The following is a 57,155-nucleotide window of genomic DNA, read 5'->3' on the forward strand; positions in this document are numbered from 1 at the left end:
GGCCACGTTGGGGGCGGAGTAGTCCACCACCACGGTTTGTGGCGCGGGCAACCGTACGTTGGCGTTGGCAGAGGTCACCATGGCCTCAACCTGACCGGCCAGCCAGCGCTGGTCGAAGAAGAAGTTGATGAAGCCGGGACCGGCGATCTCGACCTTGGCGATCAGGTCGGAGGCAGGCAGGTGCTCGATGATGGCCGCTGCCAGCTCACGGGGATTCTTGCGTGCCGGTTTGGCCAGCAGCATGGCCAGGTTGGTAGCCAGGTCGCCGTGAGCTTTCTCCTTGCATCGGTCTACTTGCACGCGGGCTTCCAGGTCCGCCGGCAGGACGCCTGCTGACTTGAGATTGGCTACCGTTTGTTCAAGTAGATGATGAATATGCTCTTTCATAACTGACCACCAAGGTTGCGCGTCGAAAAATGACTGATATATAAGGGCGTGAATTTTACCCGCATCGGCCCGAGAAAACTATAGGGATGACCCGCCGCTCGCTGTCGGGCGAATATTTCACTGCGTTTGGCGCCATATTCCAGAATATTGGGCGGAAATTACGGTGCTTATCCATTTCTACTGCATATCGAAGCGGCTTGTCCAGGCTATTTTCCCCTGATTGTTAAGGGTTTTTCCTTTCCGCGGTCGGGAATGATCTCCTCCCTCTGGCCCGGCGTATCAACATACGTTCCCAACCGAGGAGTTTGCGATGCGACTGGCGCTGTTTCCACTATCTGCCCACCTGCTGCCCGGCGGCGTCATGCCGCTGCGGATCTTCGAACCGAGATACCAGCGGATGATTGCCGAGGCGGGGGAGTCCGGCTTTGCCCTCTGCATGGTGGATCCTCGCCAGCCCGACGCCCTGCGCAACATGCTGCCCATCGCCACCCGGGTCACCATCATCGATTTCGACCGGCTGCCGGACGGCATGCTGGGGATCACGGTGCAGGGGGTGGAGCGGGTGCAGATAGAGGATCTGTGGCAGGAGCCCGATGGCCTGCGTATCGGCGAGGTGACGCCGCTGACGGCCTGGCCGCCCCGCCGGCTCCATCCTGATCAGCAGCCGCTGGTCGAGGCGCTGCGGGAGGTGTTTGCCGATTATCCCGACTATGCCGCCCTCTATCCTGCCCCCTGCTGGGACGATGGCAACTGGGTGGCCCAGCGCTGGCTGGAGGTGTTGCCGATCCCCCCCGAGCAGAAGCAACTGCTGCTGGCTGCCGCCGACAATCAGCCCGCCATCGCCCTGCTCAAGGGGGTGCTGGTGGCCAGCCACTGATTTTTTCTGACCCGCTGATCCGCCAGCGCCGCAGCGCCGTACCAGTCATCACCACAGCATGTTCGACAGCACACCAAAGGGATGGCGCAATGGCATATACTGGCCAACCACACTCGACCATACGCAGGACCTCGCCCGTGATGGATAACCCGGATGGCGACCTCAAATCTCTGCTGATCAGGGTGGCAGAGCAGGCCGACAAGGCTGCTTTTGCTCGCCTGTTCCAACACTTTGCGCCGCGCATTCGCAGCTACGGCCTGCGCCACCTCGGCAGCGAAGCCAACGCCATGGAGCTGGTGCAGGAGACCATGCTGCTGGTATGGCAAAAGGCGCGCCTCTACCACCCCGACAAGGGAGCGCCGACTACCTGGATCTACACCGTGATGCGCAACCAGTGCTTCGACATGCTGCGTCGTCGTCGCGCCAGCAAGGAGGATCTCTGTGCCGAGGAGCTGTGGCCGGTGCTGGAGTTTCAGGCCGAAGAGGAGCATCTGAGCGGTGGTGAGGATGCGGTGCTGACCCGTCAGATGGCCCACTATCTGGGCACCCTGCCGGAGCCGCAACAGCAGGTGGTGCGCGGCATCTATCTGCAGGAGTTCTCCCAGCAGGAGCTGGCGGAGCGACTCGGCGTGCCGCTCGGTACCATCAAGTCCCGCCTCAGACTGGCGTTACAGAAACTGAAAGAGCAAGTGGAGCAAGGCCATGATTAAAGCCCATCCGACCGACCCTATGCTGCGCGCCTTCGCCGCCGACGAGCTCCCTCTGCCGCTGGCGGTGGGGCTCTCCGCTCACTGTGAACTCTGCCCTGATTGTGCTGCCCGACTGAAGACATTCGAAGAGGAGCTGGCGCAGCAATATCTTGCCTCGCCAGCAGAGCCCGAGGCGGACTCTCGGGATGAAGTGGGACTGGACGCCGGATTCGACGCCATGCTGGCGGATATTCTGGCCCAGCCGCTGGCAGAGCCCCCCTCCGAGCCAACACATGACCAGCCCCGAACGCAGCACGGCGAGCTGGAGGTGGCCGGGCACGCCTACCGTTTGCCACGGGTGCTGGCCCGCTACCGTTCGCCCAAGTGGCGCCATATCGGGGCCATTCGTCAGCAGAGTTTGCCGCTGGACGAGATGGGGGCGCGCGCCAGTTTGCTCCATATCGAAGCGGGCGGTCGCATCCCCGAGCACACCCATCAGGGCTATGAGCTGACCCTGCTGCTGGCTGGCAATATTCAGGATGGCGATACCCTTTACAAGGTGGGAGATTTCATCTGGCGCGATGCCAGCCACTCCCATAGCCCGCATACGCCAGATGGCTGCCTCTGCTACACGGTGCAGGATGCGCCGGTGCAGTTCACCAAGGGGCTGTCGCGGCTGCTGAATGGCATCAGCCAGCACCTCTACTGAGCACCATGACGCCATAGAAAAAGGGACCAGATTGGTCCCTTTTTTCATTTGATTGCTGGTTGCCGGTCAGGCGACAAACACCAGATAGACGGCGAATGCCACGATAAAGCGGTAGATAGCGAACGGGATAAAGTCGATGCGGCGGATCAATGTCAGGAAGGTCTTGATCGCAAACATCGCTACCACGAAAGCGGTGATAAAGCCCACGGCAAACATCGGGAAGTCGGCCATCGAGAGAAAATCGCGGCTCTTGTAGAGATCAAGCCCGCTGGCCGCCACCATCATGGGCACCGCCATGATGAAGGAGAACTCGGCGGCGGCGTGACGGCTGATCCCCATCAGCATGCCACCACTGATGGTGGCGCCGGAGCGGGAGAAGCCGGGCCACAGGGCCAGACACTGGAACAGACCGATGCCGAACGCCTGCTTGTAGCTGATGTCATCAAGGGTTTCAGCTGTGACGGCCGGGCGGAACTTCTCGGCGATGATGAGCAGGATGCCCCCCGCGACCAGCGCGTACATCACGGTCTGTGGACCAAACAGGTTGGCCTTGATCCAGCTGTGGATGGCCAGACCGACCACGATGGCGGGCAGCATGCCGAGGATGACGTGGATCAGCGACAGGGTGGCGTGATCCCGGGACGGCTTCTGGCCGAAGTGGATGCCAATCAGGCCAAACAGGCGGCGCCAGAAGACGGCGACCACGGCGAGGATGGAGCCAAGCTGGATCACCACTTCGAAAGTGGCAGCCTTGGGCCCTTCAAAGCCCAGCAGATGGCCGACGATAATCATGTGGCCGGTGGAGGAGACGGGGAGGAACTCGGTCAGCCCCTCGACGACGCCCAGAATAAAGGCGACCAGCAGGCTATAGGTGTCAGTCATCGAACAAACAATCCTTAACTTCGTTGATGTAAAAACGCCCCGGGAGGGTCTCGGGGCGGCTTATCTTGCTCGATAGTGACTGCTGAGGCTATGTAAAAATCATGAAACCTTTAAGTCAGTCGCGGATAAAACGGTAGCGGGTCTGGTGGTGATAACGCCCGCCCGGCAGCAGCCAGGGGTTGCCCAGCTCGGGCCGATTGGGGCTGTCCGGCAGCTGTTGCGTCTCAAGACAGAAGCCGTCGTGATCCCCGAGTGCCAGCCCCAGGTTGTATGAATGCTCATCAGTTCCTTTCGTTACGCAGCTTGAGCATCAGGACGGCGCAGGCCAGAGCGAGAGTGATGCTGTTTGCTATGGTGATGGGCATGTCGTTAGTGCGCAGGCCGTAGATCAACCATAGAAGTACGCCACAGCTGAAGACCAGATACATATTGGTTGAGATGGCCCTGGTTTCTTGGGTCTTTATTATGTGTATAACTTGCAAGGCAAAAGATCCTGTGGTCAGAAAGGCTGCACAGAGACCGAGGTTGGCGGTGTCGAGCCAGAAAACCAGAGCGCAGAGAGCGATTGGCACAATAACGATATTGTGCCAGAAATAAACCGACAAATTTGAACTCCTCAAAGACCAATGGAGGCAATGGATATTTATTATCGTGTAATATACTTCAGCAAAAGTTTACCCAGTGGCTTTCGATGATTCATGTAACTTATGTTGATTGCTTTTCCTATGCGCAATGCAACGAAAAAATAATTTATCAATCATTGTAGTTTTCATGTTCTTGAATGGAATTTGCCAGTCAAGTTGAATGGATAGAGGCGCTCAATTCGACTGGCGTATATTTTATGGTAAAGCATTCATTTTTTTATGTTAAAGAGACGAAATGGATCGCCATTTATTTAGAGCATGACGTACTTTGGCGTGCTTATCTTCGGTGAAATTGTAGCGGGTCATGATCATCACCCGTAATATGCTACCCAATATCGGCACAAGTGATATACAGATAAATAGTCCGTCCATCGTAGCCTGAGTCTGTGCCGCATTCGGTTGATAGCCAAGCCAGATCAGCAGGGTACCGGAAATACCACCTGCGATGGCCCAAGCCAGTTTGCCGGTAAAGGTCTGCCCCGAGAACGCGATGGCAGCGCAACGGCGGCCAGACTTTAGTTCTGCATATTCGATGGTCTCACTCAACATGGCCGAGATAAGTGGATTGGTGATGACGTTGGCCGCATGGATCAAGGCGAGGAAGCCGAACACCATTATCAGATTGTCGTAGCCTGTCGTATAGAAACCGATGCGTAATGCAATCTCCAGCAGAGTGAGTAGCAGGAAGAGATCACGTTTCCTGAGCTTGCTGGTCAATATCGGCATCAGCATACAGGCCATAGAGGTTGCCACACCGATAGAGCCCATCACCGAGAGCAGCCCGACATCACCCATGTTGTAGGTGAAGAAGAAAATGTAGAGCCCGGTGGCCAGATTAAAGAACACGTTACAGAAGAAGGCGCCAAGTACATACGCCAACGGTTTGTTGGAACGCAGGACGCGGAAAGAGTCCCTAATGGTGATCTTGTCATTCGGATTGGGCTTGATGCGCTCTTTCATCTGGCTTGCTCCGAGCACCATCAGCGGCAGGGCGATCAGCATCAGGCAGATGGCACCTTCCATGTAGCCCTTGGTGCTGCTGGTTGCAGCAAACAGTTCGGTGAGCTTCGGGAATATGATGGAAGCACTGCCAATGCCGATATTGACGCCCAACATGGCGACGGTTACGGCCTTGGCTCGCTCCTGTGGCTCTTGGCTCATGACCGATGACATGGTCCAGAAAGGTACATCAGACAAGGTGTATATCATCCCCCACGCGATATAGGTGACTGCTGCATAAGCTACCTTGGTGGTCATGGGTAAATCCATGCCAATGAAGCTGAGAGAGGTGATCCCGGCAATCAAGAAGGGAACGAAAAGCATATATGGCGTGAATTTGCCACGTTTGAAATTAAGAGTGTCCATATAACCAGCGATAATAGGATCGTTGATGGCATCCCATACTCTGGCAATGAGGAAAATAGCCCCAGCTGCAGCGGGCGATATTCCAAGGATATCGGTGTAAAAATAGAGGATAAATGATCCCACCAGGCCGAAACTGAGGCATTGCCCGACGGCATAGCTGAAATATCCCACCAGCTCTCTATTGTGTATCTTTTGATCTGTCATCTGCCAACCTTTCCCAACATGAATGTGTTGTGAGGGGCGCCACTAGGGTGGCGTCCTCTTTTGCGTTATGAACGGGTCAATGTGCGGAGCAGTTCTATTTCACTGGCAGAGTAGGGGGTACCATCCTCCTCCAGCAGGTCGTGAAACCAGACCCTGCGGAAATCGGGGTCGATATTGCGAACGAAAGGCCATGGCAGGTGAGTTTGCGTCTTCCCTTTTACCAGACCCCATTGATAGGCACCTATTTTTAACTCTTTGAAGAGTGGCAGTTGTTGTTCCATCACGCTGCCGACATGCCTGGCCAGCCACTCTGTGCAGAGGAGCGGGCGGCGATATTTGCTGACCACATCCAGAGAGATTTTCAGCCCCTCCATACGCTGATAGGAGTGGAAAGTGATGACATCCGATAGCTCCATAGCGCGCAGGTCGGTCGGATGAGTAAAGGTGTTTTCCGGAGTAAATTCCGAATCCCCCTGACCGATGCTGTAGGGTGCATGCCACGCGCCGACGGTGAGTGGCTGGGAGGGGTTCTCTTCTCGGGCCCAGACAAAAGCCAACTCCATCAGATAGTGGGCATATGTCTCCAGCGACTCATCGAAACGCACCTCGACATCGCCTTCCGAAAAGATGCCCCGGTTGGTCGGCTCATTGTACAGATCCCAGATAAAGATCCGCTCATCCTGTGCAAATGTACGTATCAGGTCGCGAATATAGTGTTCCACTTCGCGCCATTGGGTCGGGTCAATGACGACATTCCGACCGGGACTGGCCGCCGCCTGGCTATTGTGTACATCTTCCCGAGGTGGTTGCTGGCGGCCCAGATAGGGGTGATCGCCGGAGAAGCCACAGTCATCCATCAAGGTCATCATCACGCGGATATTGTGCTTGCTACACAGGCCAAGGAACTGCTCAATGCGCGCGAGCAGGCCATCCCGATCATGCTGCCAGACGATAAAGGGCAGATTGGTTCGCAGGGTGTTGTAGCCCAGTTTGTTGGCCCAACCCAGTTCCTGGTCAATGGTGACTGGGTCGAAGGTTTCTCCCTGCCACATTTCGGTCCAGTTGACCGCTGTGCGGGGGAGATAGTTGAAGCCCAATAGCCAAGGTTGTTTGTTCCACCATTGCCAAGCTCGTTCTGTTGACCACTGTTGTATCGCCATCGGATATCCTTGCAACTAATTATTTAAACTTATAGCAATTAATATTAGCTAATATCTTTAGTTGCAAATCATGAAGGATAGAATTCAGGGATTAGTCACAAAATGAACAAATTTAGGGGGTTAACAGGCATGACTGGCGAGCCATCTGTACTCGGGACGATAACCGAAACCCCTCTATCGTCCTTGCGGGCTGTTGTGCTGCTTGCTCATGTCCGTAATCATGAGTCATGATAAAAGATAAATAATTAATATTATTATCTGGGCGGTACTGCTCAAACTATGGCCATATCAATGAATAGTAAACGCATCACCATGAGCGCCATCGCTGCAGCTGCAGGTGTTTCCCAATCAACGGTTTCACTGGTGCTCAATGGTTCAACCACCATCAAACTGGCGGAGGAAACGCGGCGTAGAGTGCTTGAAAAAGCGGCCGAACTGGGTTACCAGCATAAGCGAGCTGAACATCTACCCAAGGGACCATCTGCTAGAAAAATAGCTTTTGTTTTCAATGGCCTGACTCCATATGACCCTTTTCTGGATGCGATCAATGCTTGCAATGAACGCGCTTGGGAGGCAGATCGCATGCTGGTTACATTCGATTATCGCAACAGCGCGGAGCTCACCAAGTTGATCGAGCAGGAGATCAATCAGGGGGATTATCTGGGGATGATTTTTGCCTCTTCCATGACACGACAACTTGCCGAGATGGAGCTCTCCCCACAGGTGCCTACCGTTTTGCTCAACTGCTACCTGGAGGGCAGTGGCTCGTCCGAAAGTTATTCCATCCTGCCTGCCGATAAGCTGGCGGGTTACAAGGTGACGGCGCACCTGTTGGAGCAAGGCTGCAAACGAGTGGCTCTTATTCAGGGGGAGCCATGGATGGAGGCAAATAGTCTGCGGCTGGAAGGGTATCGTCAGGCGTTGATCAACCACGATTTGATACCGGATCCACAATGGGTGCGCGTGGGCAACTGGTCGCTACATGAGGCTTATGAACAGACTCGGCAACTGCTGGCGCTGCCTCAGCCGCCTGATGGTATCTTCTGTTGCAGTGATTACATGGCTCAGGGTTGTTACCAGGCGATAGCCGAGGCGGGATTGCGCATCCCGGAAGACATTCTGGTGGCGGGCCATGATAACCAGATGCTGGCCTGCGAAATGGAGCCCCCTTTGAGTTCTATCGAACTACCTTACGACGAGATGGGTAAACTGGCGGTGGACACCTTGTTGCAACTGGCCCAAGGAGAGAAGCCCATCGCTTTACTGATGAAGCTGGAAGGGGAGTTGCTGATCCGTGCCTCGACCAGAGGTCAGCCAGTTAACAAAATGTGATCCTCTCTCGATGACCTGCTGAGTAGTGGTTCCTTAGGCCACAGGGCGTGCCTATATGTTCCTGTCATGCCCGCCAAGTTGTGTGGTTGGCGGTAAGAATGTAAAGCACATAATGGGCACTCAATGACTTTACCCGACACGAGCAGGTCAACGTCACTCTGAAAGCCATACACCCATCAGCACTGCACGCGGTGGCTGATATCGTAATGATGCCAAGCCGTAGCATGCTTCTTTCATGGTTGTGTTGAATAAGCCGGGCGGGAGAGATGCGACAAAGGGGCGCCTTGACGCGCCCCTTCAATGGGTCAAGCCATAACCGGAATGAGCCGATAACGGGTTATGTGCTGATAGCGTTCTCCTGGCTCCAACCAAGGGTTACCTAATTCTGGACGGCTCGGACTATCTGGCACTTGCTGTGCTTCCAGGCAGAGCCCCTGATAGTTTTCCCAATGTCCCCCCCCGCGTTTTGGGGTGCCAGCCAACCAGTTGCCGGTGTAGAGCTGGACGCCTGGTTGATTGGTGTACATCTCCATACACAGGCTGCCATCCCCTGCCATCAGGGTGGCTTGTGGTGAGGGCGAGGCATCACCAAACAAGAAACAGTGGTCGAATCCCAGACATTTTTTTTGCTGCGAATGGGTCATCCACTGCTCTCCGACCCGCTTGCCATGGCGTAGATCGAATACTCCTTCGACCGGCGCAATACCAAGCGGCAGCGAGTGCTCATCGGTTGGCAGATAGCGGTCTGCATTAATGGTGATGCGGTGATCACGCACATCACCACCATCCAGGTTGAAATAGGCATGGCTGGTGAGATTGACCGGGGTCGGAGCATCTGTGGTGGCGCTCAGCTCGATCACCAGATCGGTCTGCTCCAGCCGGTATTCTACGGTGACGTCCAGATTACCAGGGAAACCCTGTTCGCCATCGGCCAGCCGAGTTTGCAGACGGATGCGATCTTCCGCCAGCCCGTCCAGTTGCCACTCCCGGTTGTGCAGAGAGTCACTGCCCCCGTGCAGGCAGGTGGTGCCCTCGTTGGCGTCTAGTTGCCACTCTTGCCCTGCTCGCTCTAGGCGGGCGTTGCCGATGCGATTGGCAAAGCGTCCTACTATCGCCCCTAAATAAGAGCGTTGATTGGGGTAATCCAGCGGATCACAAGACAGCAGCACATTGCGATAGGTGCCATTGATCGGGATCTCGAGGGCGGTGAGCGTAGCCCCGAAATCGAGCACGCTCAACCGCAGGCCGGCTGCATTCTGCAGATGGAACTCTTTCATGCGATGCCCCCTGCACCGGCGCTGGCGCGGCAGACGTAGCAGTTAGCCTTGAGGCCGAAGCGGGTCGGATACTCCGCCTCGACGGCGGCAATCACCTCGGCCACCTTCTCCGGGCGCAGCAGGGCGACCACGCAGCCGCCGAAGCCGCCGCCGGTCATCCGCACGCCGCCATCTGTGCCGATTTTAGCCTTGATGATCTCCACCAGACCATCGATGGCGGGCACTGTGATCTCGAAGTCATCGCGCATGGCGGCGTGCGACTCGGCCATCAGCTCGCCGAGGCGGGTCAGGTCGTGGCTCGCCAGCGCATCGGCGGCCGCCAGGGTGCGGGCGTTTTCACCGACGATGTGGCGGGCACGGCGATAGCAGGCCTCATCCAGCCCGGCTTTGCCCGCTTCCAGTCCGGCCAGATCGAGGTCGCGCAGCGCCTTGACCCCGTAGTGGCGGGCGGCCGCTTCGCACTGCTGGCGGCGGGTGTTGTATTCGCTATCCACCAGACCGCGGCGCACATTGGAGTTGACGATCAGCACCGCCAGATCGGTGGGCATGGGGATGAGGCGAGTCTCCAGCGAGCGGCAGTCGAGCAGCAGGGCGTGGTCGGTTTTGCCGCTGGCGGAGATCATCTGATCCATGATGCCGCAGTTGCAGCCGACGAACTTGTTCTCCGCCTGCTGGCCATTGAGGGCGATCTCGGCTTGAGTGATGCCGAGCCCCAGCGCCTCTTTGAAGGCCTGACCAATGGCCACTTCCAGCGAGGCGGAGGAGGAGAGCCCCGCCCCCTGCGGCACGTTGCCGGAGACCACCAGATCGAGGCCGCGCAGGGCATAACCGCGCTCCTGCAGATATTTCACCACGCCGCGGATGTAGTCGCTCCAGCGCTGGCTGGGGTGGTGCTCGATGGGCTGGTCGAGGTCGAACAGGTCGCGCTGGTTGTCGTAGTCGGCGGCGATCACCTGCACTTGTCGATCATCGCGCAGGCTGATGGCGACGCAGGTCTCGTAGTCGATGGCGCAGGGCAGCACGAAGCCGTCGTTGTAGTCGGTATGTTCACCGATGAGGTTGACGCGGCCGGGGGCGCGCACCAGCAGATCGGGCGCTTTGGCAAATTGCTCGGCAAAAACGGTGCTGACGCGTTGGCTGGGGGTCATTGGGCCTCCTCATTGGTTTGGCTGGTCTGGTTGTAGTGAATGGGGCTCAGGGCGCGCAGCCGCTGGGCGGCCTGCTCGGGGGTAAGGTCGCGCTGGGTTTCGGCCAGCATCTCGAAGCCCACCATGAATTTGCGCACGGTGGCGGAGCGCAGCAGGGGCGGGTAGAAGTGAGCGTGCAGTTGCCACGCCTCGGGGCACTCCGACTTGGGCGGCGCAAAGTGCCAGCCCATGGAGTAGGGGAAGCTGCACTCGAACAGGTTGTCGTAGCGGCTGGTGAGCTCCTTGAGCGCCACCGCCAGATCCTGCTGCTGGGCCTTGGTCAGGTTCAGCATGGAGGGGACGTGCGCCTTGGGCAGCAACAGGGTTTCGAACGGCCAGGCGGCCCAAAAGGGGACTACGGCAAGCCAGTGTTCGGTCTCCACCACGATGCGCGAGCGATCCGCCAGCTCCCGCTCCACATATTCGAGCAGCATGGGGCGGCCATGCTCGGCCAGCCAGTCTCGCTGGTGCTGTTCTTCGCGGGCGATCTCGTTGGGCAGGAAGTCGCTGCCCCAGATCTGGCCGTGGGGGTGCGGGTTGGAGCAGCCCATGACGGCGCCTTTGTTTTCAAAGACCTGCACCCACTCCCACTGAGCCGACAGCTCGGTGACCTGATCCATCCAGGTGGTGATCACTCCTTCGATGGCGGGCAGCGGCAGCTCGGGCAGGGTCTTGCCGTGATCCGGCGAGAAGCAGATGACCCGGCTGGTGCCGCGGGCGGCTTCCAGCTTCAGCAGGGGGTCGCCTGCGTTGTCGGCGGCCGGGGTATCCTGCATCAGGGCAGCGAAGTCGTTGGTAAAAACGAAGGTGCCCTTGTAGTCGGGGTTGATGTCACCGGTGACCCGGGTGTTGCCCGCGCAGAGGAAGCAGTCGGGATCGTGGGCCTGTTTGGGGGCCTGACTCACCTTCTCCACCTGTCCCTGCCAGGGGCGTTTGGCCCGGTGGGGGGAGACCAGCACATACTGGCCGGTCAGCGGGTTGAAGCGGCGATGGGGATGATCGACGGGGTTGAACATCATCTCTCCTGAATAAGGTATGGAAAACTAAAGTCGTTTATTAACAGGGAGCAGGCAGGCCTACTCCTCGTAACCGTTCGGGTTGGCGGATTGCCAGCGCCAGCTGTCGGCGCACATGGCGTCTATGCCCCGGGTCGCCTGCCAGCCGAGTTCCCGCTCTGCCTTGGCCGGATCGGCCCAGCAGGCGGCGATGTCACCAGGGCGACGCGGTTCGATGCGAAACGGCAGCGGCTTGCCACAGGCGGCGGAGAAAGCGGCGACCAGCTGCAACACACTCTGGCCCTGACCTGTGCCCAGGTTGTAGGTGTGCACGCCACCCTTGTTGGCGCAGTGTTGCAGTGCCTTGACGTGACCTTCGGCGAGATCCATCACATGGATGTAGTCGCGCACGCCAGTGCCGTCCGGGGTAGGGTAATCGTTTCCAAAGACCGAGAGGCAGTCGCGACGGCCAATGGCCACCTGAGTGATATAGGGCATCAGGTTGTTGGGGATGCCCTGCGGGTCTTCCCCCATGGTGCCCGATTCGTGGGCGCCGACCGGATTGAAGTAGCGCAGCAGGGTCATGCTCCAGTGGGGCTCGGCCAGCTGCAGATCCTCGAGGATCTCCTCGATGATCAGCTTGGAGCGACCGTAGGGGTTGGTGGCGCTGCGGGGGAAATCCTCGCGGATCGGCAGATTGGCGGGATCGCCGTAGACGGTGGCCGAGGAGCTGAACACCAGATTGTGCACATTGGCCCGCTTCATCGCCTGCAGCAGGGTGAGGGTGCCGCCGAGGTTGTTCTCGTAGTAATCCAGTGGAATGCGGGTCGACTCACCGACCGCTTTCAGGGCGGCAAAGTGGATCACCGCATCGATCTGCTGTTCGGCGAAGATCCTGTCCAGCAGGGCCGCATCGCGAATATCCCCTTGATAAAACACGGGTTGCTGGCCGCTGATCGCCGCGACTCGGGCCAGCACGCTGCGCTTGCTGTTGCCGAGGTTGTCGACCACCACGGGATTCATGCCTGCCGCTTGCAGGGCCAGACAGGTGTGGCTGCCGATATATCCGCAACCGCCGGTGACCAGAACGTTCATCTTGCTCTCCACTGAAAAAGTGTCTGGAAGCAGTCTAGCCGAGGGTGTGGCGACCAAACTGTGAGCTTGCTTGCAAAACAGTGTAAACGATTACACTGTTTTTGTGATCATCCTGACGGCAGATATGCGTTTCACCCCTGTTTTCAATGGGTTTGCTGGGTATAATGGCGCTCTATTGCACAGTGAAATAAGTGAAAACAGTATGAGCACCATCAAGGATGTCGCCCGTTTGGCCAATGTGTCAGTGGCAACGGTTTCACGGGTGATGAACAACTCCCCCAAGGCCAGCGCCGCGTCTCGCGAAGTGGTGCAGAAGGCCATGGCCGAACTGGGCTATACCCCCAACGCCAACGCGCGGGCACTGGTGAGCCAGACTTGCGACACCATGGGGGTGGTGGTCGGTGACGTGGCCGATCCCTTCTTCGGTGCACTGGTGAAGGGGGTCTCCGGCATCGCCGTCGAGCAGAACCTTCACCTGCTGATGGGTAACGGTTTTCACAAGGCACGTCAGGAGCGTGAGGCGATCGAGCTGCTGATCGGCAAGCGCTGCGAGGCGCTGGTGGTGCACAGCAAGGCGCTGAGCGACGAGGAACTGTACGATTACGCCATGCGGGTGCCCGGTATGGTGCTGATCAACCGCGATATTCCGGCCCTCAAGGGGCGCTGCATCGCCCTCAACAACCGGTTGGGTGCGGCTACGGCGACTCGCCACCTGATCGAACTGGGTCACCGCCATATCGCCTTTATCAGCTCGGATCACGCTATCGAGGATGCCACCTTGCGTTTGCAGGGTTATCAGGATGGGCTGATGGAGGCGGGTCTGGCAGCCGATCCCGAGCTTATCGAGAGCGGCACGCCGAACGAGGAGGGGGGGGAGCGCGCCATGCTCAACCTGCTGGCCAAGGGGCTCAAGGTGACCGCCGTGGTGGCCTATAACGATGCCATGGCGGCGGGCGCCATCTCCGTGTTGGCGGACAACGGTCTGCGAGTGCCGGAGGAGGTCTCGGTAGTGGGCTTCGATGACATCATCTATGCCAGATATTTGCGCCCCAAGCTCTCCACCATGCGCTATCCCATCGAGTTGATGGCGGCCCAGGCGGCCAAGCTGGCCATTCAGCTGGCGGCGGGGGAGAGTGACGCGACCCAGAGCCGGATCTATACCCCCACCCTGATCAATCGCCACTCGGTGGCACCGGTTCGGGCCGGATAGCCCTCTTTTTCGGCCCTGTTCGGGACCGTTTCTTGCACGGTTATTGTTTTACTGGTTTTTAATCATTTTTACTCCGCTTTACTTAACAAAATCAGTGTAATCGTTTACATCTGTGTGAGCGAGATCGCCGTTCCCTGCGTCATACTTCTCTAGACTGAATACGTTTTCCAATCAGCAGGGAGAGAGTGAATGCTCAGGGAGATAGTGGCGCGTCAGGATTGGCAGACTCAGGCTATTACTTCGGTAAACCGGCTGGCAGCCCATGCCCCCATGTTCAGCTGGCGCAGCGAAGCGGATGCCAGGGGGGATCTGGCCTCTTCCTCCCGTCTCTTGCTCGATGGCGAGTGGCGCTTCTCCTTCTTTGCCGCTCCCGAATTGGTGCCCGAGAGCTGGCTGTCGCAGGATCTGGTGGATGCTTGCCCCATTACAGTGCCGGGCAACTGGCAGCTGGATGCCGCCTATCCAGCTGCGCGGCCGCTCACCGATGGCCCCATCTACACCAATATCAAGTACCCCTTTCCCTGCGATCCGCCCCGAGTGCCAGCAGAGAATCCTACTGGCTGCTACTCCCGCGAGTTCGAACTGCCCGCCAACTGGCTGGCAAGCGGACAGAGCCGGATCATCTTCGACGGGGTGAGCAGTGCCTTCCACCTCTTCTGCAACGGTCGCTGGGTCGGTTATTCCCAGGACAGCCGCCTGCCCGCCGAATTCGGTCTGACCCCATATCTGCAGAGCGGTCGCAACCGGCTGGCGGTGCTGGTGCTGCGCTGGTCCGACGGATCCTATCTGGAAGATCAGGATATGTGGTGGCTGTCGGGGATCTTCCGCTCCGTCGGCCTGTTGCACAAACCGTCCCGCCATCTGATGGATATGCGGGTGACGCCTGAACTGGATGCCTGCTATCGGGATGGCCGTCTCAAGATTGCCCTGCAAGTGGCTAATGGGGCCGGTCTGTCGGTGGAGGCCAATCTTTATGACGGCAGCGAGCGGGTCGCGGCCCTGCACCAGCCGATCGGCACTCAAACCATTGATGAAAAAGGGGCGTATGACGATCGCGCCGAGTGCTGGCTCGACGTGGTTGCGCCGCGCAAGTGGAGCGCCGAGACGCCCCATCTCTATCGCCTGACCCTGACCCTGCTGGACGAACAGGGCCAGGTTATCGAGAGCGAGGCATGTGATGTGGGCTTTCGGGTGGTGGAGATCCGTGGCGGCCTGCTGCGGGTCAACGGTCAGCCGCTGCTTGTTCGCGGTGCCAACCGTCATGAACACCATCCCGCCAGGGGCTATGCCATCGATCGCGCCACCATGGAGCGGGATCTGCTGCTGATGAAGCGCCACAACTTCAATGCGGTGCGCTGCTCCCACTATCCCAACCACCCCGACTTCTATCGCCTCTGCGATCGGCTCGGTCTCTATGTGGTGGACGAGGCGAATCTGGAGACCCACGGCATGACCCCCATGGGGCGGCTGGCGCGGGATCCCGCCTGGAGCAATGCCTTTCTGGAGCGGGCGACCCGCATGGTGGCGCGGGATTTCAACCACCCCTCCATCATCATCTGGTCGCTGGGCAACGAGTCGGGTTACGGCCCGGCCCACGATGCCATGTATGGCTGGATCAAGCGCAGCGATCCGAGCCGTCCGGTGCAGTACGAGGGGGGCGGGGCCGATACCCCGGCCACCGACATCATCTGCCCCATGTATGCCAGAACCCATCAGGATCAGCCCTTCCCGGCGGTGCCCAAGTGGGCGCTGGCCAAGTGGATCGGCCTGCCCGGCGAGCACCGACCGTTGATCCTCTGCGAATATGCCCATGCCATGGGCAACAGTCTGGGGGGCTACGCCCACTACTGGCAGGCGTTTCGCGATCATCCACGTCTGCAAGGCGGTTTTGTCTGGGATTGGGTCGATCAGGGGCTCGACAAATACACCGCCGATGGCCGCCACTACTGGGGCTATGGTGGCGACTTCGGTGATGTGCAAAACGATCGCCAGTTCTGCTGCAACGGCCTGCTGTTCCCGGATCGCACCCCCCATCCCGCCCTGTGCGAGGCAAAGCGTGCCCAGCAGCCGTTCCGCTTCACTCTGCTTGAGCACACCCCGTTGCGGGTGCGGATCGAGAGCGAATACCTGTTTCGGGAAACCGACAACGAGCAGCTTTGCTGGCAGCTGTGCGAGAACGGCCATGTGCAGCAGCAAGGGGAGGTTTCCCTCATGCTGGTGCCGCAAGGGGTGGTCGAGTTGACCCTGAGCGAGGCGTTGCCCACCTTTGCGGCAGGCTCACTGGCCTGGCTCGATCTGGCGATCGTTCAGCCACAGGCCACCCTCTGGTCGCAGGCGGATCACAAGGTCGCCCGTCAGCAGTTCACCCTGCCGACCCCCCTTGCCCTGCCTGCTCCTACCGCTGCCGCCACCCTGAGCGAGCAGCCGGATGGCTGGCGGATCACTGCCGCCAACAGCCAGTGGTGGCTCGACAAGCAGAGCGGCCGTATCACCAGTTGGCAAAAATCGGGGCAGGAGCAGCTGTTGGCGCCGATCATGGATCACTTCTACCGCGCGCCGCTCGACAACGACATCGGCACCAGCGAAGCGGATCACGCTGACCCCAACTCCTGGATTGCCCGCTGGCAGGGCTGTGGTCTGGGTCAGTGGCAACATCGCTGTCTGGGGATCGCGGTCGCTGGAGGGGATATCCGGGTCAGCCATGGCTACTTCCATCACAATGAGCTGCTGCTGGTGAGTCACTGGCATCACCGCTTTACCGACGATGGCGCCATGAGCCTGGAGATAGAGACCGAGCTGGCGCAGGTGCTGCCGTCGCTGCCGCGGATCGGTCTGCTGCTCCATCTGGCCGAGGTGCCAGCGCGAGCAGAATGGCTGGGGCGTGGCCCTCACGAGAACTATCCGGATCGCCTGCTGGGCGCTGATCTTGGTCGCTGGAGTTTGCCGCTGGAGGCGATGCATACCCCTTACATCTTCCCGAGCGACAACGGCTTGCGCTGCGATACCCGCCAGTTGCAATTGGGCAGCACGACGGTGAGCGGCAGCTTCCATTTCAGTGCCAGCCGCTTCAGTCAGCAACAGCTGGCCGCTGCTCGTCACCAGAGCGATCTGGTGGCCGAAGAGGGGCTGTGGGTCTGCCTCGATGGCGCCCATATGGGGGTGGGCGGGGATGACTCCTGGAGCCAGAGCGTGCGTCCCGAGTATCAACTGCTTGAGCGTCGTTACCGTTGGGGCTGCACTCTCCGTTAAGCCAGCTATTGAGGGGACTGCCTGGCCAGTGCGCCATTTTGACAACAGACCAGTAACGACTAGCCTCAATGCTGTGGGAAAGATTGAGTCTCAAATCTGATTTAAATTTATATGTATTTGAAAAATAAAAACAAAGTTTCAATGTAACAGAGTGTAATCGTTTTCATTTTGTCGTCATGATCACAGAAGAAATGACAACAAACTGATTACATTGATTGGCGCTTGCTCAATTGCTCGCCACCCTACAACACAGATAGACACATCGGAGCACACATAATGAAAAAACTGACCACAGTTGCCGCCCTGCTGATGGGCATGATGGCTGGAGCCAATGCCCAGGCTGACACCCGTATCGGGGTAACCGTCTACAAATACGACGACAACTTCATGGCGGTCGTGCGCAAGGCCATCGAGAAGGAGGCGGCAGCCACTCCGGGGGTGGAGCTGCTGATGAACGACTCCCAGAACGACCAGTCCAAGCAGAACGACCAGATCGACGTGCTGCTGGCCAAAGGGGTGAAGGCGCTGGCCATCAACCTGGTTGACCCCGCTGCGGCGCCGGTAGTGATTGAGAAAGCCCGTGGCGAAGATATCCCGGTGGTCTTCTACAACAAGGAGCCGAGCGCTACCGATCTGGCCAGCTACGACAAGGCCTACTACGTGGGTACCGACTCCAAGGAGTCAGGGATCATCCAGGGTCAGCTGATTGCCAAACACTGGAAAGCCCATCCGGAGTGGGATCTGAACAAGGATGGCGTGATCCAGTTCGTGCTGCTGAAAGGGGAGCCGGGCCACCCGGATGCCGAAGCGCGCACCTCCTACGTGGTCAAGACCCTGAACGATGGCGGCGTCAAGACTGAACAACTGCATATGGATACCGGTATGTGGGATACCGCCATGGCGAAAGACAAGATGGACGCCTGGATCTCCGGCCCCAACGCCAACAAGATCGAAGTGGTCATCGCCAACAACGACGGCATGGCAATGGGCGCAGTCGAATCACTGAAAGCACAGGGCAAGACTGCCATTCCGGTGTTCGGCGTCGATGCGCTGCCGGAAGCGCTGGCCATGGTCAAGAGCGGTGCTATGGCGGGTACCGTGCTGAACGATGCGGCCAACCAGGCCAAAGCCACCTTCGAGCTGACCAAGAACCTGGCTGAAGGCAAACCGGCCGGTGAAGGCACCAAGTGGAATATCGTCGACAAGGTAGTACGTGTTGCCTACGTCGGTGTGGATAAAGACAACCTGTCCCAATTCGAGTAATTCCCTCCTCCAGGGCAAGGGAGATCCCCTTGCCCTTTTTTCAACCAGATGTGATGGCTGATATGACAACACAGCAACAATCAGAATGGCTGTTGGAGATGATTGACGTCAGTAAGAGCTTTCCCGGCGTCAAGGCACTCGATAATGTCAATTTACGGGTCCGTCCTCATTCTGTGCATGCGTTGATGGGCGAGAACGGAGCGGGAAAATCCACACTGCTCAAGTGCCTGTTCGGCATTTACGAGAAGGATCAGGGCAAGATCTTCTTCAAGGGGCAGGAGATCAACTTCACCTCCTCGAAAGAGGCGCTGGAAAATGGCGTCTCCATGGTGCATCAGGAGCTCAACCTGGTGCTGCAGCGTACCGTGATGGACAACATGTGGCTCGGCCGCTACCCCACCAAGGGGTGGTTTATCGACCACGGCAAGATGTATGACGACACCAAGCGCATCTTCGATGAGCTGGATATCGACATCGACCCCAAGGTGAAGGTCGCGACCCTGTCGGTCTCCCAGATGCAGATGATCGAGATCGCCAAGGCGTTCTCCTACGACGCCAAGATCGTCATCATGGATGAACCCACCTCCTCCCTGACCGAGAAAGAGGTGAACCACCTCTTCAAGATCATCAACAAGTTGAAGGAGAAGGGGTGCGGCATCGTCTACATCTCTCACAAGATGGAGGAGATCTTCCAGCTCTGTGACGAGATCACCATATTGCGGGATGGCCAGTGGGTGGCAACCCAGCCGCTCAAGGGCATGACCATGGATCAGATCATCGGCATGATGGTCGGCCGTGAACTGACCCAGCGTTTCCCGGAAAAGACCAACCAGCCGAAAGAGGTGATCCTCGAGATCGAACACCTGACGGCGAAAAACCAGCCCTCCATTCAGGATGTGACCTTCAACCTGCACAAGGGGGAGATCCTCGGCATCGCCGGACTGGTGGGGGCCAAGCGCACCGATATCGTCGAGACCCTGTTCGGTATTCGCGATCGCAGTCAGGGCAGCATCAAGCTGCACGGCAAAGAGGTGGCCAACCACAACGCCCACGAAGCGATCCGCAACGGCTTTGCGCTGGTGACGGAAGAGCGCCGCTCCACCGGTATCTACTCCCGGCTCGATATCGCCTTCAACTCCCTGATCGCCAACATGGACAGCTACAAGGGCTCCATGGGGCTGCTCAGCGACAACAAGATGAAGAGCGATACCCAGTGGGTGATCGACTCCATGCGGGTCAAGACGCCGACCCAGCAGACCCAGATAGGTTCCCTCTCCGGGGGCAACCAGCAGAAGGTGATCATCGGTCGCTGGCTGCTGACCCAGCCGGAGATCCTGATGCTCGACGAGCCCACCCGCGGCATAGACGTCGGGGCCAAGTTCGAGATCTACCAGCTCATCCTGGAGCTGGCGAAGAAGGACAAGGGGATCATCATCATCTCGTCAGAGATGCCGGAATTGCTGGGGATCACCGACCGCATCATGGTGATGAGCAATGGCCGGGTCGCCGGGATCGTCAATACCAAAGAAACTGACCAGAGCGAGATACTGCGCCTGGCATCTCTGTACCTCTAGAGACAGGAAGACATTTATGGAGTCGGCTAAAAATTTCAATCTGATGCAGGCGCTCAAGGAAAACGCCATCTATCTGGTGCTGCTGGTGCTGCTCATGGTCATCGTGATCCAGGAGCCCTCCTTCCTGAGCCTCACCAACTTCAGCAACATTCTGACCCAGTCCTCGGTGCGGGTCATCATAGCGCTGGGGGTGGCGGGCATCATCATCACTCAGGGGACGGATCTCTCGGCCGGTCGTCAGGTCGGTCTGGCGGCACTCATCGCGGCAACCATGTTGCAGGCGCTGACCAACGTCAACAAGGTGTTCCCGACGTTGGGGGAGGTGCCCATTCCTGCGGTGATCCTGCTGGTCTGTGTGGTGGGGGCGCTGATTGGTCTGGTCAACGGTCTGATCGTGGCCTACCTGAACGTTACCCCGTTCATTACCACCCTGGGCACCATGATCATCGTCTACGGTATCAACTCCCTCTACTTTGACTCGGTAGGGGCTTCGCCGGTGGCCGGGTTTGACCCCCGCTTCTCCAGCTTCGCCCAAGGGTTTATCCGGATAGGAGGATTCAAACTCTCCTATCTCACCTTCTATGCGGCCATCGCCAGCGTCTTTGTCTGGGTGCTGTGGAACAAGACCCGCTTTGGCAAGAACATCTTCGCCATCGGCGGCAACCCCGAGGCAGCCAAGGTCTCCGGCGTCAATGTGGCGGTCAATCTGGTAATGATCTATGCGCTGGCGGGGGTCTTCTACGCCTTCGGCGGCATGCTGGAAGCAGGCCGTATCGGTAGCGCCACCAACAACCTCGGCTTCATGTACGAGCTGGATGCCATCGCGGCGTGCGTGGTGGGCGGCGTGTCGTTTGCCGGCGGGGTGGGAACGGTCGCGGGTGTGATCACCGGCGTACTTATCTTCACCCTGATCAACTATGGTTTGACCTATATCGGGGTCAGCCCTTACTGGCAGTTCATCATCAAGGGCGGCATCATCATTCTGGCGGTGGCATTGGATTCCATGAAGTACGCCAAGAAGAAATAACGATTGGCAGGGAGGGTTGGTGCTGCCAGCCCTCTCTTCTGGAGGGAACCCATGCCATTCAAGGTCAAGATTTACCTCTTGCTGCTACTGGCCATTCTGGTCACCATCGGCACCGCTGGGCTCAGCGTGAATCACTTCATCAGTGGTTACATTCGCACTCAGGCCACCCACAACATCACCGAGCAGATCACCCTGGTCAAAGAGAAGCTGGCCAGCGACATCAATCAGAAAATCCTGTTGGCCGCCAACCTCAACTTCGGGGTGACCAACGTCAAGAAGACCCTGCAAGAGACCGGCTTTCACAACATCGTCAAAGTGATCGGCGACATGGCCTTCGACGTGAGCGGGGTCATCAACGACAGTGCCAAAGTCGATGCCCTGCGCAAGCTGATCCCTGCCGCCAACAACCAGATCACCGTCAGCCCGCTGCAACAGGTGGATGGCAAGCCGGTCATCACCATTCTGGTGCCGCGCGGTGCCGATTCCGCCTATCTCTACTACCTCGACATGAGCGAGTTCAAAAGCCTGCTGGAGAAGATGAGTGGCGATGGCCGCTACTTCTCGTTGGCCGACAGTCAGGGCAACAACCTCTATGACAGCAAACCGCAGGGGGAGAGTGAAGCGCGCCCCAACCAGCTGGATATTCGTGGCAGTAGCTGGACGCTGACCAGCTACATCGACCTCGATTACATCCGGGCCATGACCCGGGCCCTCAACGGCCAGATCATCATGGCGCTGTGCGGCGTGGCGATCGTGGTGATGGTGCTGGCGATGCTGGCGCTCAATGTGGCCTATCGCCCCATCCTCTCGCTGCGGGATCTGGTGCTGGAGCTCTCTCGCGGCAGCGGCGATCTCACCCGCCGACTGGCGGTGACCAGCAAGGATGACCTTGGCCAGATCTCGGCCGGTATCAACCGCTTTATCGAGCGGCTGCAGGAGATGATGGGGGAGGTGCGGCAGGCGAGCGGCCAGCTCAACAGCGGCATCGAGGGGCTGGCCAACCAGACCGGCGCCGCCCAGTCTCTGCTGGCGGACCATGTACGCGAGACCGAGCAGGTGGTGACCGCCATCAACGAGATGAGCCGCACCGCGGTCTCCGTCTCCGAGAGTGCGGCCAGCACCGCCCAGCTTACCGGCCAGAGCCAGCAGCTGGCGAGCCAGTCCCGCCAGGTGGTGGATCAGGCGATGGCCAGCGTGATGGCGCTGGTGGACGAGGTGGAGGAGACCGCCCGTTCCATCGAGGCGATGCAGCAGGATGTGCAGCAGATTGGCTCTGTATTGGGGGTGATCGGCAGCATTGCCGAACAGACCAACCTGCTGGCCCTCAACGCCGCCATCGAGGCGGCTCGCGCCGGGGAACAGGGTCGTGGCTTTGCGGTGGTGGCGGATGAGGTACGCTCGCTTGCGGCCCGTACCCAGAAGAGCACTGCAGAGATCCAGACCATGCTGGCCAGCCTGCAGCGGGGCACCCGGACTGTGGTGGAGGCCATGGGCAACACCAAGCAGAGCTGTCAGGGGGCTGCCGAGAACACCACTAAAGTCAACGAGTCGCTGGATCTGATGGCGGGGGAAGTGGTGGAGATCAACGATCTCATCAGCCATATCGCCACGGCAGCGGAGCAGCAGAGTGCGGTGGCTGAAGAGATCAATCGCAACATGAGTGCCATTGCCGAAGTGATCCGCCAGCTGACCCACAATGGCGAAGCGACGGTTGCCAGTTCCGCCGCGATGCAGCAAACCTACGACCGGCTGCGGGAGATCGTGGGCCACTTCCGACTGGAGTGAGGCCGATGTTGAGCCAATAACAAAACAGGGCCATCCGGCCCTGTTGTTGTTTTCCTGTCTGCCTTAATCAATCGGCCTTGCGACGCAGATAGACCCCGGCTTCCATGTGATGGGTCCAGGGGAACTGGTCGAACAGGGCGAAACGGGCGATCTCGTGGGTTTCGCCCAGCACGGTCATGTTGGCCTGCAGGGTTTCGGGGTTGCAGGAGATGTAGAGGATGTTGTCGTACTCCTGTACCAGCTTGACGGTCGCATCGTCGAGACCGGCGCGGGGCGGGTCGACGAAGATGGTGTTGCACTGGTAGCTCTTGAGATCGACCCCCTTGAGGCGGTTGAACTCCCGCTCGCCACGCATCGCCATGGTGAACTCCTCGGCCGACATGCGCAGGATAATCAGGTTGTCGACGCCGTTGGCGGCGATGTTGAACTGGGCGGAGTCGACGCTTGGCTTGGCGATCTCGGTGGCCAGCACCTTGCGGAAGTTCTGCGCCAGCGCGATGGAGAAGTTGCCGTTACCGCAATAGAGCTCCAGCAGATCCCCTTCGCTCCCCTTGGTCACATCCAGCGCCCAGGCCAGCATCTGCTCGTTGATGGCAGCGTTGGGCTGGGTGAAGCTGTTCTCCACCTGCTTGTAGATGAGCTGGCGACCTGCCACGTTGAGCTGTTCGATGACGAAGTCATCCCCCAGACAGATCTTCTGCTTGTGGGCGCGGCCAATCAGCTGCAGCTCGAACCCCTTGGCGCGCAGGTCGGCCTGCAGCGCTTCGGCGGCTTGTTGCCATTCGGCCTCCAGCTTGCGGTGATAGAGCAGGCTGACAATGATCTGGCCGGACTGGGTGGAGAGGTAGTCAATCTGGAACAGCTTGCGGCGCAGCACCGGGTGTGGGCGCAGCCCCTCCAGCAGCAGCGGCATCAACTGGTTGATGAGGCGACTGGCGGTGGGGAAGTGGTCTATCTTGATGATCTCTTTAGTCGCCGGGGCATACATGCAGTGGAAGAGGTCATCCCCTTCGTGCCAGATGCGAAATTCGGCGCGCATCCGGTAGTACTCCGCCGGTGAGCTGTGCACTTCCAGCGCCGGGAGGGTGAAGCCGGCAAACAGCTCGGTGAGGCGAGCGCGCTTTTCGTCGAGTTGGGCCTGATAGTCGGCCGCGGTTCTAGGCGCCGGAGCGTTCGCGGAAGGCTGTTGGGATTGGGTCATAAATACCTCACATGCACACCGGCCGGGCCGGGTCGAAATCGGGGGAAGGCAACAGGCCACCCAAAGGGGCCCGATTTTAAAAGCCAGCCGCAGATTGTCCAGCATTTTGTGGTTAAGAAGTGTTCAGTCAGGCCGATAGCTGATCTACAGGCATGGTGGGAGGACACATTATGCAGATCGAAGGCGTGGGCGCAGCCCAACCCAAGGGAGTGGGTGTTTCTCCCAAATCGCCCCAACAGGCGGAGCCGAAACAGGTCAAGAGCGAGGAAGAGGTCTCCTTGCACAAGCCGCCCAAGTGGGCGCAGGTGCTGATCCAGCAGGCGCTGCAGTTTTCGCTGGAGATTAACGGCCAGGGCTATCAGGCTCCCAAAATGAAGGAGCCCGAAGAGATCACTCCGGAGACCCTGTTCGACTTCCAGTCGGTGGCGGACAACGTGTTGCAGTTCGTGACCGGGCGGCTTGGTGCCGCGCGGGCCGATGGTAAATCCGATGACGACCTGACCGGGATGATGGAACAGGCCCGCAAGGGGATCGAAAATGGTTTTGGCGAGGCAAAAAAACAGCTCGGCAAGTGGGCGACCGACAACGAGGATATCAAGACCGGTATCGATCAGAGCTACAAGCTGATCCAGAAGGGGCTCGAGGAGTTCGAGAAGGAGTTCTTCGGCAAGGTCTCCCCGACCGACATGGGGCAGGCCGAGATGGCCAGCCGCCAGCAGGGCTATCTGGAAATCCAGACCAAGGATGGCGACAAGGTGGTGCTGCGCTTCAACGACAGCTGGCAGAGCAAGTCCCAGAAGGATGAGAGCGGCAGTCAGTTCAGCCTCAAATCGAGTCAGAGCTTCAGCTTCTCACTGGAGGGGGATCTCAACAGCGACGAGATGGAGTCCATCGGCAAGCTGGTCAAGGGGATCGACGAGCTGGCGGGGAACTTCTTCTCCGGCAACTTCGAGGATCTGCTGGATAAGGCGAATGAACTGAAGCTGGACGACAGTCAGCTGGCCTCCTATTCCCTCAAACTCAAGCAGAGCGTCAAGTTGAGCCAGACCTATCAGGGGGCCAGCTCCCTGCAGGATCTGCTCAAGCCGTTTGCCGACTATCTGCCCAAGCTGGATCAGGTACAGAAGCAGGCAGATACCCTGCTGCCGGAGTCCCAGCAACAGGCGCTGACCCCGGCAGTGCTGGCCGCTCGCGGTCAGAGCGATCCGGCACAGATCAGCAGCTTCACCAACTTCAACCAGCGCATGCTGGAGGCGCTGCGGATGATCGGCCAGTTCCAGCCGTCCACCGAGCCCGCCAGTAAGAACGCCTGAGCCACAGCGCGTAACGCAAGTAATGAGCTGCCGTTTGCCAGCCCTTCCCGGGGCTGGCAAACTGGCCTTTTCTCCAATCCGGTTGCCCCATGAACCCCAAGAAGCCAAGAGACAAGCGCGAGCTCTGCTACCCCTTTATCTTCGAAACCTCGTTCAAATGTGATTTTGAAATCGCCACCGACGAGCTCTGTTGTCAGGTTGGGGCCGTGCTGTCACACCTTGCGCCGGATGCGGATACCCGGCCCGTGATGGCGGATCTCGCGGCGTTGCAGCGGCTTATCTACAACCTCAACGGCTCGGTACGCGGCAAGCTGGGGATCTTCGACGCAGATCTTGAGTGGCTCAAGGCCCGTTACGACCACTACAACGAGGCAAGTCGCGGTAGCGTCACCGGTTTTGTGCTGCCACAGGGGCCGCAGCCCATTCCAACCCTCCATCTTTGCCGCTGTGGCAGCAAGAAGGTGGTGCGGCTGCTGGTGCGGCTGGAAGAGAGCGAGGTGGCCTTCGATCCCATTCTCTATCGCTTCGCTAACCTGCTGGCCAACTTCTTCTTCGTGCTCACCGTCTACCTCAAGCAGCGCTGGCAGGTGCCGGAAGTACCCTACGTCAGCATCAATTACTGATGTCGGCAGGCAAAGAGCCGAACGCCATGGTGGATTGAACGGAATAAAAAACCGGAGCCTTGGACTCCGGTTTTGTTTTTCAGCGCGTAAGTTGTTCGCTCAGCTGGAGATCAGTACCCGGGCCGAGTTGGCCGGGATGGTGAGCTGCAATTCGCCTTGTACTACTTCGAACTTTTCGCCGTTGAAGGCGTCTGTGAAGCGGCTGGCGGGGCTGGCGGTCTGCCACAGGGGCAGGCTGATGGTGCGCGGCTCGCTCGGGTGACGGTTGCAGGCCACCACCACCTGATCGCTTTGCAGGGTACGGGCGAACACATAGCTGTGGGGCCCGGCGTAGAGGGTCTGGATATCGCCACGGCGCAGGGAGGGGCGCTGGCGGCGGATCTGGATCAGCCGACGATAGTGGTCGTGCAGCACGTGATCCCAATCAGTGGTATCCCACGGGAAGCAGCGGCGGCAGTCCGGATCGTTGCCGCCGGAGAGCCCTACTTCATCGCCGTAGTAGATGGAGGGCACACCGATATAGGTGAGCAGCAGGGTGGCGGCCAGCTGCATCCGCTGCTTGTCTTCACCCAGCAGGTGGAGGAAGCGGGCGGTATCGTGGCTGTCCAGCAGGTTGAACTGGGCCAGCTGGTTCTTGAACGGGATATGGGCCCGCGCCAGCTTGAGCCAGCGATCCAGCTCTTCGGCGCTGATCTTGATGGGATGGTAGGCGATATCCTGCCCCGCAAGGAAGGCGCGGATCGGGTGAGCGAAGCCGTAGTAGTTCATGGCGCCGTCCTCCTGATCCCCTTGCAGCCACTGGCTCGCCTCGAAGAAGTGTTCGCCGAGCACATAGGCATCCGGGTTCTCCTGCTTCACTGCCCCGCGAATGGCGCGCACGTGACTGCGGTTACCCTCGGCGGTGCCGCGCTCGCCCAGCATGTGGATGACGTCAAAGCGCCAGCCGTCGATCTGGTAGGGGGCGCGCATCCAGTAACGGAGGATGGCGTCGTCGGCCCGATAGACGGCGTCCTGTACCTTCTCGCAGGAGAAGTCGAGCTTGGGCAGGCTGCGAATGCCCTTCCAGCTGACGTAATCCCCTTCTTTGTCAAAGGTGTAGAAGCTGCGCCACGGGGAGTCCGGGTTGCTCTGGGCTCCCAGTGGCGGGCAGAACCAGGGGTGTTCGGTAGAGGTGTGGTTGACCACCGCATCGAGGATGATCTTCATGCCGCGCTGGTGCAGGTTGCGGGTCAGCTCGGCGAACTGCTCGTTGCTGCCGAGATGGGCATCCACCTTGAAGTAGTTCTGGGTGTCGTACTTGTGGTTGCTCGGTGAATCGAAGATTGGGTTGAGGTAGAGCGCCGTCACCCCGAGGGATTGCAGGTAGTGCAGCTTGGCATCGATCCCCGCCAGATCCCCACCATAGAATTCGCAGGCGCCGTGGCCCTCTTCGTGACGGCTGACCGGCTCGCCCCACGCCTTGCTGATCACAGCCTTGCCACGGTACTCGTACTCGTGATGCTTGACGCTCAGCGACGGATCGCCGTTGCAGAAGCGGTCGGGGAAGATCTGGTAGAACACCTGATCCTGCACCCAGGCCGGTGGCTGGTGCAGGCTGTTGAAGCGAAAATGTTGCTCCCGTGGCGGCATGGACGCGCTGACGCCCGCCCCGTGCAGCCACCACTGCTCCTCGTCGGTGAGGCACTTGAAGCTGTAGAGGTGGATATCTTGTCCCTTGATGAGCGGCAGAGTCGCCTGCCATACCTGCAGCCGATCGCGGGTGGAGACCGCCGTCATCGGGATCAGGTACTCCTCGTTATCCGGCTCGTGGCGCAGCCATACCTCGCGGATCGGCGCATCCAGCTCGCTAAAGAGGGTCAATTGCAGTGCGTCGGCGCTCTCTTTGAACCAGGGCGCCACCTGGGGATGAAACAGAAACGGATGGGTCATGATGCTTATTGAGTCAGAAGATCGGCGAGGGCATTACCCTGTTCATGCAGTGTTTCGAGCTGGCCTGCCAGCGACTTGGGATCCAGTCCCAACTGGTCGGCGAGCGGTTTGGGGAAGCGGGCGATGATGGCCTGGGCAGGCACGCCCGCGTTCCAGGCGAAGGAGATAAACACGGCGAGGCGGATCAGCACCGCCTCCTTGCTGACCGGATCGTGGGAGAGCGGGTCAAGCTGTTGGGAGATGGCATCGACGAAGGCCTCGGAGAGGTTCCAGCGCCGCGCCAGCTCGGCACCGAGCTGGGCATAGTCGTAGCCCAGCATCTCCCGCTGGGCCTCGACCCGGCTGCTGCCGTTCTGGATCGCCATGTTGATGAGCTCGGCCTCCTCCGGCAAGGTGCTCTGGATAAGCAGTTCGCCGATGTTGTGGATCAGGGCACAGGTGAAGGCGGTCTCGGGATCCATCACCTTGGCCTCCTGGGCCAGGGTTCGGGCTATGGTGGCGACCTGGAAGGTCTCGGTCCAGAACTTGTTCTTGTCGAAGCTGGGCGGGGCCTTGAAGGTGCCGATGATGCCGGAGGCGACCACCACGGAGCGCAGCCGGTTGAAGCCGAGCCGGATCACCGCCTGCTCAATGGAGGTCACTTCGTTGCCCCGGCGCAGGGCGGCCGAGTTGGCCATCTTTAGCACCTTGACGCTGATCACCTGGTCCATGGCGATCTTGGCCGCAATCTGGTCGATGCGGGCATTCTCGTCGTTGAAGCTCTGCATCAACTCGTGCAGCAGCTTGGGAATAGTGGGGAGTTGTTTGATCTTGTCAAACAGGCGATCCATCGACATGGCTGAGGCAGCCTCCATTGCGAACTCTGCCTCATATTGTGCCACAGCCGGACAACATGTTCCTGTTTGTGATGCGGCTTTGTGAGCGCTAGAACACCCAGTCGCGCAAGGTGTATTCCAAACGGTGCCGTTTGCCCTGCAGGATCAGGCTCTGGCTGGTGCCGCTCAAAGTCGCCCCCTCGGTCAGGGTGGTCAGCACGGCCTGTTCTATGGCGTCCAGCGGCGGCATGCAGGCCATTTCGGTACTGCCCAGACTGGTGACCCACAGTTTGTCATCTTCCAGATGGCCCTGACCGAAGTAGCGGTTGCAACCGGCGATGCCATTGACGGTGAAGTGCTCGCCGATCTCGAAATCGGGGGGATTGTCGCGGGGGGCCTCGATCGGTTCGCCATCCAGTTTGCTCAGTACCCAGTGGTGGTGTTGCAGATCTTGCTGAACAAAGGCGGTCGAGCTGCAGCCAGCGAGCAGTAACAGGGGGATCAGCAACAAAAAGGGCAATCTGGGCATGAGGGGGCTCCGGTTGGGGGAGCGTCAAGAATACCCTTTTTGGGCAGTCGGGAGCAGGGCGGGAGAGGGGACGACCGACCGCTTCTGTCGTCCCTTGTCCCGCGTGACTGTCGCTTAATGGCAACACCCGGGTGATGTTGCAATCGATTTACGCTATCTCAGGGCTCAGTTGACGAACAGCCGCTCGGCATAACGGGCAAGACCGGCAGCCACCGAGCCGAAGTCATCGCCACCCTCAAGCGGGATGGAGGGGAGCTTCTGGCGGATAAAGCTGGCGATCAGCGGCGAGCGGGCGCTACCACCGGTGACGAAGATGCGATCAGGCTGCACTCCGGCAGCGGCAATCGCTTCGTCCATCAGCTCGCCAATTTTTTCCAGCAGCAGGGCCGAGGCGTTGGCCAGCTGTTCGCGGGTCAGCTCCGCTTCCAGCCCTTTTTCCAGCTCGGCCAGCGACTGGCGATTGAGTTCCTGCTCCGAGAGGGCGATCTTGCCCTGCTCGGCACGCCACACCAGCTGGTGGCTCAGCTTGTGGGCCCGCAGGCTGGCCAGACGCCCCAACTTGCTGCCGGGCTGGCTGTCGAGCTGCAGATCCTGCAGCTGGCGGGCGGTGTCGAGGCTGTAGAAGCGGCTCTGGGCGCTGACGTCGTTGATGGCGGCCGCATCCCAGAACAGCGGGTGGGGCAGCGGCTTGCCGGTCTTGAGGGTCTCGTGCATGCCGAGCAGCGGCATCATCCCCTCCACCGTCAGGCGGATATCGAAGTCGTTGCCGCCGATCCGCTGGCCGCTGTGGCCGAGCAGATCGCCGCTGCGATCCAGCTGATCGCGGTAGCTGGGACCCATCCGCAGCATGGAGCAGTCGGTGGTACCGCCGCCGATATCCACTACCAGCACCACGGCGTCTTCGGTGAGGCGCGCCTCGAATTCAAACCCGGCGGCCACCGGTTCATAGAGGAACTCCACCTGCTCGAAACCGGCCAGACGGGCTGCCTCGGTCAGGATGGCGATAGCTTGCTGGTTGCTCTCTTCCCCCGCCAGCCCCTGGAAGTTGACCGGACGGCCGATCACCGCCTGGCGGATCGGGGCACCGAGCTGCTGCTCCGCCTGCTGGCGGACGTGGAGCATCATGGCGCAGACGATGTCTTCAAACAGGGCGATCTGGGGGGCCTTGAGGCCATAGGCGCCGAGAAAGGATTTCGGCGATTTGATGTAGTAGCCGTCGTCCGGCTCTTCCAGATAGCGCTCCAGTGCAGCGCCGCCAAAGCTCAGCTCGTCGATCAGTCCCTCTTCGCGCATCTGGCGGCGAACCATCTGGGCACGGGTGACCACGGGGCCACGCAGCTTGAGGTACTCCGCCTGCTGGGCGGGGGCCAGCCCTTCGGCCAACAGACCGGCGATAGCATCCCGGTGGGGGGCATGCAGGGTGGAGGGGAGATAGCGGGATGCACCAAGATTCAGCAGCCTGGGGCTACCTTGTTCCATCACGGCCACGGCACAGTTGGAGGTGCCGTAATCAAATCCGATAAACATGGGCGCCAGACTCCTGAATAAAAAAGGGGGGCTAGCCTACCCGAAGGCGCCGGGTCTCACAACCCGGCGCGTGACGAAGAGAGGGCGAGCCCTTATTCCACTTCGTTGTCGCAGCGGCCCTGGCTCTCGATAGCGCGGATATTGCCGAGGGTGGTATCGGCGATGGCGTGCAGCGCCTCGCGGGTCAGGAACGCCTGATGGCCGGTGAACAGCACGTTGTGGCAGGCGGACAGACGGCGGAAAACGTCATCGGTGATCACCTCGTTGGACTTGTCGGAGAAGAAGAGATCCTCTTCCTCTTCGTAGACGTCCAGCCCCAGAGCACCGATACGGGAAGTCTTGAGCGCCTCGATGGCGGCATTGGAGTCGAGCAGGCCGCCACGGCTGGTGTTGATGATCATTACCCCGTCCTTCATCTTGGCAAATGCCTCCTTGTTCAACAGGTGGTAGTTCTCTTTGAACAGCGGGCAGTGCAGGCTGATGATGTCGGATTGGCGGAACAGGGTATCGAGATCCACGTACTCGGCACCCAGCTCGATGGCTGCCGGATTCTGGTAAGGATCGTTGACCAGCAGGCGAACCCCGAAGCCCTTGAGGATGCGCAGGGCGGCCAGACCGATCTTGCCGGTGCCGATGACGCCAACGGTCTTGCCATGCATGTTGAAGCCGACCAGCCCCTCCAGCGAGAAGTTGGCGTCGCGGGTGCGCTGATAGGCTTTGTGGATGCGGCGGTTGAGGCACATCATCATGCCGACCGCGTGTTCTGCGGTCGCCTCGGGGGAGTAGGCGGGCACCCGCACCACTTTCAGCCCCAGCTCTTTGGCCGCGGCCAGGTCCACGTTGTTGTAACCGGCGCAGCGCAGGGCGATCACCTGGGTGCCGTTGGCAGCCAGTTCGGTCAATACCTCGCGGTCGGCATCGTCATTGACGAACAGACACACCACTGGGAAGCCGTGAGCCAGTCGGGCCGTTTTGGCCTCCAGCCGCACATCGAAAAACTCTAGGTCGAAGCCGTACTGGCTGTTGGCCTGGTTGAAATGCTCTTTGTCATAGCTCTTGGTACTGAATACGGCGACTTTCATGGTATGTGCTCCGCAGCGTGTGTGTCGTCAAATTACAACAAAATGGGTCAGCTATCACCGGACAAACCGGCTGGTTATTGTCCCCACGGCATGATGGGAACGGCGCTGACTGCACTTTTGTACGAACCATCCACCAGTTTGGTGCTGTAGGTCAGGTAAACCAGTGCATTGCGTTTCTTGTCGTAAAAACGCACCACTTTCTGCTCCTTGAACACCAGCGAAGTGCTGACATCGAACACCTCTTCCCCCGCTTTCAGCTTTTCGGGCAGGGTGATGGGGCCGATCTGGTGGCACGACAGGGAGGCGTGGGAGGGATCTTCCGCCAGTCCCAGCCCACCTTTGACGCCACCTGTCTTGGGGCGCGCCAGATAGCAGGCGACACCGTCGATGCGCGGGTCGTCGAATGCCTCCACCAGGATCTTGTGGTTGGGGCCAAACAGCTTGAAGGCTGTGCTCACTTCACCGACCGGGTCGGCCTTGTCGGCCAGCGCCGGGCCGGCAAACAGGGCCCCCAGCAGCAGGGGCAGGGCGCGGCGCAGGGCGTTATGTCGCGTGTGGTTATGTGTCATGGTCTCTCCTGTTGGCCCGGCACTCCTCAATAGGGAATGCCCAGGCGACGATAGAGGCTGGCAAGCACCCAGGCGGGGCCTATCAGCAGAAATTGCAGGTCGGCGAGGAAGGAGGGGCGCTTGCCCTCGATCTTGTGGCCGACAAACTGGGCTATCCAGAGCAGCACGAACGCTGTCACGGCGGGCCACAACAGCGGCCCCTGCCATTGGTGGCAGAAGGCCAGCCCGAGCGCGGTTAGCCCGGCCATCCCCGCGAACAGCGAAAACGACAGCTGCAAATAGAACAGCAGCACCGGAATGGCTGCCACTGCCGCCCAGTTGAGGGGCTCTGGCAAGGGCCCGTGTGGCAGACACCAGAGCAGCGCCAGCGAGCAGAGATAGATGCCCGGCACCGCCAGTTTGTGGATGGCGACGTTGACCGGATGGCGATGGCTCTGGCCGTACTGCGCAAACCACTCCTGGATTCCCTTCATAGCACCTCCCTGGCGCACTGTGTTCTCGCTGCCTGACCTTCGTGGTCAGGCGCTCGCGATGCTTATCCCTGCGGTGGATACTCCCAATATTGGGCCGGAATGGATTTTAGCAACGGGGTCATATCCGGATTGGGCAGGGCGATGGTGACCCGCTGATCGAGGTTGGCGCTGGCGAGCGCTTCGCGGATCTTGGGGTTGTCATTGAAGAACTTCATAAAGCTGCCATCGGCATAGGCCCGCTCCAGCCCGGTCTGAATCGCCTTGGCCAGCTTGGGGTATTCGGGGCTGACGAAGAAGAACTGGGCGAAGGGGTAGCGGATCAGCAGATGCTGCTCGATAGCGAGGTTGGGATACTGCGCCACCAGCTCGCTGCGCTCGGCGAAGATCTCCACCAGGGCGCGCGGGAAGAAGTCGATCTTGTCGCCGTCGTTGATAAGGCGAAACAGGCTGCTGTATCGGCCGGAGAAGGTCGGGATGCCCGCATTTTCCAGAATTTTGTTATCGGCCCAACCGACCCCTTGCGCCGCCTTAAGCTGTTTGAGGTCGGCCAGGGTATTGATCTGGTTGAACTTCTCCTGAGCGTCCGCGTGGATGAACGACAACCGCAATCCTTCCAGCCCGCGAAACAGCGGAATGGGGACGGCAATCAGGGAGGATTCGAGTGCGCTGGAGGTGCCCATCCAGAAGACGTTGATGGTCTTGCCCTTGCTCAGCTGCTGCTGGAGGGTGAACTGGTTGAGGTCGAGTTCGACAGGCTGGATGCGAAAGGGTTGCCCGGAGCGGGTCAGGGCCAGTTCCAGCAGCTTGTACTGGTACTCTTGGTCAAGATTGTTGACGGGACGGCTGGGGACCTTGACCGTCAGAACCTGTGCTTGTGCCAGCAGTGGCAGGCACAAACACAGCTTGATGAGCCATTTCACTCTCTGTTCTCCTGTAGATTCCGGAAGGTGTCCGGAGTCTAACAGAACTTGTCACCATCTTGCTGCGAGGCGTTGTGCAAGGTTGAGCGCGGGCCCAGCCTTGCTGGCGTCTGTTGCACCTGAATGGTGACGGTTCTTCGAAGAATCAGGCGACGCGGCGGAACACGTGGGTATCGTTAAATTCCTTGGTGCTCTGGCATTCGACGCAGAAACGGGACTCTGGACGAGCTTGCAGCCGCTTGAGAGAGATCTCGTCACCACAAGATTCACAGTAACCGAAATCTCCATCGTTCATTCGCTTCAATGCGCCCCTCAGCTTGCGCAGGTGCAGCTTGTCGTGCTCGATGCGGTTCAGCTCCAGACGGCGGGCTTCCTCGATACTGGCACGGTCAATTTCATCGGCCATCTCGTTGGTGTCGGTGGCGATGGCCTGGCTGGCCTGGGAGTTCAGGCGCTCTTCGAGCTCGGCGATCTGCCGCTCGATCTGCCCCTTGTAAAAGGCCAGTTGGTCTTCAGTCATGAAATCACACATACGATTTACTACCAGTCAGTTTACTAACCCAATTATCCCTGTTTATGGGGGCTGTCTGCCTGCAGACCAAGCCCTTCTCGTCTGATTTGCACCGTTTTCATGCAAGAGAGTGCAAATCAGGGCGGGCCTTGTACCAAAAAAAAGCAGCCAAGCAAAGCAAATAGGACAGGGATTGTGCGCCTTTGCAAAAAAATGGCCCCTTTAGCGGCTGATCTGACGGGATCTGACATCTGGTTTTGGCCGGTTGGCACCGGCTTTGCACTGGGGAGAGGCGAGGCCACGAGTGTTTAGTATTTGGTGCCGACTTGGTCATTATATGCGCCGTTATTTATAGTTTTTTAAACACCACTGCTTGACATTACCCCTGATAGCGGGCTTTTATGGTGGTGTTGATTACAATTTGATAACAAGGGTGTTCCATATATTAGACACCCTTGCCAATGGCAACCGTAGAGTCGGGGTTTAACATGGACAGTATCAAGGGCTGGATGGAGAGCAATCGCATCACGGAAGTGGAGTGTCTCTTCCCTGATTTCACCGGCAACGCCCGGGGCAAGATCATCCCAGCCAACAAGTTTTTGCGAGAAGGGGGCATGCGTCTGCCCGAGGTGATCTTCACCCAGACAGTGACCGGCGAATATCCGGATGACGACAGCATGATCGATCCGCTGGAGCGGGACATGCAGCTCTATCCTGACCCCAACACCATCCGTTTCGTCCCTTGGGCGCTGGAACCTACCGCTCAGGTTATCCATGACTGTTACGACGTCAACGGCAAGCTGATCGACATTGCACCTCGCTCCGTACTGCGTCGGGTTCTGTCATTTTACGAGGCTCAGGGCTGGAAGCCGGTGGTGGCGCCCGAGCTGGAGTTCTATCTGGTCACCCGCAACGAAGACCCCGACTATCCACTGATGCCGCCGGTAGGGCGCAACGGCCGTCCGGAGACCGCTCGCCAGTCCTTCAGTATCGATGCGGTCAACGAGTTCGATCCCATCTTCGAAGACATGTATGACTACTGCGAAGCGCAGGAGCTGGAGGTGGATACCCTGATCCACGAGTCCGGTGCTGCCCAGATGGAGATCAACTTCCTGCACGGGGATGCCATCGATCTGGCGGATCAGGTGTTCCTTTTCAAGCGCACCATGCGTGAGGCGGCCCATCGCCACGGCATCTACGCCACCTTTATGGCCAAGCCGATGAGCAACGAGCCGGGCTCCGCCATGCACATCCACCAGAGTCTGGAGGATATGAACGGTCGAAATCTGTTCGGTACCCCGGATGGCGGCAACTCCGAACTCTTCATGCATTTCATCGCAGGTCTGCAGAAGTACACCCCGGCGGTGACAGCCCTGCTGGCTCCCAACGTCAACTCCTACCGCCGCCTCACCTTCGGTGAGAGCGCGCCACGCAACGTCCAGTGGGGTGTCGAGAACCGCACCTGTGGTCTGCGGGTACCCTTCTCCGACCCCAGTGCCCGCCGGGTGGAGAACCGCTTCGCCGGTGCCGATGCCAACCCCTATCTGGCGCTGGCCGCCACCCTGGCGTGCGGCTATCTCGGCATGATGGAGAAGCTGGAGCCCATGCAGGAGATGAAATCCAGCGCCTACGACCTGCCCTACAGTCTGCCCCGCTCGCTGGAGGAGGCGCTCAGCCATCTCGAACAGTGCGAGCCGATCAAGGAGATGTTGGGGGAGCGCTTCACACGCGCCTTTGTCGCGGTCAAACGCAAAGAGTACGAGACCTACTTCGGGGTGATCAGCCGCTGGGAGCGAGAGTTCCTGCTGCTGAACGTCTGACCCGGATGCGTGCCGGCCACGCATCGTCCGAATCGGGGAGGCAGGCTGCCTCCCCTGCCTGTAACCGGTAATACGGGATGGAGGAGTGCCTCCGCCTGAGGATGGTTGTGAGCGGAAGTTGGCTCGCCACCGCTCTGGTTGCATGGTTGATAACAGTTTTTGGCTCGAATTGAAGGATGTGAGGAGCAGGCCGTGCCGCAGTCCACGCGAAAGTGGCAGCCCTCCTGATGATTGACGAACAGAACCAGCTAAATCGAAGGAACCGAGGAGCTAACAATGCAACAGACTACCCGTGAGTGGCAGCAGCAGGATGCCAGCCACCACCTGCACCCCTTTACCGACTTTCAGGCTCTGAACAAGAAGGGCAGCCGTATCATCACCAAAGCCAGTGGCGTCTATCTGGAAGACTCCGAAGGCAAGCGCATTCTGGACGGCATGGCGGGGCTTTGGTGCGTCAATATGGGCTATGGTCGGCAGGAGCTGGTGGATGCTGCCACCCGTCAGATGCAGCAGTTGCCCTACTACAACCTCTTCTTCCAGACCGCGCACCCGCCGGTGATCGAGCTGGCCACCTTGCTGGCCGAAGTGACGCCATCCCATCTCAACCATGTCTTCTTTACCGGCTCCGGCTCCGAGTGCAACGACACCGTGCTGCGGATGGTGCGCCACTACTGGGCCAGCAAAGGGCAACCGGAAAAACAGGTGATCATCAGCCGCCACAACGCCTATCACGGCTCCACCGTGGCGGGGGCGAGTCTGGGTGGCATGAAAGGGATGCATGCCCAGGGTGGTCTGCCCATTCCCGGCATAGTGCACATCGACCAGCCTTATCACTTCGGTGAGGGGCAGGGGATGAGTGCCCACGAGTTCGGGCTGGAGCGGGCCCGTCAGCTGGAGCAGAAGATTCTGGAGCTGGGGGTGGAGAAGGTGGCCGCCTTTATCGGCGAGCCGATCCAGGGGGCGGGCGGTGTCATCATTCCGCCTGACAGCTACTGGCCGGAGATCCAGCGCATCTGCGATCACTACGGCATTTTGCTGATAGCCGACGAGGTGATCTGCGGCTTTGGCCGTACCGGCCACTGGTTTGCCAGCGAAGGGTTTGGCATCAAGCCGGATCTGATGTGTCTGGCCAAGGGGATTACCTCCGGTTATCTGCCGCTCGGCGCTGTGATGGTGAGTGACCGGGTTGCCAAGGGGCTGGTGGAAGAGGGGGGCGAGTTCAACCACGGCTTCACCTACTCGGGCCATCCGGTCTCTTGCGCGGTGGCGGTGGCCAATATCCAGCTTATGCAAAAGGAGAGCATAGTTAAGCGAGTGCATGATACCATCGGCCCCTATTTGCAGCGCCGCTGGGCAGAGCTGGCTGACCACCCGCTGGTGGGTGAAACCCGTGGCCGCGGGCTGGTCGCAGCCCTGGAAATCGTCCAGGACAAGCAGACCAACCGGCGTTTCCCGGCCCATGCCAATGCCGGGATGACTTGCCGGGAATTCTGTTTTAACAATGGCTTGGTGATGAGGGCGGTAGGCGATACCATGATCATATCGCCCCCCTTGGTGATCACCGAGGAACAGGTTGATGAATTGGTCAAGCTAGCCAGGCTCAGTCTGGATCTGACAGCCGCCAAGCTGAAGGGTTGAGGTGCGGCCGGGCAGGTTGGCATGCGCATACAATTTGCTTAGGAGACAAGGATGATGTCTTTCAAAACGGGAGTGATCGCTGCCTCTGTGGCTCTGGTCATGGCAAGTGCCGGAGCAATGGCTGAAGAGAAGGTGTTGCACGTCTACAACTGGAGCGACTATATCGCCCCGGATACCCTGGAAAACTTCCAGAAGGAGACGGGCATCAAGGTGGTTTATGACGTGTTTGACAGCAACGAGGTACTGGAAGCCAAGTTGCTGGCTGGTAAATCCGGCTACGACATCGTGGTGCCGTCCAACCCCTTCCTGGCCAAACAGATCAGGGCTGGCGTGTTCCAGAAGCTGGACAAGTCCAAGCTCTCCAACTGGCAAAATATGGATACCGACCTGCTCAAGGCGCTCGACCCGAGCGATCCGGGCAACCAGTACTCCATCCCCTATCTGTGGGGCACCATCGGTTATGCCTACAATGCCGAGAAGGTGAAGGCCGTACTGGGGGCCGATGCGCCGCTCAACTCCTGGGATCTGGTGTTCAAGCCGGAGAACATGGCCAAGCTGAAGGAGTGCGGCGTCTCCTTCCTCGACTCGCCGACCGAAATGTTACCGGCCGCCCTGCAATATCTGGGCTTCAAACCGGATAGCCAGAAGCCGGACGAGCTGAAGAAGGCCGAGGAGCTGTTCCTCTCCATTCGTCCCTATACCGCCTATTTCCACTCCTCCAAGTACATCTCGGATCTGGCCAACGGCAACTTGTGTGTTGCTGTCGGTTACTCCATGGATTTGCAGCAGTCCAAGGCGCGGGCGGCGGAAGCCAAAAATGGCGTGGCACTTACCTACACCATTCCGAAAGAGGGGGCAGGCAGCTTCTTTGACATGATCGCCATCCCGGCGGATGCCAAGAACGTCGAGGCGGCCCACACCTTCATCAACTATCTGATGAAGCCCGACGTGATCGCCAACATCACCAATCAGGTGCAGGCGCCTAACGGCAACAAGGCTGCGACCCCGCTGGTTGACGAGGCGATCCGTACCGATCCGGGGGTTTATCCGGACTCTGCAACCTTGCAGAAGATCTACACCTTCCCAGATCTGCCGGCCAAGGTGCAGCGTCTGATGACCCGCAGCTGGACCAAGATCAAGTCCGGTAAGTAACGAATACCCCTCCCGGTCCGCAGTTCGGCCGGGAGGGTAGTGATGCCATCCATCCGGATGGGCCGCGCGAATGGATGCGCAGACGGTCAACCACTGAACAGGAGAACTGACACCGTGAATACAACCAGATTGCTAACCATAGCGCTGACCATGGGATTGGCGAATGCAGTCCAGGCAGCCCCTGTGCTCCATTTCTACAACTGGTCTGACTATATCGGCGAGACCACCCTCAGCGATTTCCAGCAGGAGACCGGGATCAAGACCGTCTATGACGTATTTGACTCCAACGAAACCCTGGAAGGCAAGTTGCTGACCGGACGGACCGGTTACGATCTGGTGGTGCCCTCAAATAATTTCCTCTCCAAGCAGATCAAGGCGGGGGCTTTCCAGAAGCTGGACAAGAGCTTGCTGCCCAATCTGGCCAACCTGGATCCCGTGCTGCTCAAGCAGCTCGAGAAGGTGGATCCGGGCCATCAGTACGCGGTGCCCTATCTGTGGGGAACCAACGGCATCGGCTACAACGTCGACAAAATCAAGGCGGTGCTGGGGGTCGACAAGATCGACTCCTGGGCGGCCATCTTCGAGCCGGAAAACATGGAGAAGCTCTCCCGTTGCGGCGTCGCCTTCCTCGACTCGGCAGACGAGATGATCCCGGCTGCCCTCAACTACCTTGGACTGAACCCCAACAGCCAGGACGCGGCCGATATCAAGCGCGCCGAGGCGCAGTTGCTCAAGGTGCGCCCCTATGTGGCCTACTTCCACTCCTCCAAATACATAGGTGATCTCGCCAACGGCGATATCTGTGTGGCAGCGGGCTTTTCCGGCGACATCTTGCAGGCGGCAGCCCGTGCCGACGAGGCCGGCAAGGGGGTGAAGATTGCCTACAGCATTCCTAAAGAGGGGGGCAATCTCTGGTTCGACATGATGGCGATCCCGTCTGATGCCACCAATGTCAAAGAGGCACATGCTCTCATCAACTATGTTCTGCAGCCCGAGGTGATCGCCAAGGTCAGCAATTATGTGGGCTATGCGAACCCCAATGCCAAGGCTGGCGAGTTCATGGATGAGACGGTGCGCAATGATGAGGGGGTTTATCCGCCTCAGGCTGTGCTGGAGCGGCTCTATGTGCAGGAGGCACATTCCCGCGCGGTACAGCGTCAAATCACCCGGAGTTGGAGCAAGATCAAGTCCGGTACCTGACCTTGGTGCCCGCTCTGGGGCGCCAAATCGCTTTTATGGATTGGCCGTGAGGCCAGTATCACGTTAGGGAGTTTGGTAATGGCGATAGCCTCCAGTGCCTACAAGAAAGCCCTTGAGGGCAGCCAGCAACGCAAAGAAGTGCTGGTAAAAATAGACAGGGTTAGCAAGCAGTTCGATGAAACCCTGGCGGTCGATAATGTTTCCCTGAATATTCACAAGGGGGAGATCTTCGCCCTGCTGGGAGGATCCGGTTCCGGTAAATCGACCTTGCTGCGGATGCTGGCCGGGTTCGAGCGCCCGACCGAAGGGCGTCTGTTCCTCGACGGGGTGGATATCACCGATATGCCCCCCTATGAACGCCCCATCAACATGATGTTCCAGTCCTACGCCCTGTTTCCCCATATGACGGTGGCACAGAATATTGCTTTCGGTCTCAAGCAGGATGGCCTGCCCAAGGCCGAGATCGACGCCCGTGTCGAAGAGATGCTCAAGCTGGTACAGATGACCCAGTATGCCCGTCGCAAGCCGCACCAGCTCTCCGGTGGCCAGCGCCAGCGGGTAGCGCTGGCCCGTTCGCTGGCGAAACGTCCCAAGTTGCTGCTGCTTGATGAGCCGATGGGGGCGCTCGACAAGAAGCTGCGCTCCAAGATGCAGCTGGAGCTGGTGGAGATCATCGAGCGGGTCGGGGTTACCTGTGTCATGGTGACCCACGATCAAGAAGAGGCCATGACCATGGCGGAGCGGATCGCCATCATGCATCACGGTTGTATCGAGCAGATCGGTAGCCCGATGGATATCTACGAAACCCCGGCCAGTCGGCTGGTGTGCGAGTTCATCGGCAACGTCAACCTGTTCGACGGCCTGCTGGTGGAGGATGAGCAGGACCACGCCATCATCGCCTGTGCCGATCTGGAGCAGCCCATCTATGTGGGCCACGGGATCAGCTCCCGTGCCGAGAACAAGAAGGTGACCTACGCCCTGCGGCCGGAGAAGCTGCTGATGAGCCTGCAAAAGCCGGCCGAAATCGAGCATCCGGACTTCAACTGGACCAAGGGCGAGGTCTATGACATCGCTTATCTGGGCGGACACTCGGTGTACCACATCCAGCTGCCCTCGGGCAAAATCGTTCAGGCTTTCATCGCCAATGCCGAACGCCACGGCAAGCGGCCAACCTGGGATGACCAGGTGTTCCTCTACTGGGAAGATGACAGCGGCGTGGTGCTGCAATCATGAAGATCTTGCAACGACTGAAGCGGGGCGGAGGGCGCCGGCTGGTGATCGGCATCCCCTTCTTCTGGCTGTTCCTCTTCTTCCTGCTGCCCTTTGTCATAGTGGTAAAGATCAGTTTTGCGGAAGCGGATGTGGCGATCCCGCCCTACACCGACGTGGTGAGCTGGGCCGACAATCAGCTCACCATCCTGCTCAATATGGGGAACTACCTGCTGCTGCAGGAGGATGAGCTCTATATCGCAGCCTATCTGGGCTCCCTCAAGATGGCCTTCGTCAGCACCCTGCTCTGCCTGTTGATTGGCTATCCGATGGCCTACTCCATCGCTCGGGCCAACAAGGAGACCCAGACCGTTCTGCTGTTGCTGATCATGATGCCGACCTGGACCGCCATTCTGATCCGGGTCTATGCGTGGATGGGGATCCTCAGTAACAACGGCCTGCTCAACAGCGTCTTGCTGGGGATCGGGCTGATTGACGAACCGCTGCAGATCCTCAATACCAACCTGGCGGTCTATATCGGCATCGTTTACTCCTATCTGCCCTTCATGGTGCTGCCGCTTTACGCCAATCTGGTCAAACACGATCAGAGCCTGCTGGAGGCGGCCTCCGACCTAGGGGCCCGCAACCTGACCCGTTTCTGGCAGATCACTGTGCCGCTCTCCAAAAACGGCATTATCGCCGGCTGCATGCTGGTGTTTATTCCGGTGGTGGGGGAGTTCGTTATTCCGGAAATGCTGGGCGGCCCGGAGACCCTGATGATCGGTAAGGTGCTATGGCAGGAGTTCTTCAACAACCGCGACTGGCCGGTCGCCTCTGCACTGGCGGTGGTGATGCTGGCGGTGCTGATCATTCCGATCATCCTCTTCAACCGTAACCAGGCCAAAGAGCTGGAGGGCAAGGCATGATGAGACGTTTCGGTTTTGCCAAGCTGATGCTCTGGCTTGGGCTGCTGTTTATCTACCTGCCCATGATCATCATGGTGATCTACTCCTTCAACGCCTCCAAGCTGGTGACGGTGTGGGGCGGTTGGTCGCTCAAGTGGTACTTCGGCCTGCTCGACAACAAGCAGCTGATTGGATCCGTGTTCCGCTCGCTGGAGATCGCTTTTTACACCGCGATCGCCGCGGTGGCGCTGGGGACGGTGGCGGCATTCGTGCTGACCCGAATTCCCCACTTCCGTGGTCGAACCCTGTTCGGTGGCATGGTGACGGCACCGCTGGTGATGCCCGAGGTGATCACCGGTCTGTCGCTGCTGCTGCTGTTCGTGGCGATGGCCCAGCTGGTGGGATGGCCCGCCGAGCGGGGCATGTTGACCATCTGGATCGCGCACACTACCTTCTGTACCGCCTACGTAGCCATCGTTGTGTCGGCGCGGTTGCGGGAGCTGGATCTCTCCATAGAGGAGGCGGCCATGGATCTTGGCGCCAAGCCGTGGAAGGTGTTCTTCCTGATCACTATCCCGATGATCGCCCCCTCGCTGGCGGCTGGCGGCATGATGTCGTTTGCCCTGTCGCTGGATGATCTGGTGCTGGCGAGCTTCGTCTCCGGCCCGGGCTCCACCACCCTGCCGATGGAGGTCTTCTCGGCGGTGCGGCTCGGGGTTAAACCCGAGATCAACGCGGTGGCCAGCCTGATCCTGCTGTCGGTATCGCTCTTTACCTTCGGCAGCTGGTATCTGATGGCCAAGGCGGAGAAGCGCCGTCGCGCCGAGATCGCTATGAGCAACCAGATGCAGGCAGTCGCCTGACTCGTCAGATGATAAGATCCGCCTACTCTCGTCAATCCGGAGGATGAGTATGCGGATCTCCTTTTTCAGTGGTCGTGGCACCGAGCTGGTGCCCGGCCTCACCAGCGCCATTCACAAGCAACCGATCTCTGCACCAGTTCGCTGTACCTTTGCCGGTCTGGAAGGGGATGAGCAGTGTGACACGCGCCACCACGGTGGCCCGGATCGGGCGCTCCACTACTATCCGGCCGATCACTATCTCTGGTGGCAGACCTGGCAAACCGCGCTGGGCTTGCCTGCGCCACGTACAGCCTGGCAACCTGCCGCCTTTGGCGAGAACCTCTCCGGTCTCGGGCTGACCGAGGCGCAAGCCTGCATCGGCGATGTCTATCGGCTCGGTGAGGCGCTGATCCAGATCAGCCAGCCGAGATCCCCCTGTTTCAAGCTCAACCAGCGCTTTGGCTATGGCCAGATGTCGCAGGTGATGCAACTGAATGGCCGTTGTGGCTGGCTGCTGCGGGTGCTGGAGGAGGGGATTGTGTCGCCGGAGTCGGCCATGGAGCTGGTAGACAGACCCTATCCCGAACTGACGGTGAAGCGCACGGCGGATATCCTGTTCAATCAGGTGCGCAACGAGGCGGATCTGCTGATGTTGCTGGAGAATCTGGCCCTCTCCCCCAACTGGCGCCAGCATGCAGCCGACTGGCTGGAGCATGGCACTGTGGCTGACTGGCAGCGACGTCTGCTGGGACCGGCATCCCTGCGCCTGGCCTGATTGCCGGTTTCCGGAATGTCACCAGCTGGCTGCAGCCCGGTAAACAGATGAAAAGAGTGCTGAATAGTTGAGCAAACAGCACTTTTTTTCCTGGCAAATGCAAAAAAGGCTTGTGTCGGGTCTGGGCTTTCGGTAAATTCCCGTCCCGCAGACATCGGTGTGTAGCGCAGCTTGGTAGCGCACTTCGTTCGGGACGAAGGGGTCGGAGGTTCGAATCCTCTCACACCGACCAAATTTGAAAAGGCCGCTCAATAGAGCGGCCTTTTTGCATTTATCCTTCCTGTTTTCCCGATTTTCTTTAGCTGCTGACCTGTTACCTGGCCAAGTGACCTGACCTGCTGTATGCAGGGGCGAAGCAAGACCACAGACATTAAAAGGGCCACCGCTTGGTGGCCCATTGGTGGAGTCTATTCTGACTCCGGCACTCTAGATTGTGGCAATCTCGCTATGGGTCTTGTCTATGGTGCCCTCCTTGCGCGCCAGGCGCTTACTCAGATATGCCAGTGCTGATGCCGCAAAGCCTTGAAACTGTGTTGAGGCAGCAAGGCCGCGTGCTTGGGGTACTCACTAATGAAATGTTCGATTCCCTCCATCAGTTGTGCACGTAATGAAATCACGGGCTCATGCCAGGCTTGCAGGCATAGATGGCCGGGGATCAACTGCTCCTGATAATCTTCCAGCAGCTGTTCTGGCCAGGGTTCAATACCGGAATTGCGTTGCAGCAAATAGTGGGCGGCGGGTTCACGGGCATAAATGAACTGAATTTGGGCCAGATCGCGTTGGCATAGCGTTTGACTGTTGATGTGACAGGTCAAATATTTTCCCGTTTTCAGATCCAGAAAGTGACCGCGTTGCCGACAGGGAACGATGCGATACCAAGGCAGGGGTGAGGAGAGAGAATACCCCTCAAGCTCCTGTTCCAACCAGTGGCGACACTCGGGTGTCTGCACCTCGTCGAGCATGGACTCGAGCTGTGTCAACAAGGCTCTGGATGGTTTGATGGCCAGTTTCGCACTCATCGCCTGCAATCCTCCCTCTGCACACAATCCCGACTATCAGTATGGACCTTGTTCGGCCAGAGGGGGTAAGGAATCTAATGATTAAAAGTGGATTAGCCGCGTGGTTTTTATGCACTAACTTGGTTCAACCCACCAGATAGGTACCGGTGCCGAAGGCGATGTGGGTGCCCTCTTCGTTGTGCAGCTCCATCCGGGCGACGGCCACCTTGCTGCCAGCCCGGATGATGTGGGCGGTGGCGATAAACTCGTTGCCGCGCCCTGGGCGCAGGTAATCCACCCGCAGATCTATGGTGCCGAGGCGGGCGAAGCGCTCCTTGAGATAGCTGGGGGAGAACTCCTCCAGCTCGTCGATGCAGGATGCGGCGACTATCATGCCGCCCGCCACATCCAGCAGCGTGGCGGTGACGCCGCCGTGCAGGATGTTGTGGAAGGGGTTGCCGATCAGCTTGTCGTCCATCTTGATGCGCAACTCCACCTTGTCGAAGTTGTAGTGGGTCACCTGCATGCCGATCAGCTTGTTGAACGGCATCTTCTCGGCAAACAGGTTGGCAATGCCACTGAGCGCCATCTTCTTGAGCATCTGTTTCATTCTCTGATCCCAATCCTTGTCATCAAAGCCGAGTAAAAACTCCAGCCAGTCTGCAACAGTTCCTTAACAGTCGCAATGGCAGGTTTATTGTGGGCTGCGGCTGCTTTAGAATGGCGACCCCAAAGGAGAGCCCATGACCGCGATTGCCGAAACCCTGCCAGATCCTCAGCCAGAGAGTCCGCTTGCCCTGCTGCAGGCGGTCTTCGGCTATCAGCAGTTTCGGCCGGGTCAGCTCGAAATCATCGAGCAGATCGTCGCGGGGCGCGATGCGCTGGTGCTCAAACCCACCGGTGGCGGCAAGTCGCTCTGCTACCAGATCCCGGCACTGCTGCGGCCAGGGCTCGGGGTGGTGGTCTCTCCCCTTATTTCGCTGATGAAGGATCAGGTCGACAGCCTGCGCGCCAACGGCGTAGCGGCGGTCTATATCAACTCGGCCCTGAGTCGGGAGGAGATGATCCAGAACTTCGCCGCCATGCGTCGCGGTGAGATCAAGCTGGTCTATGTCTCCCCCGAACGACTGTTGCAGCACGAGTTTATGGATCGGCTGGCCGAGCTGCCGCTCGGGCTGTTCGCCATCGACGAGGCGCACTGTGTCTCCCAGTGGGGCCACGATTTCCGGCCTGAGTATGCGGCGCTGGGGCGACTCAAGCAGTGGTTCCCGCAGGTGCCGGTGGTAGCGCTTACGGCCACCGCCGACGAGGCGACCCGCAGCGACATGCTGCACCGCCTAGAGCTGAACGATCCCTTCATCCACACCGCCAGCTTCGATCGTCCCAATATCCGCTACAGCCTGGTGGAGAAGTTCAAGGCGGCTGAGCAGCTGCTGCGCTACGTGCAGAGCCAGAAGGGCAACTGCGGCATCGTCTACTGCTCCAGCCGCAACCGGGTGGAGGAGGTGGCCGAGCGGCTATCCCGCCACGGCTGCAAGGCGGCGCCCTATCATGCGGGGCTGCCGCTTGAGCAGCGCCAGCAGACGCAGGATGCTTTCCTCAAGGATGACATCGAGATAGTGGTGGCGACGGTGGCGTTCGGTATGGGCATCGACAAGCCCAATGTGCGCTTTGTGGTGCACTACGACATTCCGAAGAACATCGAATCCTACTATCAGGAGACCGGTCGCGCCGGACGCGATGGTACCCCCGCAGAGGCGCTGCTGCTCTACGATCCTGCCGACATCGGTCGGGTGCGCCGCCTGCTCGACAACATCGAGAATCCCCAGCAGTTGCAGGTGGAGCAGTACAAGCTCAACGTGATGGCGGCCTTTGCTGAGGCGCAGACCTGCCGCCGTCAGGTGCTGCTCAACTACTTCGGCGAGTACAACGACAAGCCGTGCGGCAACTGCGATATCTGTCTCGATCCGCCCAAGAGCTATGACGGTACTGAAGATGCCCAGAAGGCGCTCTCCTGCGTCTGGCGGGTGGGGCAGAATTTCGGGGTGGGTTATGTAGTGGAAGTGCTGCGCGGGTCGCTGAACCAGCGCATCAAGGATCACGGCCACGACAAGCTCTCGACCTACGGCATCGGCAAGGATCAGAGCCACGAATACTGGATGAGCGTGATCCGCCAGCTGATCCACAAGGGACTGCTGACCCAGAACATCACCCGCAATCTGGTGCTGCAGCTGACCGAAGCGGCCCGCCCCGTGCTGCGTGGCGAGGTGAAGCTGGAGTTGGCGGTGCCCCGCTTGCAGCCTATCTCCAGCCGCAAGGAGAAGCGCAATGGCCTGCTCGACAACGCCAACTACGACAAACGGTTGTTCAAGGAGCTGCGCGGCCTGCGCAAGCAGATTGCCGAGGACGAAGAGGTGCCGCCCTACGTGGTGTTCAACGATGCGACCCTGGTGGAGATGGCTCAGCTGATGCCGATGACCGAAGACGAGATGCTGGCTATCAACGGTGTCGGGCACCGCAAGCTGGAGCGCTTTGGCGAAGCCTTTATGGATCTGATCATCGACTACTGCCGGCGGTAGGGTCGATTAGGCAGCCTAATCGACCACGGTAAGCGCGGCTCGGAAGAACCAAGGGTTAGACGCGAGGTTATTTCAGGCTGGCGTAGAAGGCGGCCAGATTGTCGATATCCGCATCGGTCAGCGGCGCCATGAAGGGGTCCATCAAGGGCTCTTTGCGAGAGCCATCCTTGAACGCTTTCAACTGTTTCACCAGATAGGCGGCATTCTGACCCGCCAGATGGGGATAGTTGGGGATCATTGCCTTGCCTTCCACGCCGTGACAGGCAGCACAGACCGCTGCCTTGGCTTTGCCGGCTTCTATATCGGCAGCCTTGGCCTGATGACCCCACGCCAGTGCCAGCAAGGGCAGGGCATATACCCATTTTTGCATCTTCTTCTCCTTGAATTGAAAAATGATGGTTGCCAGTTAGCGCAAGCATGACTGACGGCAGTATAAAGAGTGACACGAGCATACGCAGGGACGAATGGCACAACCATGAAGCTGATCAACACTTTTGCGACCGAGTTGCCCTGGGCCTGTGAACCCGTGGTCCCCCAGCCGCTGCAGCAACCCCGGTTGCTTCATCTCAACCGGGCTTTGCTGGATGAGTTGGGGCTGGGAGGCGTCAGCGAGGCTGACTGGATCGCCTGTTGTGGCGAGGGAAAAGTGCTGCCCGGTATGCAACCGGTAGCGCAGGTCTATGCTGGTCATCAGTTCGGGGGTTATAGCCCCCGGCTTGGGGATGGTCGCGCGCTGCTGCTGGGTGAGCAGCAGGCGCCGGATGGCCAGCGCTGGGATCTGCACCTGAAGGGGGCGGGCAAGACACCGTTCTCCCGTTTTGGCGACGGTCGCGCCGTGCTGCGCTCCAGCATTCGCGAGTATCTCGCCTCCGAGGCGCTCCATGCCCTCGGCATCCCGACCACGCGGGCGCTGGTATTGGTGGGGAGTCAGGAGCCCGTTTATCGCGAGCAGGTTGAGACGGGAGCGACCGTGCTGCGCACTGCCCCCAGCCATCTGCGCTTCGGTCATATCGAGTATTTCGCCTGGAGCGGGCAGGGGGAGAAGATCCCGCCACTCATCGACTATCTGCTGCGCCACCACTTCCCCGAACAGGAGAGTGGTGCCGAACTGTTTGCTGAGGTTGTGCGCCGCACCGCGCGGTTGATTGCCAAATGGCAGGCGGCGGGGTTCTGTCACGGGGTGATGAACACCGACAACATGTCGCTGCTCGGCCTGACGCTGGATTACGGCCCCTACGGCTTTAGCGATGCCTATGTGCCCGATTTTGTCTGCAACCACTCGGACCCGGCGGGCCGCTACGCGCTGGATCAGCAGCCTGCGGTCGGTTACTGGAATCTGCAAAAACTGGCGCAGGCGCTGGCTGGCCATGTAGACGGTGATGCGCTGGCTGCAGCGTTGGCCCAGTACGAGCAGCAGCTGATGTTGCACTACTCCGAGTTGATGCGGGCCAAGCTCGGACTGGCAGAGTGGGAGGAGGATGACCCGGCGCTGTTCCGCGAGCTGTTCCGGTTGCTGGCGGCCCACAAGGTGGATTACCACCTGTTCCTGCGCCGTCTCGGTGAGGTGACGCAAGAGGGGGCGTGGCCTGCATCTCTGCTGGCCCTGTTGCCTGAACCTGGTGTTTGGCAGGCGTGGCTGGAGCGCTATCGGGCGCGGCTAATGCGTGAAGGCAGCGAGGATGCCGTGCGCAAGGCGCAGATGGATGCCATCAATCCCAAGTATGTGCTGCGCAATGCGCTGGCCCAGCAGGTGATAGACGCCGCCGACGCAGGGGATATGCAGCCGTTCGAGCGGCTGTTCGCCGCCTTGCAGCGCCCCTTTGATGAACAACCCGAATATGAGGATCTCGCCACCCCGACTCCGGCATGGTATTGCGGTGGTGAGCTCTCCTGCAGTAGCTGAGAGACAGGGAATGAGTTGGCAAATCAAACAGGTAGATAACGAAGCTGGTGTGGTGACGCTCGATTGTCCGGCGCTCGACTGGGACTCGTTTCCGCTGTTGGCGCAGGCCTTGTTGCGAGAGTGGGAGCTACGGCCGCTCGATCAGGATGCGGGGGCCGACCGCCATAGCTGGTTGCTGGAGTTTGAAGGGAGCCAGTTTCGGCTGGAGTATGAACACTACAGCGGCTGCTGGCTGGAGGCGGTGCGCCCGGCGGATCGGGAGGCACTGCTCTGGCTCGCCAGACAGCACAAGGCGTGACTATCGCCCACAAGGCCAGCTCTGCCGCTGGCCAACCTGGACAAGCGTAATCGCATAAAGATTGAACTATCGGTTTGGGGGCGTATAATCTCGCCCCTCGATTATCGCCAATGGTGGCGATATGGGTTCCCTAACCCCATTAACCAAAAAGGTCACAAGATGAATCTGACCCCTGCGCAGTACCAAACGGCGCTCGTTCGCCTGTCGTTGTTCCACATCCTGATCATTGCCAGCAGCAACTATCTGGTGCAGCTGCCGATCACTGTGTTTGGCTTCCACACTACCTGGGGTGCGTTCAGCTTCCCGTTTATCTTCCTCGCCACTGACCTGACGGTGCGGATCTTCGGTGCCGGTCTGGCGCGCAAGATTATCCAGACCGTGATGCTTCCTGCGCTGGCGGTCTCCTATGTGCTCTCCGTGCTCTTCTTCGAAGGGAGCTTCCAGGGTGTTGGTCATCTGGCCGAATTCAACCTGTTCGTGGCGCGTATCGCACTGGCCAGCTTTATGGCCTATCTGGTAGGGCAGTTCATGGATGTGGTGGTGTTCAACCGCCTGCGTCTGCTCAAGCAGTGGTGGATTGCACCTGCGGCCTCCACCCTGTTCGGTAATCTGGTTGATACCATCGCTTTCTTCAGTGTGGCCTTCTGGCGCACCACAGATCCTTTCATGGCAGAGCACTGGGTCGAGATCGCAACCGTCGATTACGTATTCAAGTTGCTGATAAGCCTTGGTTTGTTTGTGCCGCTCTACGGTGTTTTGTTGCGCTACCTCAGCCGCAAGCTGGTGGGCGAGGCCGGATTATCCAGCCTACAAACGGCCACTCGGCAAGCCTGACCAGATTGACCACCCTTCGCGGTGGTCAATTTTTTGCACTTTCTGCAAATAACGCTTGCTCAGTTAAATGAGAATGATTATTGTTAACTTGTTTTCCGGGAAAGACTTCATTCGTTCCAACGTGATGGACTTCTTGTGAAGGCACGACATTGCTCACATTGCTTCCAGTTAAGGGCCAGTTTATCTGGCCCTCTTTTTTTGTCATTTTTCAGCAAGTTGCAGGCATAAAAAACGGGAGCCAAGGCTCCCGTCGTCACTCTGCCTGCGGCTTACTCGATATCGAGTGCCTCGGGGGAGAGGATCACCCCTGTGGTATCGGCGTAGAGGTGGTCGTCAGGCAGGAAGGTCACGCCACCGAAGTTGACCGGCAGATCGGTCTCCCCTACATCCTTGCTGTCGGCACCGACCGGAATGGCTGCCAGTGCCTGAATGCCGATATCCAGATCTTCCAGAATATCGACTTCGCGGACGCAGCCGTAGCAGACAATCCCTTCCCAATCGTTCTCTGCTGCTGTTGTGGCGATGTCGCTGTCGATCAGAGCTCGGCGCATGGAGCCACCGCCATCGATCAGCAAGACGCGTCCCAGTCCGTTCTCTTTGACGAGTTCACGTATAAGACCATTCGATTCGAAGCATTTGACGGTGGTGATGACGCCGCCGAAAGAGGCGCGGCCGCCGAAGGAGCAGAGCATGGGTTCAAGCACATCCACCATGTCCTGATAGATGTCGCACAGTTCAGAAGTATTGTATTCCATAGTGTCAAATCCACGGCTGGAAACAGGTGCAACCAGTATAAGGAGTGGGTGTGGCATTTCAATGAATATTCCTTGCACAGATCACCTGTCGCCGCTTTTCTGCATAAGCTCAATGCAGTTCACTGCCTGTTTGCGAGAGGTCCATCGTGCTTATCCGTCATAAGTTGATCCTGAATACCGTGCTGGTTGCCGTTGCCATGCTGGTACTGAGCGGCCTGTTTATCTACTCCAGCCAGGTGCACCGTCACCTGACCGAAGCCCAGCGCAATATCGACCAGCTGGAGATCGCCATGCTCAACCTGCGGCGGGCCGAGAAGGATTTTCTGATCCGTAAGGATGTGACCTTCGTCGAGCGCTTCAATCAGGGGCTGTCAGATTTTCACCAGCACAATCGGGAGCTGGTGACCGATGACAATCTGGCGGCTGTCGAGGGGGAGCTGACCAGACTGGATCAGCAGATCAGCGGTTATGGCAAAGCCTTCAACGATCTGGTTGCCCAGCAGCAGAAGATTGGTCTGGGGCCGGAGGAGGGGCTCTATGGCAAGCTGCGGGCGGCGGTGCATGAGGTGGAGAATGGGCTCAAGCAGCTGGATCAGCAGGGGTTGCTCATCACCATGTTGCAGCTGAGGCGGGCGGAGAAAGACTTCATGCTTCGCTCCGATATCCAGTATCTGGAGCGTTTCGAGACCTTGCACAAGAGTTTTCAGGATAGCCTTGCCACTTTGCCGGAGGCGGATCGCGGCAAGCTGGAACAGGCCAGCAAGCAGTACCGGCAGGACTTTGTGGCGCTGGTGCAGGGGATGCAGGTACTGGGGCTGAAAGAGGATGAGGGGCTGCGCAACCAGATGCGGGATCTGGTGCATCAGACCGAACAGGGGTTTGCCGCCGTCGATCAGCACATTGTCGCTGAGCTGGAGCGGCAGAGCGCTCGCCTCAACAGCCTGATGCTGGTCTGTGGCGGGGTGATTGTGGTGCTGATCGGCATCATGAGCGTGTTGCTGGGGCGCAGCATCGACCGTCCCATTACTCAGGTGAATGACACCGTCAACCGCATTCGTCAGGATAATGACCTGCGCCTGAAGATAGATCTGCGCGGGGCAGATGAAATGGCCCAGCTGGCAGGCAATCTCGACGTGATGCTGGGCGGGTTTCGCGATCTGATCGGCGATGTGAAGCAGAGCGTGCACACCCTGACTGAAGCGGCGGATCACCTCTCGGCCAACGTCAAGCGCACCAGTGAAGGGGCGGCGCGCCAGCTGCAGGAGACTGATATGGTGGCGACCGCTTCCACCGAGATGGGCTCCACCATCGAAGAGATCGCCCGCAACACCGAGCAGGCGGCCAACAATGCGCAGGCGACCAACAACAAGGCGATGGAGGGGCGGACTGCGGTCGAGAATACTGTCGAGCAGATCCGCTCGCTGGCGGGCAATCTGGAGAGCTCATCCCGCGAGGTGAGCCAGTTGCAAAAAGAGAGTGAGACCATCGGCTCCGTGCTTGACGTGATCCGTGGTATTGCCGAGCAGACCAACCTGCTGGCCCTCAACGCGGCCATCGAAGCTGCCCGGGCAGGGGATCAGGGGCGCGGTTTTGCGGTGGTGGCCGATGAGGTGCGCAATCTGGCCATCCGTACCCAGAAATCGACTCAGGAGATCGCCGGCATCATCAGCTCGCTGCAGAAACAGACCGGCAGCATCGTCGAGGTGATGGCAACCTGCCGCGAGCAGGGCAACCGCAGCTCGGATCAGGCCAGTACCGCAGGGGAGTTGCTGGGGCAGATCACTCAGGATGTTACCCACATCATGGACATGAGCACCCAGATTGCGGCAGCCATCGAACAGCAGAGTCTGGTGGCCAACGAGGTGAACCGCAACGTCAACAACATCCGCGACATCGCCCAGGAGTCGAGCATCATGGCAGAGGAAAATGCGAGATCCAGCGAGGGTCTCAACGAGCAGGCCCAGCTGCTCAACAAGGCGGTGGCAAAATATCGGGTTTAGTGAGCGGACTGGCATCCTTGTGAGGTTTTTGCACCAGAGTGGCAATGATTTGATCGTAATGGCTGTTATTGGGGAAATTCGCTCATATAATCGCCGCCACTATGATGATTCGGAAGGATTCGATGGCAAAGTTGCTGGTGGCCGTATTCGGGCTGCTCTGTTCCTGTCTGGTGTTGGCAGGATCGGCGCCCCAGGCTACCCCACTCAAGCCCGGTATGGAGCCGCTACTCAGCTGGTTCAACGGGGCATTTACGAGCCGGGAGCAGGCCAGTTACGACAGCCGCTTTACCAGTGCCGAGCTGCGCCTGATGGAGATCTGGCCCGGCTATCAGGGCTATCGCTGGGTCTATGCCGAGCAGTACCTGAGTCTGCGCTCAGTCCGTCCCTTCCGCCAGCGCATCTATCGCTTCTCACCCGCCCCTGACGGGCGGATCCTGATGGCCGAACTGACCATGCCCCGTGCCACCGATTTTGCCGGTGCCTGGCATGATCCCGCCCTGCTCGACAGTCTGACCCCGCAGCAGCTATCCTTGCGCCACGGATGCGAGATCTGGCTGACCCGCACCCCCTCCGGCGAATATGCCGGTCATACCCGGGTGGGCCACTGCTCCACCGATTTTGGCGGTGCCACGACGCTGGTGCAGCATATCTGGATTGGCCCCGATAGCGTCAGACTGCTGGATCGTGCCTATGACAATGCAGGGAGTCCGCGCTGGGGCAGCCCGGGTGAGGGGTATGTCTATTTGCGTCGTTCCAAAGGATTTGGCCAGTAGGGGAGAGTGCGTCTGGCTGCGGGAAAGGGGTAAACCATATTCAGGACGGGACACAATGAAAAAGGCGCCCATTGGGCGCCTTTTTCAGAATTCTTCAGAAGTAAAATTACTTCTTGGTGGTCATCGCACCGAAACGCTTGTTGAACTTGTCTACGCGGCCGCCGCTAGAAACTTCTTTCTGCTTGCCGGTGTAGAACGGGTGGCACTCGGAGCACACGTCCAGGTTCAGATCTTTACCGATGGTAGAGAAAGTGTTGATGACGTTACCGCAAGAGCACTTGGCGGTGATGGCTACATAGTCAGGATGGATACCAGCTTTCATGGACAACCTCAATTAATAGGCCGTGTCGCCATCCGATCTCTTGTCGGACACCACACGATTGTTGAACACAGTTTCAAAGGCTGCGAATAATATAGGAAATGCCTGAGATCAGGCAAGTGGCTTCGCAGAAAAAATAGGCAACCCCTGGTGAATTCTTCCCAAACGCTGGATCTGGTTCGTGTCGCTGTCCCGGTACCGTTACGCCGTCACTTCGACTATCTCTCTCCCTTGCCGTTACCTGCCCCCGGTTGCCGGGTCGAGATCCCTTTCGGTCCCCAGACCCTGGTCGGGCTGGTGGTGGATCATCCGGCTGACAGCCAGGTGCCCCGCAACAAGCTCAAGCCCATCAAGCGCGTACTCGATGCGACGCCGGTGCTGGGGCCGGATATTCTGGCGCTGATGAACTGGAGCGCCAGCTACTACCAGCATCCGCTGGGGGAAGTGCTGCCCCACGCCCTGCCAGTGCTGGTGCGCAAGGGGGAGCCGGCCGCCTATCGCGAGCTGGAGTTCTGGTTCGCCACCGATGCTGGCATGGCCATCGATCTCAACGAACTCAAGCGGGCGGCCAAGCAGCAGCAAGCGCTCGCCTTGCTGCGCAAGGGGCCGCAGACACCTTCCGCCCTCAAGCAGGAGGAGATCCAGAGCGCCGCTCTCACCGCGCTGGAGAAGAAGGGGCTGCTGGAGAAGCGTTCGCTGGAGCCGAGCCACGATGGCGATTGGGCTGTCCGCTTTGAGCCGGGGGAGGGGCTACGCCTCAATGGCGAACAGGCGCTGGCAGTCTCCGCCGTTACCAGCCAGAGCGACAAGTTCGGCGCCTTCCTGCTGGATGGCATCACAGGTTCCGGCAAGACCGAGGTCTATCTGAGCATCCTCGAACCCCTGCTCAAGGCGGGCAAGCAGGCGCTGGTGATGGTGCCGGAGATCGGCCTCACCCCGCAGACCATCAACCGCTTCCGGCGCCGCTTCAACGTGCCGGTGGTAGCGATGAACTCCGCCATGAACGACAGGGAGCGGCTCGACGCCTGGCTCGCCTGCCGAGACGGCGGCGCCGCCATCCTGATCGGCACTCGCTCTGCGGTGTTCACCCCGTTTCACAACCTCGGCATCATCATCATCGATGAGGAGCACGACGGCTCCTTCAAGCAGCAGGACGGTTTTCGCTACCACGCGCGGGATCTGGCGGTGATGCGGGCCCATCGTGCCGGTATTCCCATTTTGCTTGGCTCGGCTACTCCGTCGCTGGAGACATTGCACAACGCCCGCAGCGGCAAGTATCACCACCTTACCCTGACTCGGCGTGCCGGTAACGCCCAGACCGCCCGTCAGGTGATCCTGGATATCAAGAGCGTGCGGTTGCAGGCCGGGCTCTCCCCCCAGCTGGAGCTGCTGATGGCAGAGCATCTGGCGGCGGGCAATCAGGTGATGCTGTTCCTCAACCGCCGTGGCTATGCCCCGGCCCTGATCTGCCACCAGTGCGGCTGGAGCGCTGCTTGTGAGCGGTGTGATGCCTGGTACACCTGGCATCAGGCTGGGCGACGGCTGCATTGTCACCACTGCGACAGCGTGCGCCCGCTGCCCCACCACTGCCCCGAGTGTGGCAGCAACGAGCTGATTGGATCGGGAGTGGGCACCGAACAGCTGGAGCAGCTGCTCACCACGGTTTTCCCGCAATATCCGGTAGTACGCATCGATCGGGACAACACCCGCCGCAAGGGAGAGCTGGAGACCCACCTCGGCGACATCAAGGCGGGCAAGTACAAGATCCTGATCGGCACCCAGATGCTGGCCAAGGGCCACCACTTCCCGGATGTGACGCTAGTGGGTCTGCTGGATGTGGATGGTGCCCTGTTCAGCGCCGATTTTCGCGCCGCCGAGAAACTGGCCCAGCTCTACACCCAGGTGGCGGGTCGCGCCGGTCGCGCCAGCAAACCCGGGCTGGTAGTGCTGCAGAGCCACCATCCCGAGCACGCCCTGCTGCAGGATCTGACCCAGAACGGTTACGGCCACTTCGCCGATACGGCGTTGAAAGAGCGCCGTCTGCTGGGGCTGCCGCCCTTCAGCTATCAGGGGCTGTTCCGCGCCGAGGCCAATGGCCGTGACGAGGTGCAGCTGTTCCTCAGCCGCCTCGCCGATACCCTGCGCAGCGCTCGCTATCCCCATGTTCAGGTGCTCGGGCCCATCAGCGGCTTTATGGAGCGCAAGGCGGGCAAGTTCCGCATGCAGTTACTGGTGCAGGGGCCGAACCGGGCGCCACTGGCCCAACTGCTGGATTGGGCGGTGAAGGAGCTGGAGGGATGGCCCGAGACCAAGCGGGTACGCTGGAGCCTCGATATCGACCCCACCGAGCTGAACTGAGTCAGGTTCTGGTCGCTGACGGGCCTCGTCAGCGACCGGGTTTGCCATGCGGGTGCCGGGCTCAGACCCGCAGATCGATCTGCTGCACCCAGCCTCCTTTACCCTGTTCGGTGAGATAGAGGCCGGATTGGCGCAGCACCCCCTGATTGCCGCTCTCCCCCAGATGGTTGAAGGGGGTGTCGAGGGGGCGCAGCAGGATGGCGCCGATCCCCAGTTCGACCAGCGCGATAGGTGCGTGCTCCGGATGCCAGAACTGCAGGGCTGAAAACTGGCTATCCCCCTCATCCAGCACCCCGTTGCCATCCTCATCCAGGGTGGCCAACTCGCCGAAGCCATTGCCGGAGCGAGCACCAAACAGCTCGCCGCCGTCATCTATGGTGCCGTTGCCATTGCG

The 57,155-nt window shown here is 59.4% G+C and carries 52 protein-coding genes, 1 tRNA gene and 1 pseudogene (2 of these 54 cut by a window edge); 28 read left to right on the forward strand and 26 right to left on the reverse strand.

Annotation, left to right across the window (positions count from 1 at the left end; all coding sequences use genetic code 11):
• Positions 1 to 387: the beginning of an arginine--tRNA ligase gene (gene argS, locus G5195_RS12360; protein WP_128816165.1), read on the reverse strand. It extends 1,359 nt beyond the left edge of the window; only the first 387 of its 1,746 coding nucleotides appear in the window; it begins with the start codon at positions 385 to 387; its stop codon lies beyond the left edge, outside the window.
• A gap of 310 nt (positions 388 to 697) precedes the next feature.
• Between argS and G5195_RS12365 the strand changes: the two genes are divergently transcribed.
• From G5195_RS12365 to G5195_RS12375, 3 genes are all read left to right on the forward strand, one after another.
• A complete protein-coding gene (locus G5195_RS12365) occupies positions 698 to 1,264 on the forward strand; it encodes an LON peptidase substrate-binding domain-containing protein (RefSeq protein ID WP_421236192.1) in 567 nt (188 codons plus the stop codon).
• Positions 1,265 to 1,404: 140 nt separating this feature from the next.
• Positions 1,405 to 1,974 (forward strand): sigma-70 family RNA polymerase sigma factor, encoded by a 570-nt coding sequence (locus G5195_RS12370; protein ID WP_005342561.1) that lies wholly within the window; start codon positions 1,405 to 1,407, stop codon positions 1,972 to 1,974.
• A complete protein-coding gene (locus G5195_RS12375) occupies positions 1,967 to 2,662 on the forward strand; it encodes a ChrR family anti-sigma-E factor (RefSeq protein WP_421236193.1) in 696 nt (231 codons plus the stop codon). The genes G5195_RS12370 and G5195_RS12375 overlap by 8 nt, the downstream gene beginning before the upstream one ends.
• A gap of 66 nt (positions 2,663 to 2,728) precedes the next feature.
• On the opposite strand, the gene bacA is transcribed toward G5195_RS12375, so the two are convergent.
• The 5 genes and pseudogenes from bacA to G5195_RS12400 form a co-directional block, all read right to left on the reverse strand.
• The gene (bacA, locus tag G5195_RS12380; RefSeq protein ID WP_069527669.1) at positions 2,729 to 3,544 is read right to left on the reverse strand and encodes an undecaprenyl-diphosphate phosphatase; all 816 of its coding nucleotides are present in this window, start codon (positions 3,542 to 3,544) and stop codon (positions 2,729 to 2,731) included.
• Between the two features lie 115 nt (positions 3,545 to 3,659).
• Positions 3,660 to 3,791: pseudogene (locus G5195_RS12385) on the reverse strand (galactose-1-epimerase); the annotation flags it as partial.
• 34 nt (positions 3,792 to 3,825) lie between these two features.
• A complete protein-coding gene (locus tag G5195_RS12390) occupies positions 3,826 to 4,149 on the reverse strand; it encodes a SemiSWEET transporter (protein ID WP_421236194.1) in 324 nt (107 codons plus the stop codon).
• Positions 4,150 to 4,410: 261 nt separating this feature from the next.
• Positions 4,411 to 5,757, reverse strand: coding sequence for an MFS transporter (locus G5195_RS12395; protein ID WP_421206266.1), 1,347 nt, complete (start codon positions 5,755 to 5,757; stop codon positions 4,411 to 4,413).
• 65 nt (positions 5,758 to 5,822) lie between these two features.
• Positions 5,823 to 6,917, reverse strand: a complete 1,095-nt coding sequence (locus tag G5195_RS12400) for a cellulase family glycosylhydrolase (RefSeq protein WP_139408884.1) — start codon at positions 6,915 to 6,917, stop codon at positions 5,823 to 5,825.
• Positions 6,918 to 7,208: 291 nt separating this feature from the next.
• Here G5195_RS12400 and G5195_RS12405 point away from each other — a divergent pair, with 291 nt between their 5' ends.
• Complete coding sequence (locus G5195_RS12405; protein ID WP_421221973.1) at positions 7,209 to 8,249, forward strand: LacI family DNA-binding transcriptional regulator; 1,041 nt, start codon at positions 7,209 to 7,211, stop codon at positions 8,247 to 8,249.
• A 305-nt stretch (positions 8,250 to 8,554) separates the two neighbouring features.
• On the opposite strand, the gene G5195_RS12410 is transcribed toward G5195_RS12405, so the two are convergent.
• From G5195_RS12410 to galE, 4 genes are read right to left on the reverse strand one after another with little or no spacing between them, the layout of a single operon-like run.
• Positions 8,555 to 9,526 carry an aldose epimerase family protein gene (locus G5195_RS12410; RefSeq protein WP_421221971.1) on the reverse strand — a complete coding sequence of 324 codons (972 nt, stop codon included), beginning with the start codon at positions 9,524 to 9,526 and terminating at the stop codon, positions 8,555 to 8,557.
• Complete coding sequence (galK, locus tag G5195_RS12415) at positions 9,523 to 10,674, reverse strand: galactokinase (protein WP_216952638.1); 1,152 nt, start codon at positions 10,672 to 10,674, stop codon at positions 9,523 to 9,525. Before galK ends, G5195_RS12410 begins: the two co-directional genes overlap by 4 nt.
• Positions 10,671 to 11,729 (reverse strand): UDP-glucose--hexose-1-phosphate uridylyltransferase, encoded by a 1,059-nt coding sequence (locus G5195_RS12420; RefSeq protein WP_216980246.1) that lies wholly within the window; start codon positions 11,727 to 11,729, stop codon positions 10,671 to 10,673. Before G5195_RS12420 ends, galK begins: the two co-directional genes overlap by 4 nt.
• A 60-nt stretch (positions 11,730 to 11,789) precedes the next feature.
• Complete coding sequence (galE, locus tag G5195_RS12425; RefSeq protein ID WP_216952639.1) at positions 11,790 to 12,803, reverse strand: UDP-glucose 4-epimerase GalE; 1,014 nt, start codon at positions 12,801 to 12,803, stop codon at positions 11,790 to 11,792.
• 202 nt (positions 12,804 to 13,005) lie between these two features.
• Between galE and G5195_RS12430 the strand changes: the two genes are divergently transcribed.
• The 6 genes from G5195_RS12430 (at position 13,006) to G5195_RS12455 (ending at position 22,911) form a co-directional block, all read left to right on the forward strand.
• On the forward strand, positions 13,006 to 14,013 hold the full coding sequence (locus tag G5195_RS12430; protein ID WP_041915397.1) for a substrate-binding domain-containing protein: 1,008 nt from the start codon (positions 13,006 to 13,008) through the stop codon (positions 14,011 to 14,013).
• Positions 14,014 to 14,202: 189 nt separating this feature from the next.
• Complete coding sequence (locus G5195_RS12435) at positions 14,203 to 17,262, forward strand: beta-galactosidase (RefSeq protein ID WP_421236195.1); 3,060 nt, start codon at positions 14,203 to 14,205, stop codon at positions 17,260 to 17,262.
• Positions 17,263 to 17,538: 276 nt separating this feature from the next.
• Positions 17,539 to 18,525, forward strand: coding sequence for a galactose/glucose ABC transporter substrate-binding protein MglB (mglB, locus tag G5195_RS12440; RefSeq protein WP_005340747.1), 987 nt, complete (start codon positions 17,539 to 17,541; stop codon positions 18,523 to 18,525).
• A 53-nt stretch (positions 18,526 to 18,578) separates the two neighbouring features.
• Positions 18,579 to 20,099, forward strand: a complete 1,521-nt coding sequence (mglA, locus tag G5195_RS12445; protein WP_041234376.1) for a galactose/methyl galactoside ABC transporter ATP-binding protein MglA — start codon at positions 18,579 to 18,581, stop codon at positions 20,097 to 20,099.
• Positions 20,100 to 20,115: 16 nt separating this feature from the next.
• Positions 20,116 to 21,126, forward strand: coding sequence for a galactose/methyl galactoside ABC transporter permease MglC (gene mglC, locus G5195_RS12450; RefSeq protein WP_005342585.1), 1,011 nt, complete (start codon positions 20,116 to 20,118; stop codon positions 21,124 to 21,126).
• Positions 21,127 to 21,177: 51 nt separating this feature from the next.
• On the forward strand, positions 21,178 to 22,911 hold the full coding sequence (locus G5195_RS12455) for a methyl-accepting chemotaxis protein (RefSeq protein ID WP_421221967.1): 1,734 nt from the start codon (positions 21,178 to 21,180) through the stop codon (positions 22,909 to 22,911).
• A 67-nt stretch (positions 22,912 to 22,978) separates the two neighbouring features.
• Here G5195_RS12455 and trmA read toward each other — a convergent pair whose 3' ends face one another.
• A complete protein-coding gene (gene trmA, locus G5195_RS12460) occupies positions 22,979 to 24,112 on the reverse strand; it encodes a tRNA (uridine(54)-C5)-methyltransferase TrmA (protein WP_304520409.1) in 1,134 nt (377 codons plus the stop codon).
• 170 nt (positions 24,113 to 24,282) lie between these two features.
• On the opposite strand from trmA, the gene G5195_RS12465 reads away from it, so the two are divergent.
• Together G5195_RS12465 and G5195_RS12470 are read left to right on the forward strand one after the other, a co-directional pair.
• Entirely contained in the window at positions 24,283 to 25,425 is a 1,143-nt protein-coding gene (locus G5195_RS12465) for a DUF5610 domain-containing protein (RefSeq protein WP_421221965.1), read from the forward strand.
• An 89-nt stretch (positions 25,426 to 25,514) separates the two neighbouring features.
• Entirely contained in the window at positions 25,515 to 26,048 is a 534-nt protein-coding gene (locus tag G5195_RS12470) for an ATP--cob(I)alamin adenosyltransferase (protein ID WP_139739736.1), read from the forward strand.
• 99 nt (positions 26,049 to 26,147) lie between these two features.
• On the opposite strand, the gene malZ is transcribed toward G5195_RS12470, so the two are convergent.
• The 9 genes from malZ to G5195_RS12515 all read right to left on the reverse strand — a co-directional run bounded on the left by malZ (position 26,148) and on the right by G5195_RS12515 (position 34,424).
• Positions 26,148 to 27,977: a maltodextrin glucosidase gene (gene malZ, locus G5195_RS12475; protein ID WP_421221963.1), complete on the reverse strand. Its 1,830-nt coding sequence runs from the start codon at positions 27,975 to 27,977 to the stop codon at positions 26,148 to 26,150.
• Positions 27,978 to 27,982: 5 nt separating this feature from the next.
• The gene (locus G5195_RS12480; RefSeq protein WP_270905935.1) at positions 27,983 to 28,831 is read right to left on the reverse strand and encodes an HDOD domain-containing protein; all 849 of its coding nucleotides are present in this window, start codon (positions 28,829 to 28,831) and stop codon (positions 27,983 to 27,985) included.
• A gap of 70 nt (positions 28,832 to 28,901) precedes the next feature.
• Positions 28,902 to 29,321, reverse strand: a complete 420-nt coding sequence (locus tag G5195_RS12485) for an META domain-containing protein (RefSeq protein WP_270905936.1) — start codon at positions 29,319 to 29,321, stop codon at positions 28,902 to 28,904.
• A gap of 165 nt (positions 29,322 to 29,486) precedes the next feature.
• Positions 29,487 to 30,848, reverse strand: a complete 1,362-nt coding sequence (gene yegD / locus G5195_RS12490) for a molecular chaperone (RefSeq protein WP_421221961.1) — start codon at positions 30,846 to 30,848, stop codon at positions 29,487 to 29,489.
• 92 nt (positions 30,849 to 30,940) lie between these two features.
• A complete protein-coding gene (locus tag G5195_RS12495) occupies positions 30,941 to 31,930 on the reverse strand; it encodes a 2-hydroxyacid dehydrogenase (RefSeq protein ID WP_005340720.1) in 990 nt (329 codons plus the stop codon).
• A gap of 74 nt (positions 31,931 to 32,004) precedes the next feature.
• The gene (locus tag G5195_RS12500) at positions 32,005 to 32,499 is read right to left on the reverse strand and encodes a CreA family protein (protein WP_005355485.1); all 495 of its coding nucleotides are present in this window, start codon (positions 32,497 to 32,499) and stop codon (positions 32,005 to 32,007) included.
• Positions 32,500 to 32,525: 26 nt separating this feature from the next.
• Complete coding sequence (locus tag G5195_RS12505; protein WP_421221957.1) at positions 32,526 to 32,972, reverse strand: DUF962 domain-containing protein; 447 nt, start codon at positions 32,970 to 32,972, stop codon at positions 32,526 to 32,528.
• A 62-nt stretch (positions 32,973 to 33,034) separates the two neighbouring features.
• Positions 33,035 to 33,892 carry a hypothetical protein gene (locus tag G5195_RS12510; protein ID WP_042081792.1) on the reverse strand — a complete coding sequence of 286 codons (858 nt, stop codon included), beginning with the start codon at positions 33,890 to 33,892 and terminating at the stop codon, positions 33,035 to 33,037.
• A gap of 145 nt (positions 33,893 to 34,037) precedes the next feature.
• On the reverse strand, positions 34,038 to 34,424 hold the full coding sequence (locus G5195_RS12515) for a TraR/DksA family transcriptional regulator (RefSeq protein ID WP_216952650.1): 387 nt from the start codon (positions 34,422 to 34,424) through the stop codon (positions 34,038 to 34,040).
• Between the two features lie 467 nt (positions 34,425 to 34,891).
• Between G5195_RS12515 and G5195_RS12520 the strand changes: the two genes are divergently transcribed.
• From G5195_RS12520 to G5195_RS12560, 9 genes are all read left to right on the forward strand, one after another.
• Positions 34,892 to 36,223 carry a glutamine synthetase family protein gene (locus G5195_RS12520; RefSeq protein WP_005342613.1) on the forward strand — a complete coding sequence of 444 codons (1,332 nt, stop codon included), beginning with the start codon at positions 34,892 to 34,894 and terminating at the stop codon, positions 36,221 to 36,223.
• Positions 36,224 to 36,499: 276 nt separating this feature from the next.
• The gene (locus G5195_RS12525) at positions 36,500 to 37,861 is read left to right on the forward strand and encodes an aspartate aminotransferase family protein (RefSeq protein WP_216979719.1); all 1,362 of its coding nucleotides are present in this window, start codon (positions 36,500 to 36,502) and stop codon (positions 37,859 to 37,861) included.
• A gap of 54 nt (positions 37,862 to 37,915) precedes the next feature.
• Complete coding sequence (locus tag G5195_RS12530) at positions 37,916 to 39,013, forward strand: extracellular solute-binding protein (protein ID WP_201937706.1); 1,098 nt, start codon at positions 37,916 to 37,918, stop codon at positions 39,011 to 39,013.
• A gap of 114 nt (positions 39,014 to 39,127) precedes the next feature.
• Complete coding sequence (locus tag G5195_RS12535) at positions 39,128 to 40,213, forward strand: polyamine ABC transporter substrate-binding protein (protein ID WP_201937656.1); 1,086 nt, start codon at positions 39,128 to 39,130, stop codon at positions 40,211 to 40,213.
• A 78-nt stretch (positions 40,214 to 40,291) separates the two neighbouring features.
• Positions 40,292 to 41,446, forward strand: coding sequence for a polyamine ABC transporter ATP-binding protein (gene potA, locus G5195_RS12540; RefSeq protein WP_216952652.1), 1,155 nt, complete (start codon positions 40,292 to 40,294; stop codon positions 41,444 to 41,446).
• Positions 41,443 to 42,348, forward strand: coding sequence for an ABC transporter permease subunit (locus G5195_RS12545; protein WP_216952653.1), 906 nt, complete (start codon positions 41,443 to 41,445; stop codon positions 42,346 to 42,348). The genes potA and G5195_RS12545 overlap by 4 nt, the downstream gene beginning before the upstream one ends.
• Positions 42,345 to 43,190, forward strand: coding sequence for an ABC transporter permease subunit (locus G5195_RS12550; RefSeq protein WP_374995764.1), 846 nt, complete (start codon positions 42,345 to 42,347; stop codon positions 43,188 to 43,190). Before G5195_RS12545 ends, G5195_RS12550 begins: the two co-directional genes overlap by 4 nt.
• Before the next feature lie 49 nt (positions 43,191 to 43,239).
• Positions 43,240 to 43,944, forward strand: a complete 705-nt coding sequence (locus G5195_RS12555; protein WP_421221954.1) for an MOSC domain-containing protein — start codon at positions 43,240 to 43,242, stop codon at positions 43,942 to 43,944.
• Between the two features lie 155 nt (positions 43,945 to 44,099).
• Positions 44,100 to 44,176 (forward strand) — tRNA-Pro (locus tag G5195_RS12560).
• 259 nt (positions 44,177 to 44,435) lie between these two features.
• Here G5195_RS12560 and G5195_RS12565 read toward each other — a convergent pair.
• Positions 44,436 to 44,963: a hypothetical protein gene (locus G5195_RS12565; RefSeq protein ID WP_005356927.1), complete on the reverse strand. Its 528-nt coding sequence runs from the start codon at positions 44,961 to 44,963 to the stop codon at positions 44,436 to 44,438.
• Between the two features lie 124 nt (positions 44,964 to 45,087).
• Entirely contained in the window at positions 45,088 to 45,552 is a 465-nt protein-coding gene (locus tag G5195_RS12570; RefSeq protein ID WP_421236196.1) for a thioesterase family protein, read from the reverse strand.
• Between the two features lie 133 nt (positions 45,553 to 45,685).
• Between G5195_RS12570 and recQ the strand changes: the two genes are divergently transcribed.
• Positions 45,686 to 47,521, forward strand: a complete 1,836-nt coding sequence (recQ, locus tag G5195_RS12575; RefSeq protein ID WP_042081697.1) for an ATP-dependent DNA helicase RecQ — start codon at positions 45,686 to 45,688, stop codon at positions 47,519 to 47,521.
• 67 nt (positions 47,522 to 47,588) lie between these two features.
• On the opposite strand, the gene G5195_RS12580 is transcribed toward recQ, so the two are convergent.
• Positions 47,589 to 47,891 (reverse strand): c-type cytochrome, encoded by a 303-nt coding sequence (locus G5195_RS12580; RefSeq protein WP_076493969.1) that lies wholly within the window; start codon positions 47,889 to 47,891, stop codon positions 47,589 to 47,591.
• Between the two features lie 105 nt (positions 47,892 to 47,996).
• Here G5195_RS12580 and G5195_RS12585 point away from each other — a divergent pair, with 105 nt between their 5' ends.
• The 3 genes from G5195_RS12585 to G5195_RS12595 all read left to right on the forward strand — a co-directional run bounded on the left by G5195_RS12585 (position 47,997) and on the right by G5195_RS12595 (position 50,556).
• Positions 47,997 to 49,424 carry a protein adenylyltransferase SelO gene (locus tag G5195_RS12585; RefSeq protein ID WP_421221951.1) on the forward strand — a complete coding sequence of 476 codons (1,428 nt, stop codon included), beginning with the start codon at positions 47,997 to 47,999 and terminating at the stop codon, positions 49,422 to 49,424.
• A 10-nt stretch (positions 49,425 to 49,434) separates the two neighbouring features.
• On the forward strand, positions 49,435 to 49,722 hold the full coding sequence (locus G5195_RS12590; RefSeq protein ID WP_421221949.1) for a DUF3630 family protein: 288 nt from the start codon (positions 49,435 to 49,437) through the stop codon (positions 49,720 to 49,722).
• A 159-nt stretch (positions 49,723 to 49,881) separates the two neighbouring features.
• A complete protein-coding gene (locus G5195_RS12595) occupies positions 49,882 to 50,556 on the forward strand; it encodes a 7-cyano-7-deazaguanine/7-aminomethyl-7-deazaguanine transporter (protein ID WP_069555507.1) in 675 nt (224 codons plus the stop codon).
• 269 nt (positions 50,557 to 50,825) lie between these two features.
• On the opposite strand, the gene rraA is transcribed toward G5195_RS12595, so the two are convergent.
• Positions 50,826 to 51,311 carry a ribonuclease E activity regulator RraA gene (gene rraA, locus G5195_RS12600; protein ID WP_005340678.1) on the reverse strand — a complete coding sequence of 162 codons (486 nt, stop codon included), beginning with the start codon at positions 51,309 to 51,311 and terminating at the stop codon, positions 50,826 to 50,828.
• 146 nt (positions 51,312 to 51,457) lie between these two features.
• On the opposite strand from rraA, the gene G5195_RS12605 reads away from it, so the two are divergent.
• Positions 51,458 to 53,311: a methyl-accepting chemotaxis protein gene (locus G5195_RS12605; RefSeq protein WP_421221947.1), complete on the forward strand. Its 1,854-nt coding sequence runs from the start codon at positions 51,458 to 51,460 to the stop codon at positions 53,309 to 53,311.
• 122 nt (positions 53,312 to 53,433) lie between these two features.
• On the forward strand, positions 53,434 to 54,084 hold the full coding sequence (locus G5195_RS12610; protein WP_005340675.1) for a chromophore lyase CpcT/CpeT: 651 nt from the start codon (positions 53,434 to 53,436) through the stop codon (positions 54,082 to 54,084).
• A 106-nt stretch (positions 54,085 to 54,190) separates the two neighbouring features.
• On the opposite strand, the gene rpmE is transcribed toward G5195_RS12610, so the two are convergent.
• Positions 54,191 to 54,406 (reverse strand): 50S ribosomal protein L31, encoded by a 216-nt coding sequence (gene rpmE, locus G5195_RS12615; protein WP_005340673.1) that lies wholly within the window; start codon positions 54,404 to 54,406, stop codon positions 54,191 to 54,193.
• Between the two features lie 147 nt (positions 54,407 to 54,553).
• Here rpmE and priA point away from each other — a divergent pair, with 147 nt between their 5' ends.
• Entirely contained in the window at positions 54,554 to 56,761 is a 2,208-nt protein-coding gene (gene priA / locus G5195_RS12620) for a primosomal protein N' (RefSeq protein ID WP_421236197.1), read from the forward strand.
• 61 nt (positions 56,762 to 56,822) lie between these two features.
• Here the strand turns inward: priA and G5195_RS12625 are convergent, their stop codons facing one another.
• A protein-coding gene (locus G5195_RS12625; protein WP_421236198.1) for a hypothetical protein crosses the window boundary here: on the reverse strand, positions 56,823 to 57,155 show its 3' end. Its footprint extends 759 nt past the window's final position; 333 of the gene's 1,092 nt are visible here — the last part of the coding sequence; its start codon lies beyond the right edge, outside the window; it ends in the stop codon at positions 56,823 to 56,825.

The sequence above is a fragment of the Aeromonas sp. 601039 genome, from assembly GCF_049174415.1.
Taxonomy (GTDB): domain Bacteria; phylum Pseudomonadota; class Gammaproteobacteria; order Enterobacterales; family Aeromonadaceae; genus Aeromonas; species Aeromonas veronii_A.

Bases quoted from the DNA above. Each gene is read 5' to 3' on its own strand.
- G5195_RS12365 (WP_421236192.1), top strand. From the start codon at position 698: ATGCGACTGGCGCTGTTTCCACTATCTGCCCACCTGCTGCCCGGCGGC.
- G5195_RS12370 (WP_005342561.1), top strand. From the start codon at position 1,405: ATGGATAACCCGGATGGCGACCTCAAATCTCTGCTGATCAGGGTGGCA.
- G5195_RS12375 (WP_421236193.1), top strand. From the start codon at position 1,967: ATGATTAAAGCCCATCCGACCGACCCTATGCTGCGCGCCTTCGCCGCC.
- bacA (WP_069527669.1), bottom strand. From the start codon at position 3,544: ATGACTGACACCTATAGCCTGCTGGTCGCCTTTATTCTGGGCGTCGTC.
- G5195_RS12395 (WP_421206266.1), bottom strand. From the start codon at position 5,757: ATGACAGATCAAAAGATACACAATAGAGAGCTGGTGGGATATTTCAGC.
- G5195_RS12400 (WP_139408884.1), bottom strand. From the start codon at position 6,917: ATGGCGATACAACAGTGGTCAACAGAACGAGCTTGGCAATGGTGGAAC.
- G5195_RS12405 (WP_421221973.1), top strand. From the start codon at position 7,209: ATGAATAGTAAACGCATCACCATGAGCGCCATCGCTGCAGCTGCAGGT.
- G5195_RS12410 (WP_421221971.1), bottom strand. From the start codon at position 9,526: ATGAAAGAGTTCCATCTGCAGAATGCAGCCGGCCTGCGGTTGAGCGTG.
- galK (WP_216952638.1), bottom strand. From the start codon at position 10,674: ATGACCCCCAGCCAACGCGTCAGCACCGTTTTTGCCGAGCAATTTGCC.
- G5195_RS12420 (WP_216980246.1), bottom strand. From the start codon at position 11,729: ATGTTCAACCCCGTCGATCATCCCCATCGCCGCTTCAACCCGCTGACC.
- galE (WP_216952639.1), bottom strand. From the start codon at position 12,803: ATGAACGTTCTGGTCACCGGCGGTTGCGGATATATCGGCAGCCACACC.
- G5195_RS12430 (WP_041915397.1), top strand. From the start codon at position 13,006: ATGAGCACCATCAAGGATGTCGCCCGTTTGGCCAATGTGTCAGTGGCA.
- G5195_RS12435 (WP_421236195.1), top strand. From the start codon at position 14,203: ATGCTCAGGGAGATAGTGGCGCGTCAGGATTGGCAGACTCAGGCTATT.
- mglB (WP_005340747.1), top strand. From the start codon at position 17,539: ATGAAAAAACTGACCACAGTTGCCGCCCTGCTGATGGGCATGATGGCT.
- mglA (WP_041234376.1), top strand. From the start codon at position 18,579: ATGGCTGATATGACAACACAGCAACAATCAGAATGGCTGTTGGAGATG.
- mglC (WP_005342585.1), top strand. From the start codon at position 20,116: ATGGAGTCGGCTAAAAATTTCAATCTGATGCAGGCGCTCAAGGAAAAC.
- G5195_RS12455 (WP_421221967.1), top strand. From the start codon at position 21,178: ATGCCATTCAAGGTCAAGATTTACCTCTTGCTGCTACTGGCCATTCTG.
- trmA (WP_304520409.1), bottom strand. From the start codon at position 24,112: ATGACCCAATCCCAACAGCCTTCCGCGAACGCTCCGGCGCCTAGAACC.
- G5195_RS12465 (WP_421221965.1), top strand. From the start codon at position 24,283: ATGCAGATCGAAGGCGTGGGCGCAGCCCAACCCAAGGGAGTGGGTGTT.
- G5195_RS12470 (WP_139739736.1), top strand. From the start codon at position 25,515: ATGAACCCCAAGAAGCCAAGAGACAAGCGCGAGCTCTGCTACCCCTTT.
- malZ (WP_421221963.1), bottom strand. From the start codon at position 27,977: ATGACCCATCCGTTTCTGTTTCATCCCCAGGTGGCGCCCTGGTTCAAA.
- G5195_RS12480 (WP_270905935.1), bottom strand. From the start codon at position 28,831: ATGGAGGCTGCCTCAGCCATGTCGATGGATCGCCTGTTTGACAAGATC.
- G5195_RS12485 (WP_270905936.1), bottom strand. From the start codon at position 29,321: ATGCCCAGATTGCCCTTTTTGTTGCTGATCCCCCTGTTACTGCTCGCT.
- yegD (WP_421221961.1), bottom strand. From the start codon at position 30,848: ATGTTTATCGGATTTGATTACGGCACCTCCAACTGTGCCGTGGCCGTG.
- G5195_RS12495 (WP_005340720.1), bottom strand. From the start codon at position 31,930: ATGAAAGTCGCCGTATTCAGTACCAAGAGCTATGACAAAGAGCATTTC.
- G5195_RS12500 (WP_005355485.1), bottom strand. From the start codon at position 32,499: ATGACACATAACCACACGCGACATAACGCCCTGCGCCGCGCCCTGCCC.
- G5195_RS12505 (WP_421221957.1), bottom strand. From the start codon at position 32,972: ATGAAGGGAATCCAGGAGTGGTTTGCGCAGTACGGCCAGAGCCATCGC.
- G5195_RS12515 (WP_216952650.1), bottom strand. From the start codon at position 34,424: ATGTGTGATTTCATGACTGAAGACCAACTGGCCTTTTACAAGGGGCAG.
- G5195_RS12520 (WP_005342613.1), top strand. From the start codon at position 34,892: ATGGACAGTATCAAGGGCTGGATGGAGAGCAATCGCATCACGGAAGTG.
- G5195_RS12525 (WP_216979719.1), top strand. From the start codon at position 36,500: ATGCAACAGACTACCCGTGAGTGGCAGCAGCAGGATGCCAGCCACCAC.
- G5195_RS12530 (WP_201937706.1), top strand. From the start codon at position 37,916: ATGTCTTTCAAAACGGGAGTGATCGCTGCCTCTGTGGCTCTGGTCATG.
- potA (WP_216952652.1), top strand. From the start codon at position 40,292: ATGGCGATAGCCTCCAGTGCCTACAAGAAAGCCCTTGAGGGCAGCCAG.
- G5195_RS12545 (WP_216952653.1), top strand. From the start codon at position 41,443: ATGAAGATCTTGCAACGACTGAAGCGGGGCGGAGGGCGCCGGCTGGTG.
- G5195_RS12550 (WP_374995764.1), top strand. From the start codon at position 42,345: ATGATGAGACGTTTCGGTTTTGCCAAGCTGATGCTCTGGCTTGGGCTG.
- G5195_RS12555 (WP_421221954.1), top strand. From the start codon at position 43,240: ATGCGGATCTCCTTTTTCAGTGGTCGTGGCACCGAGCTGGTGCCCGGC.
- G5195_RS12565 (WP_005356927.1), bottom strand. From the start codon at position 44,963: ATGAGTGCGAAACTGGCCATCAAACCATCCAGAGCCTTGTTGACACAG.
- G5195_RS12570 (WP_421236196.1), bottom strand. From the start codon at position 45,552: ATGAAACAGATGCTCAAGAAGATGGCGCTCAGTGGCATTGCCAACCTG.
- recQ (WP_042081697.1), top strand. From the start codon at position 45,686: ATGACCGCGATTGCCGAAACCCTGCCAGATCCTCAGCCAGAGAGTCCG.
- G5195_RS12580 (WP_076493969.1), bottom strand. From the start codon at position 47,891: ATGCAAAAATGGGTATATGCCCTGCCCTTGCTGGCACTGGCGTGGGGT.
- G5195_RS12585 (WP_421221951.1), top strand. From the start codon at position 47,997: ATGAAGCTGATCAACACTTTTGCGACCGAGTTGCCCTGGGCCTGTGAA.
- G5195_RS12590 (WP_421221949.1), top strand. From the start codon at position 49,435: ATGAGTTGGCAAATCAAACAGGTAGATAACGAAGCTGGTGTGGTGACG.
- G5195_RS12595 (WP_069555507.1), top strand. From the start codon at position 49,882: ATGAATCTGACCCCTGCGCAGTACCAAACGGCGCTCGTTCGCCTGTCG.
- rraA (WP_005340678.1), bottom strand. From the start codon at position 51,311: ATGGAATACAATACTTCTGAACTGTGCGACATCTATCAGGACATGGTG.
- G5195_RS12610 (WP_005340675.1), top strand. From the start codon at position 53,434: ATGGCAAAGTTGCTGGTGGCCGTATTCGGGCTGCTCTGTTCCTGTCTG.
- rpmE (WP_005340673.1), bottom strand. From the start codon at position 54,406: ATGAAAGCTGGTATCCATCCTGACTATGTAGCCATCACCGCCAAGTGC.